This is a genomic window from Gluconobacter albidus (assembly GCF_002723915.1).
Lineage (GTDB): Bacteria > Pseudomonadota > Alphaproteobacteria > Acetobacterales > Acetobacteraceae > Gluconobacter > Gluconobacter albidus.
In genome coordinates this window covers 111975-168184 of record NZ_BEWL01000005.1, presented here as the reverse complement: position 1 = coordinate 168184, position 56210 = coordinate 111975, and the positions used below count along the sequence as shown (strand labels likewise).

General features: G+C 60.5%; 55 protein-coding genes, 1 tRNA gene and 1 riboswitch (2 of these 57 cut by a window edge). Of the genes, 34 read left to right on the top strand and 22 right to left on the bottom strand.

Features of this window, described 5'->3' with window-relative positions:
* Positions 1-435, bottom strand: the 5' portion of a protein-coding gene (locus GAL01_RS08255; protein WP_062032800.1) for an ABC transporter substrate-binding protein. 426 nt of this gene lie to the left of the window's left edge; only the first 435 of its 861 coding nucleotides appear in the window; the start codon lies at positions 433-435; its stop codon lies beyond the left edge, outside the window.
* A complete protein-coding gene (locus GAL01_RS08250) occupies positions 425-2383 on the bottom strand; it encodes a TonB-dependent receptor plug domain-containing protein (protein ID WP_082790805.1) in 1959 nt (652 codons plus the stop codon). Before GAL01_RS08250 ends, GAL01_RS08255 begins: the two co-directional genes overlap by 11 nt.
* 107 nt (positions 2384-2490) lie before the next feature.
* A riboswitch (cobalamin riboswitch) is annotated at positions 2491-2697 on the bottom strand.
* Between the two features lie 163 nt (positions 2698-2860).
* Between GAL01_RS08250 and GAL01_RS08245 the strand changes: the two genes are divergently transcribed.
* The 6 genes from GAL01_RS08245 (at position 2861) to GAL01_RS08220 (ending at position 12798) form a co-directional block, all read left to right on the top strand.
* Positions 2861-3628 carry a sulfotransferase family protein gene (locus GAL01_RS08245; RefSeq protein ID WP_231865424.1) on the top strand — a complete coding sequence of 256 codons (768 nt, stop codon included), beginning with the start codon at positions 2861-2863 and terminating at the stop codon, positions 3626-3628.
* 224 nt (positions 3629-3852) lie between these two features.
* Positions 3853-6348, top strand: a complete 2496-nt coding sequence (locus GAL01_RS08240; RefSeq protein ID WP_062032797.1) for a TonB-dependent receptor — start codon at positions 3853-3855, stop codon at positions 6346-6348.
* A gap of 155 nt (positions 6349-6503) precedes the next feature.
* A complete protein-coding gene (locus tag GAL01_RS08235; RefSeq protein ID WP_062032794.1) occupies positions 6504-7007 on the top strand; it encodes a DUF892 family protein in 504 nt (167 codons plus the stop codon).
* A gap of 49 nt (positions 7008-7056) precedes the next feature.
* Complete coding sequence (locus GAL01_RS08230) at positions 7057-8307, top strand: metallophosphoesterase family protein (protein WP_062032789.1); 1251 nt, start codon at positions 7057-7059, stop codon at positions 8305-8307.
* Positions 8307-11723, top strand: a complete 3417-nt coding sequence (locus tag GAL01_RS08225; protein ID WP_062032784.1) for an AAA family ATPase — start codon at positions 8307-8309, stop codon at positions 11721-11723. The genes GAL01_RS08230 and GAL01_RS08225 overlap by 1 nt, the downstream gene beginning before the upstream one ends.
* 208 nt (positions 11724-11931) lie before the next feature.
* Positions 11932-12798, top strand: coding sequence for a helix-turn-helix domain-containing protein (locus tag GAL01_RS08220; protein WP_174694467.1), 867 nt, complete (start codon positions 11932-11934; stop codon positions 12796-12798).
* Here the strand turns inward: GAL01_RS08220 and rfaE1 are convergent.
* From rfaE1 to flgE, 5 genes are all read right to left on the bottom strand, one after another.
* Positions 12784-14223 carry a D-glycero-beta-D-manno-heptose-7-phosphate kinase gene (gene rfaE1 / locus GAL01_RS08215; RefSeq protein WP_062032776.1) on the bottom strand — a complete coding sequence of 480 codons (1440 nt, stop codon included), beginning with the start codon at positions 14221-14223 and terminating at the stop codon, positions 12784-12786. The genes GAL01_RS08220 and rfaE1 overlap by 15 nt on opposite strands.
* A gap of 130 nt (positions 14224-14353) precedes the next feature.
* Positions 14354-16225 carry a molecular chaperone HtpG gene (gene htpG, locus GAL01_RS08210; protein ID WP_062032772.1) on the bottom strand — a complete coding sequence of 624 codons (1872 nt, stop codon included), beginning with the start codon at positions 16223-16225 and terminating at the stop codon, positions 14354-14356.
* 78 nt (positions 16226-16303) lie between these two features.
* A complete protein-coding gene (locus GAL01_RS08205; protein WP_062032768.1) occupies positions 16304-17365 on the bottom strand; it encodes a flagellin in 1062 nt (353 codons plus the stop codon).
* Positions 17366-17367: 2 nt separating this feature from the next.
* Positions 17368-18900 carry a flagellar hook-associated protein FlgK gene (gene flgK, locus GAL01_RS08200; RefSeq protein ID WP_062032764.1) on the bottom strand — a complete coding sequence of 511 codons (1533 nt, stop codon included), beginning with the start codon at positions 18898-18900 and terminating at the stop codon, positions 17368-17370.
* A 25-nt stretch (positions 18901-18925) separates the two neighbouring features.
* A complete protein-coding gene (gene flgE / locus GAL01_RS08195; protein ID WP_231865427.1) occupies positions 18926-20233 on the bottom strand; it encodes a flagellar hook protein FlgE in 1308 nt (435 codons plus the stop codon).
* Between the two features lie 246 nt (positions 20234-20479).
* Between flgE and GAL01_RS08190 the strand changes: the two genes are divergently transcribed.
* Complete coding sequence (locus GAL01_RS08190) at positions 20480-21778, top strand: MATE family efflux transporter (protein ID WP_062032908.1); 1299 nt, start codon at positions 20480-20482, stop codon at positions 21776-21778.
* Between the two features lie 68 nt (positions 21779-21846).
* Here GAL01_RS08190 and GAL01_RS08185 read toward each other — a convergent pair whose 3' ends face one another.
* Positions 21847-22812 carry a DMT family transporter gene (locus GAL01_RS08185; RefSeq protein ID WP_231865422.1) on the bottom strand — a complete coding sequence of 322 codons (966 nt, stop codon included), beginning with the start codon at positions 22810-22812 and terminating at the stop codon, positions 21847-21849.
* Positions 22813-23240: 428 nt separating this feature from the next.
* Here GAL01_RS08185 and GAL01_RS08180 point away from each other — a divergent pair, with 428 nt between their 5' ends.
* Positions 23241-23588: a hypothetical protein gene (locus GAL01_RS08180; protein WP_062032903.1), complete on the top strand. Its 348-nt coding sequence runs from the start codon at positions 23241-23243 to the stop codon at positions 23586-23588.
* Positions 23589-23607: 19 nt separating this feature from the next.
* Here GAL01_RS08180 and GAL01_RS08175 read toward each other — a convergent pair whose 3' ends face one another.
* Entirely contained in the window at positions 23608-25527 is a 1920-nt protein-coding gene (locus GAL01_RS08175) for a S9 family peptidase (protein ID WP_062032757.1), read from the bottom strand.
* A gap of 150 nt (positions 25528-25677) precedes the next feature.
* Here GAL01_RS08175 and GAL01_RS08170 point away from each other — a divergent pair, with 150 nt between their 5' ends.
* Positions 25678-26277 (top strand): DedA family protein, encoded by a 600-nt coding sequence (locus GAL01_RS08170; protein WP_174694469.1) that lies wholly within the window; start codon positions 25678-25680, stop codon positions 26275-26277.
* Positions 26278-26300: 23 nt separating this feature from the next.
* The gene (locus GAL01_RS08165) at positions 26301-27272 is read left to right on the top strand and encodes an SDR family oxidoreductase (RefSeq protein WP_062032753.1); all 972 of its coding nucleotides are present in this window, start codon (positions 26301-26303) and stop codon (positions 27270-27272) included.
* Between the two features lie 101 nt (positions 27273-27373).
* On the opposite strand, the gene hemJ is transcribed toward GAL01_RS08165, so the two are convergent.
* The 3 genes from hemJ to hemE are packed head-to-tail and all read right to left on the bottom strand — an operon-like array spanning position 27374 to position 29579.
* A complete protein-coding gene (gene hemJ / locus GAL01_RS08160; RefSeq protein WP_062032749.1) occupies positions 27374-27820 on the bottom strand; it encodes a protoporphyrinogen oxidase HemJ in 447 nt (148 codons plus the stop codon).
* The gene (locus tag GAL01_RS08155) at positions 27817-28521 is read right to left on the bottom strand and encodes an HAD family hydrolase (RefSeq protein ID WP_062032746.1); all 705 of its coding nucleotides are present in this window, start codon (positions 28519-28521) and stop codon (positions 27817-27819) included. Before GAL01_RS08155 ends, hemJ begins: the two co-directional genes overlap by 4 nt.
* Positions 28518-29579, bottom strand: a complete 1062-nt coding sequence (hemE, locus tag GAL01_RS08150) for a uroporphyrinogen decarboxylase (protein ID WP_062032743.1) — start codon at positions 29577-29579, stop codon at positions 28518-28520. Before hemE ends, GAL01_RS08155 begins: the two co-directional genes overlap by 4 nt.
* 353 nt (positions 29580-29932) lie before the next feature.
* Here hemE and GAL01_RS08145 point away from each other — a divergent pair, with 353 nt between their 5' ends.
* The 5 genes from GAL01_RS08145 (at position 29933) to galE (ending at position 33629) form a co-directional block, all read left to right on the top strand.
* Positions 29933-30544 (top strand): Maf family protein, encoded by a 612-nt coding sequence (locus GAL01_RS08145; RefSeq protein ID WP_062032740.1) that lies wholly within the window; start codon positions 29933-29935, stop codon positions 30542-30544.
* A 104-nt stretch (positions 30545-30648) separates the two neighbouring features.
* A tRNA-Ala gene (locus GAL01_RS08140) sits at positions 30649-30724 on the top strand.
* A 63-nt stretch (positions 30725-30787) separates the two neighbouring features.
* A complete protein-coding gene (locus GAL01_RS08135) occupies positions 30788-32002 on the top strand; it encodes an AGE family epimerase/isomerase (RefSeq protein WP_231865421.1) in 1215 nt (404 codons plus the stop codon).
* A 111-nt stretch (positions 32003-32113) separates the two neighbouring features.
* Positions 32114-32551 carry a DUF2501 domain-containing protein gene (locus tag GAL01_RS08130; RefSeq protein WP_062032733.1) on the top strand — a complete coding sequence of 146 codons (438 nt, stop codon included), beginning with the start codon at positions 32114-32116 and terminating at the stop codon, positions 32549-32551.
* Between the two features lie 88 nt (positions 32552-32639).
* Positions 32640-33629 (top strand): UDP-glucose 4-epimerase GalE, encoded by a 990-nt coding sequence (gene galE, locus GAL01_RS08125; RefSeq protein ID WP_062032730.1) that lies wholly within the window; start codon positions 32640-32642, stop codon positions 33627-33629.
* Positions 33630-33638: 9 nt separating this feature from the next.
* Here galE and GAL01_RS08120 read toward each other — a convergent pair whose 3' ends face one another.
* Entirely contained in the window at positions 33639-34115 is a 477-nt protein-coding gene (locus tag GAL01_RS08120; protein WP_062032727.1) for a YbaK/EbsC family protein, read from the bottom strand.
* A 106-nt stretch (positions 34116-34221) separates the two neighbouring features.
* Between GAL01_RS08120 and GAL01_RS08115 the strand changes: the two genes are divergently transcribed.
* The 4 genes from GAL01_RS08115 to GAL01_RS08100 all read left to right on the top strand — a co-directional run bounded on the left by GAL01_RS08115 (position 34222) and on the right by GAL01_RS08100 (position 37079).
* The gene (locus tag GAL01_RS08115; RefSeq protein ID WP_062032723.1) at positions 34222-34629 is read left to right on the top strand and encodes a lytic transglycosylase domain-containing protein; all 408 of its coding nucleotides are present in this window, start codon (positions 34222-34224) and stop codon (positions 34627-34629) included.
* 75 nt (positions 34630-34704) lie between these two features.
* Entirely contained in the window at positions 34705-35610 is a 906-nt protein-coding gene (locus tag GAL01_RS08110) for a metal ABC transporter solute-binding protein, Zn/Mn family (protein WP_082790804.1), read from the top strand.
* Positions 35594-36286 (top strand): ATP-binding cassette domain-containing protein, encoded by a 693-nt coding sequence (locus tag GAL01_RS08105; RefSeq protein ID WP_231865420.1) that lies wholly within the window; start codon positions 35594-35596, stop codon positions 36284-36286. The genes GAL01_RS08110 and GAL01_RS08105 overlap by 17 nt, the downstream gene beginning before the upstream one ends.
* The gene (locus tag GAL01_RS08100; protein ID WP_062032716.1) at positions 36273-37079 is read left to right on the top strand and encodes a metal ABC transporter permease; all 807 of its coding nucleotides are present in this window, start codon (positions 36273-36275) and stop codon (positions 37077-37079) included. The genes GAL01_RS08105 and GAL01_RS08100 overlap by 14 nt, the downstream gene beginning before the upstream one ends.
* Here the strand turns inward: GAL01_RS08100 and GAL01_RS15980 are convergent.
* On the bottom strand, positions 37066-37194 hold the full coding sequence (locus GAL01_RS15980) for a hypothetical protein (RefSeq protein WP_255308576.1): 129 nt from the start codon (positions 37192-37194) through the stop codon (positions 37066-37068). The genes GAL01_RS08100 and GAL01_RS15980 overlap by 14 nt on opposite strands.
* A gap of 120 nt (positions 37195-37314) precedes the next feature.
* Between GAL01_RS15980 and GAL01_RS08095 the strand changes: the two genes are divergently transcribed.
* Both GAL01_RS08095 and GAL01_RS08090 read left to right on the top strand, forming a co-directional pair.
* Complete coding sequence (locus GAL01_RS08095; RefSeq protein WP_062032713.1) at positions 37315-38799, top strand: sugar porter family MFS transporter; 1485 nt, start codon at positions 37315-37317, stop codon at positions 38797-38799.
* A gap of 36 nt (positions 38800-38835) precedes the next feature.
* Entirely contained in the window at positions 38836-39276 is a 441-nt protein-coding gene (locus GAL01_RS08090; RefSeq protein WP_062032710.1) for an HIT family protein, read from the top strand.
* On the opposite strand, the gene GAL01_RS08085 is transcribed toward GAL01_RS08090, so the two are convergent.
* The 5 genes from GAL01_RS08085 to rfbB form a co-directional block, all read right to left on the bottom strand.
* Positions 39268-40218 (bottom strand): glycosyltransferase, encoded by a 951-nt coding sequence (locus tag GAL01_RS08085; protein WP_062032706.1) that lies wholly within the window; start codon positions 40216-40218, stop codon positions 39268-39270. The genes GAL01_RS08090 and GAL01_RS08085 overlap by 9 nt on opposite strands.
* 108 nt (positions 40219-40326) lie before the next feature.
* Entirely contained in the window at positions 40327-41217 is an 891-nt protein-coding gene (gene rfbD, locus GAL01_RS08080; RefSeq protein ID WP_062032892.1) for a dTDP-4-dehydrorhamnose reductase, read from the bottom strand.
* Between the two features lie 8 nt (positions 41218-41225).
* Entirely contained in the window at positions 41226-41789 is a 564-nt protein-coding gene (gene rfbC / locus GAL01_RS08075) for a dTDP-4-dehydrorhamnose 3,5-epimerase (RefSeq protein ID WP_062032703.1), read from the bottom strand.
* An 81-nt stretch (positions 41790-41870) separates the two neighbouring features.
* A complete protein-coding gene (gene rfbA, locus GAL01_RS08070; RefSeq protein WP_062032889.1) occupies positions 41871-42737 on the bottom strand; it encodes a glucose-1-phosphate thymidylyltransferase RfbA in 867 nt (288 codons plus the stop codon).
* Positions 42738-42757: 20 nt separating this feature from the next.
* Positions 42758-43813 (bottom strand): dTDP-glucose 4,6-dehydratase, encoded by a 1056-nt coding sequence (rfbB, locus tag GAL01_RS08065; RefSeq protein ID WP_062032699.1) that lies wholly within the window; start codon positions 43811-43813, stop codon positions 42758-42760.
* Between the two features lie 197 nt (positions 43814-44010).
* Here rfbB and GAL01_RS08060 point away from each other — a divergent pair, with 197 nt between their 5' ends.
* From GAL01_RS08060 to GAL01_RS08040, 5 genes are all read left to right on the top strand, one after another.
* Complete coding sequence (locus tag GAL01_RS08060) at positions 44011-46059, top strand: hypothetical protein (RefSeq protein WP_062032695.1); 2049 nt, start codon at positions 44011-44013, stop codon at positions 46057-46059.
* Entirely contained in the window at positions 46056-46742 is a 687-nt protein-coding gene (locus GAL01_RS08055) for a histidine phosphatase family protein (RefSeq protein ID WP_062032692.1), read from the top strand. Before GAL01_RS08060 ends, GAL01_RS08055 begins: the two co-directional genes overlap by 4 nt.
* A 497-nt stretch (positions 46743-47239) precedes the next feature.
* Positions 47240-48559 (top strand): tyrosine-type recombinase/integrase, encoded by a 1320-nt coding sequence (locus GAL01_RS08050; RefSeq protein ID WP_082790802.1) that lies wholly within the window; start codon positions 47240-47242, stop codon positions 48557-48559.
* Between the two features lie 252 nt (positions 48560-48811).
* Complete coding sequence (locus tag GAL01_RS08045) at positions 48812-49261, top strand: Panacea domain-containing protein (RefSeq protein WP_082790801.1); 450 nt, start codon at positions 48812-48814, stop codon at positions 49259-49261.
* The gene (locus GAL01_RS08040) at positions 49262-49663 is read left to right on the top strand and encodes a phage holin family protein (protein ID WP_231865419.1); all 402 of its coding nucleotides are present in this window, start codon (positions 49262-49264) and stop codon (positions 49661-49663) included. It abuts the gene before it with no gap.
* 2 nt (positions 49664-49665) lie between these two features.
* Here GAL01_RS08040 and GAL01_RS08035 read toward each other — a convergent pair whose 3' ends face one another.
* The 3 genes from GAL01_RS08035 to GAL01_RS08025 form a co-directional block, all read right to left on the bottom strand.
* On the bottom strand, positions 49666-50988 hold the full coding sequence (locus GAL01_RS08035; RefSeq protein ID WP_062032680.1) for a restriction endonuclease: 1323 nt from the start codon (positions 50986-50988) through the stop codon (positions 49666-49668).
* 119 nt (positions 50989-51107) lie between these two features.
* On the bottom strand, positions 51108-51560 hold the full coding sequence (locus GAL01_RS08030; RefSeq protein WP_062032677.1) for a hypothetical protein: 453 nt from the start codon (positions 51558-51560) through the stop codon (positions 51108-51110).
* 2 nt (positions 51561-51562) lie between these two features.
* Complete coding sequence (locus tag GAL01_RS08025) at positions 51563-51796, bottom strand: helix-turn-helix domain-containing protein (protein WP_145995611.1); 234 nt, start codon at positions 51794-51796, stop codon at positions 51563-51565.
* A gap of 139 nt (positions 51797-51935) precedes the next feature.
* On the opposite strand from GAL01_RS08025, the gene GAL01_RS08020 reads away from it, so the two are divergent.
* The 8 genes from GAL01_RS08020 to GAL01_RS07985 all read left to right on the top strand — a co-directional run.
* Complete coding sequence (locus GAL01_RS08020; RefSeq protein WP_062032669.1) at positions 51936-52166, top strand: hypothetical protein; 231 nt, start codon at positions 51936-51938, stop codon at positions 52164-52166.
* Positions 52163-52579 (top strand): hypothetical protein, encoded by a 417-nt coding sequence (locus GAL01_RS08015; protein ID WP_062032665.1) that lies wholly within the window; start codon positions 52163-52165, stop codon positions 52577-52579. The genes GAL01_RS08020 and GAL01_RS08015 overlap by 4 nt, the downstream gene beginning before the upstream one ends.
* On the top strand, positions 52579-53430 hold the full coding sequence (locus tag GAL01_RS08010) for a hypothetical protein (RefSeq protein ID WP_062032663.1): 852 nt from the start codon (positions 52579-52581) through the stop codon (positions 53428-53430). The genes GAL01_RS08015 and GAL01_RS08010 overlap by 1 nt, the downstream gene beginning before the upstream one ends.
* Positions 53431-53438: 8 nt before the next feature.
* Positions 53439-54434, top strand: coding sequence for a hypothetical protein (locus GAL01_RS15975; protein WP_231865418.1), 996 nt, complete (start codon positions 53439-53441; stop codon positions 54432-54434).
* Between the two features lie 162 nt (positions 54435-54596).
* Positions 54597-54830: a helix-turn-helix transcriptional regulator gene (locus GAL01_RS08000; RefSeq protein WP_231865417.1), complete on the top strand. Its 234-nt coding sequence runs from the start codon at positions 54597-54599 to the stop codon at positions 54828-54830.
* Complete coding sequence (locus GAL01_RS07995; protein WP_062032652.1) at positions 54824-55390, top strand: hypothetical protein; 567 nt, start codon at positions 54824-54826, stop codon at positions 55388-55390. Before GAL01_RS08000 ends, GAL01_RS07995 begins: the two co-directional genes overlap by 7 nt.
* The gene (locus GAL01_RS07990) at positions 55387-56151 is read left to right on the top strand and encodes a phage antirepressor (protein WP_062032648.1); all 765 of its coding nucleotides are present in this window, start codon (positions 55387-55389) and stop codon (positions 56149-56151) included. Before GAL01_RS07995 ends, GAL01_RS07990 begins: the two co-directional genes overlap by 4 nt.
* Positions 56148-56210, top strand: the beginning of a protein-coding gene (locus GAL01_RS07985; protein WP_062032645.1) for a hypothetical protein. The gene runs 501 nt beyond the window's last position; the window shows 63 of its 564 coding nt (coding positions 1-63); its start codon is at positions 56148-56150; the stop codon falls past the right edge of the window. Before GAL01_RS07990 ends, GAL01_RS07985 begins: the two co-directional genes overlap by 4 nt.

Below are 56210 nucleotides of genomic sequence, written 5' to 3'. Positions count from 1 at the left end.
GCGTGCGTCTTCGCCGATGGCCTGGGCGACAGTGCGGATTTGAACGGGAATGTCCGCAAGGGAGGCAATCGACGGCAACTGGACGAACGGAACATGCAGGGCGTCCATCACGATCGGGACGGTCGAGCGGTGCCATGTGCCGTCCAGAACGAGGTCGGGATGGGTCGCGACGAGGTTCTCGCCGTCAGGACGCTGCACGGGATAGGTCTGTGCCAGTTCGCAGCGGACGGATTCCGCGCAGTCCGTCGCCAGCGGGCTGAGGCCGAGGATATGGGACGGGTCTGCCAGTTCGAGCAGCAGTTCGTCCGTACACAGATTGAGAGAAACGATACGGGTCCGTACCGGACCGGCACAGGCCGATCCGGCGAGGGCGCCCGACAGCAGAAGGACTGCCGCCGGGGCTGAGAGGACGTGAAGGAATGCCTTAAAGGCCAAACGTCACACCGCCGTAGAAAGACCGGCCCGGCTGGAGATAGCCGACCGGGTTTTCATAATAGCGGTTCCCCAGATTGTCGCCACGCGCAAACAGCGTGACGAAGTTCGCCAGCTTGTATTCCGCGGCGATGTTCACCGTCACGTAATCATGGCCGATCGTGCTCATGGATGTGTAGCGGTCGAGATCATGCCAGCCGCTGACATAGAGCAGGCTCGGCGTGATGCTCAGGCGCTTGGTCGGCGTCCAGATGACGCTGGCCGTGGCCTTGTGGCGGGGACGGCGCACGAGGGCCGCACCGGTGCTGCGGTCTGTGGCATCCGTCCAGGTATAGGTGCCGCGCAGATCAACGCTTTTGATGATGCGGTAATCGACAAACGCCTCAACACCATGCGTCTGGGCGCGCGCGACGTTGACATAGGTGTAGTTGTAGCCCGACAGCGCCGTGTTGATGAGATTCCGGACATGGTTGCCGTAATAGTCGGCCCCAAAGGTCAGCTTTCCGTTCAGGAGGCGCTCTTCAAACCCGGCATCGAAGCCCAGAAGGCGCTCGGCCCGCAGGTTCGGGTTCGCGAGGAAATAATAGGCTGGGTAGCTGACGAAAAGCTGGTTCAGCGACGGTCCGTGGAAGCCCGAGCCACCGCTGGCCTTCAGCGTCAGGCCCGTTCCGGGGATTTTTACGGCCGGGGCCACGCGCCATGTCACGTAATTGCCGTAACGCGAATTGTTGTCGTAGCGGATATTGGCCGAACCGAAGAGAATATCGTGCCAGTGGCCCTCAAGCTGTCCCCAAGCAGCGTTCGTCGTGGTCTGGGCGTCGATCGGCGTCAGGATGCGCTCACGGATATAATCATATCCGACGAGGAATGAGCCGTTATGGCCGAGATGCGTCAGGCCCTGCCAGTCCACTTTCAGCCGGTCACCACGGTTGGACGCGATGTCTGATTCTCCGGCCGTAATGTCGTGGCGGCGATAGGTGACGTAACCGACGCCCAGCGTCTGCTCGAACACGCCCTTGAAGGATTTCAGATGCGCCGTGCCGCGCAGAATAGCCTGTTTGAGGTCACTCTCATTCTGCTGGGCTGAGGGCAGCGCCGGATAGGAGCTGTAATCGTCGGCGACGTATTCGTAATCCGCCTGCGTCAAATGGGCCGTGAAGCCGAGATCGAAATTGTCCGTCACGTCATAGCCGAGGCGCACATTGGCCGTGCGGTTGTCGTTGCGGTTGGACGCGACGTCATGGCCGTGAACCTGCGCACGGATGGCTTTCGGCACAGACTGATAATCGCCGACATGGTTGTGCGAGACTTCGACCATATAGTGGAAGCGATGAAGCGAGCCCGAGAACCCGGCCGTCTGGTTCTTGGTGGAATAGCTGCCGCCTTCAAGCCGGACGAAGCCGTGCAGCGGCCCCTCCCCCTGTTTGGTCGTCATGTCGATGACGCCGCCCATCGCATCCGCACCGTACAGGCCGCTCTGCGGTCCGCGCAGGATTTCCACGCGGGCCAGACCGTCGGTGAGGAACTGCGCCGTATCGAACGCCCCGGCCGGAGTGGACGGATCGTTGATGTCCATTCCGTCCAGCCGCACCTTCACTTCATTGGCGTTGGTGCCGCGCATGAAGATCGACCCCGTACCCCCAGGACCACCCGTGCGCACCATGTTCAGGCCCGGCTCGCGAGCCAGAAGGTCTGCAAGGTCACGTCGCTGGAGAAGTTCAATGTCACGCTGGGTCACAACCGTAACCTGCGAGCCGACCTTGCTCAGATCCTGTGGGATGCGGTTTGCCGTCACCGTAACAGTCTCGGGGACGGACGAAGAAACGGCTTCCGGAGCAGGAGATGCCTTGGGCTTCTGGGGCTGAACCGGCTCCTGTGCCGGAACGGACGCCAGCGCCGGAACAGCGACAAGCATACTCGTCGCAAGAAGAAGGCGGGAAATACGGGGCATGGTGATAGTGATGTCTCGTCGTTCTGCGTCGCCCTCAAGAAGGAAGCAGACCCGCCATTGCGCGGTCTGACCCGGCGTTCCGATGCACCCCGCCCGGACCGTCCTTCGGACAACTCATGCTGACGGCAGGTCTCCTGGCTCATGCTCCGTCTTCAGGCCCCTTCCCGGCCTGCGCCAGTGGGTTCATGTCCTGAAACCGCGCTACCGGCCTTGTGAGGCAGCAGCCAGCATTTACAGTTGCGGGGGCAGCCGCAGTTTCACACTGCATTCCCTTTTCACCCGCACAAACGGGCACCGTCAGCTGTCATGAAGCGCCCCCCGCAGGGCAAGTCAAATACAAAAGACCCTTCGTGACGGATTTGACACAGTAAAGCCTGCAACATGGATTTCATTCCGTTACAATCTACCCTTTGCCTCGGTTTCCTGCCGCCGCCAGTGTCCCTCTCACAGACAACAGACACAGGATCAGGACACGTCATGACGCCCCCTTCTGCCGTCCGGATGACTGACGAGACCCATGCCCTTCTCGCAGGCCCCGCCGATCGCGGACCAGAGGGCTCGGGCCTTCCGCAGCGGATGTTGTGTCAACTGTTCCGGGTCCGACAGTATCCCGACGTCCATGCCCGTGCCGCTGATCTCCGGCTGCGGCTGCCGCTCGGTCGAAAACGCCTTCAGCGACTTGAGCGTATCCGGGAAGCCGGGGCCCTGTTCATTCATGTTCCCAAAAATGGCGGAACGTCGGTTTGTGATCTGCTGTATGGCGGAATCATGCTCCACGAGACATGGCGCTATTATCATCATGTGGCGCCAGAGCTCTGCCGGACGCTGCCCAGTTTTGCGATCTGGCGCGATCCGGTGAAGCGTTTCGTATCCGCATGGTCTTTTGCGCGGCGCGGTGGAACGGCGCGCGTCCGGATCCATCCCTCTGTCAGCCGCTTGTATCGCTCATTCCACACGCTGGATGATGCCATTGACCACGTGGAATCCTGTTCCTCCGTCTATGAACTGGATCACGTGTTCCGGCCCCAGAGCCTGTATGTCTGTGATCGGGAAGGCCGGCTTGCAGTCGATCAACTCTTCCCTATGGACCGGATCTCATCCCTGCCCGATCTGGTACCTGCCCTGCATGGCCGGGTCGTGCCGCATCTGAACGGCAACAGCCATGATGCGATCGCCACGCCCACGCAGGCCAAGAGGATTCGAGAGATCTACAGCGCGGATGAGGCCCTGCGTCCCGCAGGATAGGATTCCGAAACGACTTTCTCCAGAAAAACGGAATATGTCTTATAAATGTCACAATCGGCGGGGAGTTTCCTGCCGTTTATCGCCGTTCCGATGGTGAAATGTGACTAAATTGCCATACCCCCCTCATGTCATATTGTATCATGCCACATCTGATTGAAATGAGGCCTGCACTCATGCTTCTTCTCGGCTGAAAGTTCACCTGACCGAGAAAGACCGAAAACACAATGCGCCTTGCTCGCCTGCTTTCGACTTCGGCCCTGTTTGCGTTTGGTACGGTGTCGGCATTTGCCGCACCCGCAGACAGCACGGCTCCTTCTACAAAGAAGAGCCCTACGAAAGTCGCTGCTGCCGCTCCGTCCATGATGGGCAACACGGCTCCAACAGACGAACATGAAGAACATGTCTCTGTCAGCGGTCATCATTCCTATTTCGATGGCGTAACACGCCGCGATGTCGGTGGTGGCCTGATGCAGAAACAGGATGCGGCCAAATCCGTTTCGGCCATTTCCCGCGACTATATCGAAAAGCAGGCACCGGGTCAGGATCCGATGCAGCTGATCGCACTGCTTCCGGGTGCGAACGTGACGTCCTCCGATCCGGCAGGCCTGACGGGAAGCCACATGAGCGCCCGTGGTCTCGACCAGTCGCAGATGGGCTTTACGCTTGAAGGTTTCCCGATCAACGACATCGGCTCCTTCTCGGTCTATTCCCAGGAAATCGTGGACTCCGAGAACCTGCGCAAGATCAGCCTCGCACAGGGTTCCGCGGATCTCGACAGCCCGCATCTGAGCGCCACCGGCGGCGTGGTCGACATGTACATGATCGACCCGAAGATGAAGAAGGGCGGCGCATTCGACGTGTCCTATGGTTCCTATGACTACACGCGCGGTTTCCTGCGCCTGGATACCGGCAAGATTGGCCAAACCAATCTGCGCGCTTACTTCTCTGGGTCCTACGCCACGGAAGACGCCATTCATTCCGAAGCGACGAACCGCAAGCTGCATGCCGAAGCCAAGATCGTGAACGACTGGGGCGACGGAAACCGCGTCTCCCTCGCCATCGTTGGCAACCGTCTGTATAATTACCTGACCCCCACCGTGAACAAGGCGTCGTGGGAAAAATACGGCTACGGCATCAAGGACCAGTACGTCGCATCCTACAAAAATGCGGATGGTGTCACGGTTTCCAATACGGCTTTCAACGGCGTCTACAAAGACCCGACCGGCAAGACGACCTCGGCTGATTCCAGCTATTACAAGTTGCATCAGAATCCGTTCACCAACATTTATGCCAGTGCTCCGTCGACCTTCAAGCTGACGGATCATCTTGTCCTGACGGAAACTCCGTATTTCTGGTACGGCAGCGGCAGTGGGGGTGGCGCATATTCCACCCCCACCAGTTGGGGTGCGACGTCCATGAGTGGCACGCTTGATGGCAAGACGATTTCCAAAAGCGCCCTTCTTTACGAACCGTCCATCACGACGACTTATCGTCCGGGTGCCGTTACAAAGCTGACGCTCACCACTGGCGCCAACCGCCTTATGGTCGGATACTGGTTTGAATATGCCAAGCAGTCCCAGACCGCTCCTGCCACGGGCATCGGCGCAGATGGTACGCCTTGGGATATCTGGGGCGGTGGACCGAACTATGTCTTCAATGACGGTACAACCTACCAGTATCGTCAGAGCCTGACGCAGACGCGCACGCACACGATGTTCATCGGTGACAGCATCTCGCTACTGCACAACAAACTGACCATCGACGCCGGGCTGAAATATGCCATCGTTACCCGCGATGCTCATAACATGCTGCCTGATACGTCGACCGGACCTTACATCAACAAGTCTTATTACGAGCCACTGCCCACCGCCTCGATCCGTTATCAGATCAACCCGGAAATGCAGGTTTTCGTCTCGGGGTCCACGAACTTCCGTATCCCGACGAACTACTCGCTTTATGATGCCGGAGCTTACTACAAGCCGGGTGGTTACAGCACGCAGGGCTCCACGAACCTACAGCCTGAAATCTCAATTTCGGAAGAAGCTGGCTGGCGCTACACAGGACCGACGGTCATGGCCTCGGTTACGTATTTCCATTACAACTTCACGAACCGCTTCTTCTCCCAGAGCGAGTGTCTGAACGAAAGCTGCAGCAATTACGCTACTGGCAGCATCAATGCCGGCGGTCAGAGCACAAACGGTGTGGACGCAGAAATCGGAACACGTCCGATCTTCTATCACATCCGCCCTTATGCCTCGTTCGAATATGTTGACGCCCGCACGACCAGCAACCTCCGTGGTGGCAGCGGCAAAAATATCGACTACCTGCCGACAAGCGGTAAGTTCGCGCCTGAAACCCCGAAGTATCAGGTTGGCTTCAACCTGGACTATGACGACGGCAACATTTTCGGCGCCTACAAGCTCAAATATGTCGCCAAGCAGTACTCCACGTTCATGAACGACGAGAGCATTCCCGGCTACGTCAAAATGGACATTACCGTGGGCTACCGCTTCAAGAACCTCGGCATCCTTCAGGCACCGAACGTCAAGCTGAACCTGACCAATATTGCCAACAAGCAGTATCTGGGTTTCCCGGTCGGCATTCAGACCAACGCGACGACACAGCGTGGCATTTTCGGCACTTCCGTAAAGGGGTCCGCTCCGACCTACATGTACGCGGCACCGTTCGCCGCAATCGGTTCCGTCAGCGCTGGTTTCTGATCCTTCAGATTTTGCTGACCCTGAATGCCCCATGCCGGTCTCCGGCATGGGGTTTTTCATGACCGGAAACGCCCGGTCGGGAAGGCTCTGCGCACTTGCACTCCACCCGCCGATATGGCCATTTAAGAGCGCGCCAAAGACGAGAAGGATCCACGGTGGGCAGAACGAAAACGACGGACAGGTCAGCTCTGGATATCTATCTGGGCGCTCTTCGGGATCATCTGTCCATTGAATCCAAGGCCATCGAGACCGCGCTTTCTGAGCTTCCGGTGTGTGAGCGGTATCCGGGGCTGTGCCGGCGGATGGAGCAGGATCTGGCGATGGGCCGGAGCCATGCGCGGGAGATCACGATCCTTCTGTCCCGACACGGGCACCCTGCCCCGGTTCCGCATGAGACGGTTTCGTCCATTCTCAGCACCGTCTCGGGGCTGCTGCATGGCGGCGAAGCGCGGGATGTTCTGAAGAACGTGCTGGCGACGAGTGGATACCGGGCGCATCAGATCACGTCTCTTCAGATGCTGATCGTACTGGCGCGGCAGCTGGGTTTTGCGCAGGATGCGTCGGCGCTGGAATGTCTGAAGGACGAAGAGACGGCTTCGGCCGAGGCGCTTGCGGGCCTGATGCCGGACATCGTGTCGCAGTATCTGGCCGCCGCCTGATCCCGGCGGAGCTGCTTGCAAGACATCGTGGAGGGCGTAAACTTCGCGGATGTCCTCTTTCCGCTTTCTCCATGCTGCTGACATTCACCTCGACAGCCCCCTGAGAGGGCTGAGCCGTTACGAGGGGCTTCCCGAAGCGGAAATCCGTGGGTCCACGCGGCGCGCGCTGGACCGACTGGTCGAAACGGCGCTAAGTGAAAAAGTCGATTTCGTTATTCTGGCGGGGGACCTGTATGACGGGACCTGGCAGGACGTGGGGACCGGGCTTTACATGCTCAAGGCCCTGAGCCGGCTGGTTCAGGCGGGCATCCGGGTCGTGACGCTGTCGGGCAATCATGATGCGCAGTCGGTCATTGCGCGGGAACTGCCGCTGCCGGACGGGATCGACCATTTTTCCTATGAGGCCCCGCAGACATTTCACTGGCCGGAACTCGGGGTGGCGTTGCATGGGCAGAGTTTCCGCGACCGTCATGTCCCGCATGACATGACGCGGGCCTATCCCGCACCCATCGCGGGGTGTTTCAATATTGGTGTGCTGCATACGTCGCTGTCGGGGTATGGGGAGCACGAGACCTATGCGCCCTGCTCCGTCGAAACGCTGGCGGCGAAGGGATATGATTACTGGGCGCTGGGGCATGTGCATGCGCGCGAAATCGTCTGTGAACATCCATGTATCGTGTTTCCGGGTGTGCTTCAGGGGCGTCATGCGCGCGAGATCGGGGCCTGTGGCTGTGCGCTGGTGAGCGTTGAGGACGGGATCGTTCGTTCGGTCGGTTTCGTGGACTGTGATGTCGTGCGGTGGTGTCGGCTGGAGTTGGATATCAGCGACATGCAGAGCATGGACGCGGTTCGGGGGGCCGCGCGGCGGGAGATGGAACGCGCCCTTTCCGAAGCAGAAGGACGGACGGTGATTGCGCGGGTCGTCCTGACGGGACGCAGCGTTCTGCATGACCGGTTATGGGCGTCGCAGGGCTGGGAGGACGATCTGCGGGGCATTGCGGTGTCGATGGCGCAGGAATCCGCCAACGGAAGGGCGCAGATTGCGCTGGAAAAAATCCGTAACGAGACGTCTGCGCCCCTGCTTCGGAGCGGCGTGGCGGAAACGCGGGAGCTTGATCTGGCGCTGGAAGGGTTGATGCGGGACGAGACGTTTCTGGCGTCCCTGCCCGACGCTTTTGAAGGGTTTTTCTCTGCCCTGCCCGCCTGTGTGGAGCGCGACAGTCTGATGCCGGAGGGGCAGTTTCCCCTTGAACAGGCGCGTACGGCGTTAAGGGCGCGCCTGTTGGGGGAGACGGAATAATGCGGTTCGAACGCCTTGATCTTCTGCGCTATGGCGGATTTCAGGAGACCACACTGAATTTTCCGAAAGGAGCGCGGGACCTGCACGTCATTTATGGCGCGAATGAAGCCGGGAAATCGACGACGCTCTGTGCGATCCGGGATTTCCTGTTCGGGTTTCCGTTTAAAATTTCCGGTGCGGACTGGATGACGGCGGCGTCGCTGCTGCGGGTCGGGGCCAGTCTGGAGCAGGACGGGACGGTTTTTGAGGGCGTGCGGCGGCGTCCAACGCGGAACCAAACATTGTTTGCGGCGGATGACAGAACACCGCTGGATGATTTGCAATTGCGGACCTGGCTGGGCGGGCTGGATTCGAAGGGATTTGAGGCAGCCTGGGCGCTGGATCATACGCGCCTGCGTGAGGGGGGCGAGGAAATGCGCCGCCTGAAAGACGATGCCGGACTTCAGATCCTGGCGGCCGGGCTGGGACTTGAAGGTGTTGGAAAACTGAGCACGACGCTTCAGGAAGATGTCGGTTCGGAATGGAAATCCGGACGCGCACGCTCGGCGCTGCAACAGGCCAGACTGAAGCTGACGGCGTTGCAGACGGCCCTGCGGAGCGACACGACAACAGTCAGAAAACTGTCTGTTGCGAATAAGGAACTTTCTGAGTCAGAAACAGAAAAACAGACCTGCGACGAAGCGATGCAGGAACTGGGCGCGCGCCGTAGAACCAATTCCCGCCTGAAAATGACATCCGTTCCTTTTCGGAAACTAAATCAGATCGAAACGGAAATCAGGTCTTTTCCGAGCTGGGATCTGACAATTGAAGATTGCATCCGCTTTGAGAACATTCTTGAATCGTTATGGAATAAAGAACATGATGCTTCGGTTTCGCGACAGAAATTCGAGACGCTATGCGCGCAAATTCGGGATTTTGGTGATGCGCGCCCTGTCCTTGCGGAACAGGACTCCATCAGGACTCTTCTGGGACGGGGCGCGCTGATTGCGCGTCTTGAAACGGCGGTGGAAGAACGGAAAGCGCGCCTGACGCGGGATGCGATTTCGCTGGAACAGTTCTGGGCGCGGCATGGCTGTGAGGCCGGTGTGCTGCCAGATCTGGAAGAACTGGACGATCTGGACCAGCGGCTTCAGGCACGCACTCTTTTGCACACGCAGGAACAGGATCTGCGGGCGCGGCTTCAGGAGACGGAGCAGACCCTGAATATCCTGCATCCCGATTCCGTTTCGGAGGCGGATGAAAAATCCTCTCCCGAAACGCTGCGTCTGTTCCGGCTGGAACTGGATGAGGCCCGCAGTCTGGGCGCGCTGGATGACCGGATCGACAGTCTGTCCGCCGAAGTTTTGCGGCAGGAGGACGCCACGGCTGCGGCTTATGGGGCGCTGGTACCCTGGCGTGCACGCACGGCCGATCGCAAGGCGGATCTGACGGCGATCGCGTTGCCGGACGGGGCGGTTCTGGAAGACGAAGCGCGGCTCTGGACGGCGCTGGACGAGCAGCGGCGCGTTGCACGGAACGAAGAACAGGCGACGGAAACGGAAAAGGCGCGTCTGGCGCAGCAGTGCCGGCGGCTGGAAGAAGACGGGCAGGCTGTGTCGTGGGAGCAGCTTTCCGCGGCGCGACTGGAACGCGACCGGCTCTGGCAGAGCATGGAGCAGAATTTTCACTCTGGCGGCTGTCCTGCGCAGGTGACGCGGGAGGCGTTCGGGGTTCTGATCCAGAATGCGGACAGTCTGGCGGACCGGCGTCATGCGCATGCCGAGCAATCGGCGCAGCTTGCGACCTTGTTGCGGCAGGGGGAGGACCTTACGCTTCGGGCGGAGGAAGCCCGTCGACGGGGGATGCGGGCGCGGGACGAACTGGACCGGCGCCATGCCGCGTGGAGCGCTTTGCTGGAAACATTCGGAGCGCCGGTGCTGCCTCCCGCGTCTTTGCAGGTCTGGATGGTTCGGCGGCAGGAGGCTCTGGCAGCCGAAGAGGTTTTGCAGAGCGCAAGGAGGCAGCTTCAGGCCGCGACGGACAGCCGGGCCGATATGAGCCGAAGGTTGCGGGTTTTTGACGCGGAATGTGCGTCCGAGCGGCTGGCGGTTCAGATCCGGCAGGCCGCGTCTTTGCTGGAACGGGACGAGGAAGCGGCGCGGCAGGCGGAGGCGCGGAAAAAGGATCGTCTTCAGCGGCAGGAGGCCCTGATCAAAGGGCGGGAAGCCCTATCCGGCGTGGAGCAGAAGCTGGCGCTTTGGGAAGAAGACTGGGCACGCGCCTGCCGGGACTGCGGCTATCCGGGGCGGGCGGAGCGGGCTGATCTGCGGGATGTGACGGAGGCGCGCACGATCCGGCTGCGCCTGGACAGCGAGCAGAAGGAGCAGGATTCCGAGACACGCGATATCGCGGCGTTCCATACCGAACTGGCGGCGTTTCTTCAGCGCTACGGGCAGGGATCCGCGGCGGAGCTTGAACAGTTTCTGCGTCTGGAGCAGGAGCGCGAGCGGGAACGGAAATCCGTTCTGCAGCAGCACGCGGCTCTGGCGGACGAGATTGCGCAGGCCGATCTGCGGATCGTGGAACTGGAGCAGGGGCTGGACCCCGTGCGTCGTCTTCTGGGGCTTGGGGCGGATGAGGACCTGCGCCATGCGCTGTCCCGCGCGCGGGAGCGGGCGGCGTTGTGCGACAGGCGCGACGAGTTGCGGGAGCAGATTCTTCAGGCCGGGAATGGCCGGTCGCTTGAGGTGCTTGTGGAGGAGGCGCGGGCGACGGACCCGGAGCAGCTTGAGCAGGATTTCGAAGACATCGAAGCTGAAACGATGGCGCTCGATGCCCGCAGGTCGGAAGTCACGGAACGGCTGTTGCGGGCGCGGAGCGTGCTGGCGGAACTGGAAAATGCCCGGGGCGTGCATGAGGTCGCGGAAGAAATTCAGGAGACGGAAGCGGAAATTGCCGAGCGGGCCAGCCGGTATGTGTCGCTCCGGCTTCAGCAACTGATGCTGTCACGACTGGTGGAGCAGGGACGACAGCAGGCGCATGGGCCCTTGCTGTCGCGGGCGGGCACCCTGTTTTCGCAGCTGACGCTTGGGCGTTATGAAGGGCTTGTGACCGAAGAAAGCGGGTCGGACGGGCTGGTTCTGGCGGGGCAGCGCCCGGCGAGCACGACGCCCGTTCCGGTTCAGGCCATGAGCGAGGGCACGCGCGACCAGCTTTATCTGGCGCTGCGTCTGGCGTCGGTCGAGCAGGCTCTGGCGCGGGGCATTCGTCTGCCTTTTCTTGCGGATGATCTGTTCGTGACGTTTGACGAAGAGCGCACAGCCGCAGGGCTAAAGATACTGGCAGAGCTTTCAGAGAAAACGCAGGTTCTGTTTTTTACCCACCACGGGTATATAATCAATAATTCAAAAGAAATTCCATATTCTATAGAAATATAATTTTTTATAAAAAAATATTTACTTGTTCCGAAAACAAAATTTAAGTCGCCTTGAGATTCCTCTTTGACGACACAGTATGAAATACGGGCCAACTATTTCCATTCGGGCTGATTCTTCCTATATCCAGCCCGTCATGGTTGTTTCAATTGGCTTTACTACTAAAAATGGTGTTTAACGGAATCTCAACATTCTTCTCCAGAGCGCGGTCGTGACTGACATCCCGCACGGCAGTATGAATGCACAGCGCATTATTCCGCTGGCTACTCTTGCGGCATCTCCCCGCGGGATGGACCCGACTGTCGTTCGTCTGCGTACGGCGCTCTCACCCGCAATCGCGTCTCTTCTGGATCAGGGTCGCGCGGTTCTGGTGCTGTCACGGCAGTCCACGGGAAGACTGTATCTGGATCCGCACCAGTTCTCCACGCTGACCCAGCCACCTGGTATTGAACCTACGGCCGATGTCTTTCTGCTCACCGTCATGCGTCAGGCACTGCTGCGGCATCTTCCGATGCTCGCAGGTCTGCCGCCACTTTCTTTCGACATGGCGCGGGGGCCCGGCGCTTTTCTGCTGTCAGCGGCATCCATGCTTGAATCCGGAGTTCTGGACGGGACCATTCCGCAGACGCGCCAGCGCCTTTTGCAGCATGTTACGGATCTGCTGATCACGACGATCCTAGACTGTCTGGATCTGGAAGTCAGTGTTGCGGGGCGTCGGCGGCACCGGCAGAAACAGATCCGCCGTTACATTGAATCACGCCTGCACGAGCATGACCTGACCCCGCAGAGCATTGCGGAGGCTTCCGGGATTTCGACGCGGGCGCTTTACCAGCTTTTCGACGGGGAATCCGGCGCGGTCGCGGGGTGGATCCTCAACCGCCGGCTGGAGCGCATTCATTCGGATCTGACGAATCCGTCCCATGATGCGCTTCCGATTGCGCAGATTGCGCTGAACCACGGCTTTCGCAATGCCGCGCATTTCTCCCGCCGCTTCAGGCAGAAATTCGGTGCGTCGCCACGCGAAATCCGGCAGCGTGCGTCCATGCGGCCGGGGACACGGGCCTCAGGCCGGGGCTGACTGCATCCCTTTGACCAGACGTGTGGTGGATTGACCCTCCACGAGGTCCACCAGCACCACTTTGCCGCCGTACCCCTTCACCACATCGGCGCCGACCACCTGGTCTTCCGTGTAATCCGCACCTTTGACGAGAATATCGGGCTTCAAGGTGCGGATGACGTCGAGGGGGGTGTCATCGTCGAACAGCACGACGAGATCGACCGAACGCAGGGCGCCGATCACTCTGGCGCGGGCATCTTCCTTCTGGACCGGGCGGGTTGGTCCCTTGAGGCGGCTGACGGAGTTGTCAGTATTGAGCGCCACGATAAGGCGGTCTCCTTCGCGGGCGGCAGCCTGAAGCAGACTGACATGTCCCGGATGGACCAGATCGAAGCACCCGTTGGTGAATACGACTTTTGCACCATGCCGATGCCAGCTTTCCACGATACGCGCGGCCTGTTCGACCGGAACGAGCGCGCCTGTTTCGGGCATTTCCTGAAGCAGTTCGCGGGACAGTTCTTCGCGGGATACCGTTGCGGTGCCGAACTTGCTGACGGACAGGGCGGCGGCGGCGGTCGCGATGACGACGGCGGTTTCCAGCGTCTGACCAGCGGACAGCACTGCAGCGACGGTGGCGACGACGGTATCTCCGGCGCCGGAAACATCGAAGACTTCGGACTTGCGACTGGCGACATGCAGGGGTTTCGCATCCTGCTGCCAGAGCGTCATGCCGTCTTCGGAGCGCGTGACAAGAACGTCGCCGCCGAACTGACGGGAGAGGGTTTCCGCCACCTTCAGGACATCGCCGTCGGTTCGGGCAGGAAGCCCGCTGGCCTGTTCCGCCTCGATCCGGTTGGGCGTCACGAGTGTGGCGCCGGCATAGGCTTCCAGCGTGCGTCTTTTGGGATCGACGATGACCGGGATGCCTTTGGCACGGCCGGCTGCGATGATAACCCGCAGGACCTCGTCCGTCAGAACGCCCTTGGCATAGTCCGAGCAGACGAGCACATCCGAGACGTCTATCGCGCGGAGGGCTTCCTCCATAAGACGCTTTTGGATCGTTTCGGAAAGGGGAGTCAGTTTTTCGACGTCGATACGCACGATCTGCTGGCGACCGCTGACGACGCGCGTCTTGGTAATGGTGGTCCAGTCCGGGGAGGAGACAATGCCATCCGTCTGGATAGTTGGCCAGAGGTTCAGGCTTTCTTTCAGCCGCTCTGCCGAGTCATCTTCGCCGACAAGGCCGACAAGATGCACCTGTGCGCCCAGAGCGGCGGCATTGACCGCAACATTTGCCGCTCCTCCGGGCACGCAGCGCAGGCCATCATGCAGGACGACCGGAACGGGGGCTTCAGGGGAAATGCGGCTGACGCCGCCCGAAATATACTGATCCAGCAGCAGGTCGCCGATGACCGTCATGCGGCCAAAGCGGAAATCATCGATCACGGCCTGCGTCTCCTTCAGTCATGTGCATTGCTCCCTATCTCACAGGAGCTTAGCAAAAAGAAAAGGCGAGGGATGAACTCCCTCGCCTTTGATGGACCGGAACGAAGCGAATGCTGCGTTCAGACCCCGTTCACCCGACGGCCGGACCAGCCAGCAGTGTGGCGAGCGAGCGGCCGAAACCGGTCGGGTCGGGCAGGGGTTCGCCTTCCTGCACGCGCGCCAGATCCAGCAGGACACTGGCATAGGCGGTGATGCTCTCGTCCTTTGCAACACGTTCGGCCAGAGCCTTGATGAGCGGATGCTTCGGGTTGATTTCGAGGATTGGCGGCATGGCGGGCATGGCCTGACCTGAGCGGCGCATCAGGCGCTGCATCGTCAGGTCCGGGCCGCCATCGGATGTGATGACGACAGCGCTTCCCGTCAGGCGCACCGTGCTGCGAACGTCTTTGACCTGTTCGCCAAGGGCGTCCTTGAGGGCCGGAACCAGCTTTTCGACATCCGCGGCTTCGGTTGTGTCGGCATCCGTAGATTCAAACTTTTCCAGATCGCCATGGGAATGGGCGACGGAACGCAGCGGCTTGTCCTGATAGGAAGACAGGCGCTCCGGCCAGAAGCCGTCAACCGGATCGGACAGCAGCAGGACTTCGAGGCCACGCGCGCGGAAGCCTTCAAGCTGGGCGGAGGATTTCAGTGCGTCCAGATTGTCGCCGGTCAGGTAATAGATGGCATCCTGACCATCCTTCATGCGCGCAATATAGTCGTCCAGCGTGACGAGGTCGTCGCCCTGGGTGGAATGGAAACGGGCGAAACCGGCGATTTCCGTCCGGTGTTCGGCGTCTTCCCACAGACCTTCCTTGATGACCGCGCCGAAGTTTTCCCAGAACGTGTTGAAACCACCCTCGGCGTCCTTCGCACGGTTACGGATCTCGGTCAGGACGCGCTTGGTGACGGCTTTGCGGATGCGGGCCAGAACCGGGGTGGCCTGAAGCATTTCGCGCGAGACGTTGAGCGGCAGGTCTTCCGTATCGACCACGCCCTGCACGAAGCGCATCCAGTTCGGAACCAGTTCCGCTTCGTCGGTAATGAACATCCGGCGGACATGGAGATGGATCCGGCTCTCGCGGGACTGTTCCATGAAGTCGAACGGGCGGGCGCTGGGCAGGAACAGGAGGGCCGTGAATTCGGTCACGCCTTCCGCGCGCCAGTGCAGGGTCGCGTAGGGTTCGTCAAAAGCGTGGGAAATGTGCCGGTAGAACTCGGCATACTGTTCCGGCGTGATTTCGGATTTCGGCTTGCTCCACAGTGCCGTGCCTTCATTGGCGGCCTGATCTTCCGTGGTGCCGTCTTCCTTGGTTTCACGCAGGGTGATGGGCCAGGAGATATGGTCCGCCCATTTGCGGATGATGGATTTCAGGCGCCAGCTGTCGAGGAACTCGTCGGCGTCGTCTTTCATGTGCAGGACGATGTCGGTGCCCGGCGTGGAGCGGGACGCGGGGCTCAGCGTGAAGGCGCCCTTGCCGTCCGAAGACCAGGTCCAGGCCTGATCGGAACCGGCCTTGCGGGAGGTGACCTCCACACGGTCCGCGACCATGAAGGCTGCGTAGAAGCCGACGCCGAACTGACCGATCAGGTTCGGGCGGTCTTCGGGCTTTGCCGAATTCAGCTTTTCTCCGAAAGCGCGCGTGCCGGAGCGGGCGATCGTGCCAAGGTTCTGGGCCAGTTCGTCATGGGTCATGCCCACGCCGTCATCAGAGATTGTCAGCTCTTTCTGGCTCTTGTCCGGATTGATGCGGATGGACGCATTCTCGGGAAGCGCCGCAGCACTGTCGGTCAGGGCTTCGAAACGGCGCTTGTCCGTCGCGTCCGCCGCATTGGCGACGAGTTCGCGCAGAAAGATTTCACGATCCGAGTAAAGGGCATGGACCACAAGGTCCAGCAGCCGTCCAACCTCTGCACTGAATTCATGCTTTTCGGCGGCCTGCTGGTTGTTCGTTTCACTCATCTCATCAATCTCCGTTCAGGAAAGTGATCTGGATATGCGATGTCACAAACGGTTTTTCAACCGGGATCAGTGGCCCGATCAGAGGTAAGAGGCCAGCGTCATGCCTTTCATGTCCGCAATAAGGGAATAGGACGCCTGAAGCTGGTTGTTGGTATCCGTCACCTGCGTGGAAACCTGTGCAAGATCAGCGTCTTTCACCTGACCGAGCTGGGTCGTCAAAGCCGAGGACATCTGGGTCAGCATGGCGGTCTGGTTGGTCAGGCTGTTCTGCTGGACACCCAGCAGGCCGCTCATGGTGCCGAGGCCGCTCGTGACCGTATTCATGGAGCTTTGAAGGCCGGAAATCAGGCTCGCATAGTCCGTAGTGCTGGTTGAAGACGAGCCGAGGGAGGCGACCACCATCAGATTGCGCATGAGATCGCGGATCGGGGAGGTAGTGGACGTGGATGTCGCGCCCTGTGTGGCGACCATCCCGACGGACACTGTTTCAGACTGTCCGACGACGACGCGCGTGTTCTGCTGCTGCGCCTGATCGGGGGATGTGGAAAGCGTTGCGGAGAAAGGCTGTCCGGCAGCCGTATTGCTGGCCAGGTTTTCCGTTGTGTCGAGCACACTCTGCGCTCCGTCCGAACCGAGCTGGCTGACGGCCTGTGCGATCTGGGTCGCGAGGTCCGACGTGCCCAGATCCGTGCTGACGGGGGCCGTCGTGTTCTGCTGCCCGGCGAAGACGTAGCTGTCGCCCTGTCGGGTGTTGAGCAGGTTGCCTAGGGAGGTCAGGGCCGACTGGGCGGCAGAGGCAGCCGTCGTGACGGTTGAGTAGGACAGCGTGCTGCCCAGAGTTGAGAGCGAACTCGTCAGGTCCTGGGCGATGGTGGAAATCTGGGACAGGGAACTCTGTGTTGTGGTCAGTGTCGTCTGGGCGTTCGTGACGTTGCTGTTCCAGGCGGCAACCTGCGTGATGGCGGGCTGAAGCGCGAGGGCCTGTGTCCGCGAAGACCCGAGATCGGCATAGCTGCTGGCCATAACGCCGGTTGTGGCCTGAAGCTGGAGGGAGTCTTTCGCCTGCGACAGATTCTGGACGCCGAGGAGAAGCTGGCTGGAGATTCCCCCGAAGCCGAAGCTGGAGATGGTTCCGGTCATGATCAGGTTCCGATTGCGCTCAGCAGGGCGCTGAACATTGTCTGGACGGTCGAAACGACCTTGGCGTTGGCAGCGTAGGCGTTCTGGAGCGTGACGATATTCGCCATTTCCGTGTCGATGGAGACGGTGGACGTTCCGGAAAGATTGGACGTCAGGCTGCTCTGCGTTGTCTGCGACAGAGCGAGGCCACTGCTTGCGTCGCTGGCCGTGGCCGCCTGATTGGCGGTCAGGGATGTCGCAAGGGAAATGATTTTCTGGTTGCCCGTGTATCCCGTGGACAGGGTTCCGGTCATTCCAAGATTGCTGCTGGGCGCGGCCGTCTGGGCGGTTCCGGAAGCATCGGAGGTTGTTCCGAACGTATAGCTCAGGACGTTCTGGATGGTCTGGGTGCCCGACGTCGTGCTGTCAAGCAGTTGGGACGGGTCGCTGGAATAGGTGCTGGAGACGCTGATGTCCTGCGAGAAACCCACGCTGCCGGCAGGAACAAGGTCTGTCTGGGAGGTTCCTGGAACGACGCCGTTTGTGCCCGATGTCGTGAACAGGGACATGCCCTGGGCCTGAAAACGGGTGGCGACCGTCGAAGACAGGGAGTCCAGCTGCGCCTGCATGATGGGGAGCGTCGTATCGCGCAGGGTGATGTTTGCGCCCAGCGTCCCGCCCGTCAGGTGGGTAGTAACATCGCGGCCATTCAGGGTGATGGCGGGGATGGTGTTGCTGGACGATGTGCCGGGATAGGTCGTGCTGACCGAAATCTGGGCAGAAGACGTGGTGAGCGGCCATGTGGACGAGACGGTTGCGCCACTGGAACTGCTGGTGTCGCGCGTAGGCAGGGTGATGCCGTCGGCCGTGGCGATGGTCATGTCGCCGTTTGCGGACTCGGACCATGAGACGGAAAGCTCGGAGGACAGGGAGGAGAGGGCCGTATAGCGCTGGTTTTCCAGCGCAGCCGTGTCCTGACCGGTGCTTTTGAGGTTCATGATCTTGGTGGACAGGGTGCCGATCGTGGTGAGGTCGGTATTGATGTCCGAGACCGAGGAAACGACAGCATTCTGGGCCGTTTGACGCTGGGTCTGATAGGCCGAAGCCAGCGTGTTGACGGACTGGGCGAAGGTGGACGCGGCGGAGACGACCGTGCTCTGGGCCGAGGCGCTGTCGGGAGTGGAGGTCAGGGATGTCAGGGCGGACTGAAGATTGCCCAGTTCATCCGAAAGCGTTCCGCTGCTGCCGGATGTGGCGCTGGTAGAGCCCTGAAGTGCTGTGATGTTGGACAGGGAATTGCTGGTGGCCGTGTAGGCCGCCACGTCCGCGTTCTGGGCGTAAAGCGCCTTCTGGACCTGCTGGTTGGTCGCGAGGGTGGTGGCGGCGGTGCGGACACCGTTGCCTGTGTTGCCAGCCACGCTCGACTGGACGTTGGCGCTTTCCTTGATGTAGCCGCTTGTCCCTGCATTGGAGACGTTGTTGGAGGCAACGGCCATGGCATTCTGAACGACATTCAGGCCGGAAGTTGCAATCGAGAGTGCGCTGTTCAGTCCCATGGAGCCGGTGTCCCTTCAGTCGTGCTTACTGGATCATCGCCAGGGTTGTCTGAAGAAGCTGGTCGGCCGTGGAGACGACTTTCGTGTTCGCGCCATAGGCCTGCTGCGCCACAATCAGCTTGCTGAGATCGCCTGTCAGATCGGTGGTGGATTCTTCGACCGAGGCCGTGCTCAGGGTGCCGGCGCCATTGGTATTGACGGCGTTGATCTGCGGGGTGCCGGACTGTGAGGTCGCGGTGTAGGCCTGTCCGTTCTGGGGGGAGAGGCTGTTGGGGTCGGCGAAGGTCGTCAGCGGGATCTTGGCGACGAGCTGGGAGTAGCCGTTGTCGAAGGTTGCCATGACCGAGCCGTCCGTCTGCATGGAAATGCCGGAGAACGTGCCGGTGGTCACGCTGTCGGAAACCCCCGTGACGCCCGTCGGGGTGGAGCCGTCCGTTGCGAGGCTGACGCCGCTCGTGCCGCCGATGGTTCCGAGGCTGACGGTCATGTCCTGGGGCGCACCGTCATATTCGAAGCTGGCCGTGGAGCCGGAGGCCTGGGTCTGTCCGTTGACGGAGGCGATGGCGCCGGTGGAGGAATCGAACTTCACGGTCGCACTGTTGGTCGCGTCATTGGGGTTGCTGACGGTCCAGGTGGTGGCGTCGACCTGCGTCCAGTTCAGGGAGACGGTCTGGGCGTTGCCTTTGCTGTCATAGGCTGTGGCCGACGTCGTGGCGCTTCCGCCGCTGGAAGTGGCGGTGCTGCCGATCTGGCCAGTCAGGGTCAGCTTCGTGCTCTCGGTCGGCTGGAACTTGATGGTGGAGGGCACCTGAATGGGGTTCAGCGTAGTGCTCAGGGTGCCTGTGGAGGCGTTGACGTTATAGCCTTCGAGGTAATAGCCGGACGTGTTGACCAGATAGCCGTTCTTGTCCTGCGAGAAGTCACCATTGCGGGTGTAATACTGCTGTGTGCCGAGGACGGGGGTGCTGTCGTTGCTCTGACCGGTGGCCTGCACGACGTTGAAGAACCCGTTACCGGAAATGGCGAGGGCCGTGCTGTTGGTCGAGGTCGTCACCATGCCCTGGTTGTCGTTGTGCTGGCGGGTGGTGGCGACGACGCTGTCGCTCAGGGATTCGCCGTCACTGGCGAGGCTGTTGTTGGTGACATAGTCCTCGAAGCTGGTGGTGCTGGCCTTGTAACCGTTGGTCTGGCTGTTGGCGATGTTGTTGGACAGGTCGCTGAAGGCGTGTGACTGCGAGTTCAGGCCGCTGACGGCGGTGTGAACCGCGTTGATGATCGAGGACATGGCATACTCCCGGACATGGAACAGGCTGCGGGTCGTATGCCCGAGCATCACTGCCGAGGATTCCACAGGGGATATTAAAGAAGTCCTTACAAGCGCAAAAAGGGCAGATTCGCCTGTTGTTACGAACGGAGACAAGGCTGGGACGGGGGCGAAAAAACGCTGGCGGCCTCTGGTTCTCCGGCCCTGAAACAGGCATGATACAGTGACATGCCAGAGCCAGATGAAGACCCCAAAAAGCCCTGTATTCCTGACGATTCTCCGGTAAGACCGGCCAGATTCGTTCATGGCAGCATCATGCGTCATGTCGTGACCATGGCCGGAACCGGGGCGATCGGGCTGATGGCCGTGTTTGCCGTGGATCTGCTCAATTACGGTTATATTTCCCATCTGCATGACAAGACACTGACGGCAGCGATCGCGTTTGCGACGGCAGTCAGTTACGTGCAGGTGTCGGTTTCCATTGGCATGACGATCGGGCTCGGGGCCTGCACGGGGCGGCTGATCGGGGCGTGTCAGCATGCCGAGGCGCGGCGGATGGCCTCGGCATTTCTGGTGGTCATGGTGGCGATTGCGGCCGTTCTGGGCCTGTTGACGGCGACCTTTGCCATGCCTCTGCTCGGGCTTCTGGGGGCGCATGGCGAGGCGCAGGAGCATGCGGCCACCTTCCTGCACATCGTGTCGCCGGCGCTGCCGCTTGTGTGTCTGGGGATGGCGCTGTCGTCACTGCTGCGGGCAGTCGGGGATGCGAAACGCTCGATGCGGGTGACACTGACCGGGGCGGCTGTGTCCGCGTGTCTGGACCCGATCATGATTTTCGGGCTGCATCTGGGGCTTGAGGGGGCTGCGATCAGCACGGTTCTGGCGCGGCTGGCCATTACGGCGAGCGGATTTCTGAACCTTCGGGGTCATGCCATGCTGGAATGGCCGCAGCGTTCCGCTTTCGGGCCGTCCACGCGGCTGATTGGCGGGATTGCGGTTCCGGCGATTGCGACCAATCTGGCGACGCCGACGGGCGCGCTGTTCGTGACGCATGCAATGGCGCGGTTCGGGCTCAATGCCGTCTCGGGACAGGCGACCATTGACCGGATCGTGCCGGTGGCGTTTTCGCTGGTTTTTGCACTGACGGGGTCGGTCGGGCCGATCATGGCGCAGAACCTAGGCGCGCGGCAGATCCATCGTGTGCAGGAGGCGCTTCTGGCGGCGCTGAAGCTGACGGCACTGTGTGTGGGCGTGACATGGCTGGTTCTGGCGGGGGCGCACACTTACATCATCCAGCTTTTTGAGCTTCAGGGTGTGGGCGTGGACATCGTACGGCTGTTCTGCTGCTGGCTGGTGCTGAGTTACATGTTCGTCGGATTGCTGTTTGTGGCCAATACGGCGTTCAACAATCTGGGGCACCCGTTCTATTCCACGGGTTTCAACTGGGGCCGGGCGACGCTGGGGACCATTCCGTTCGTCTGGATCGGGTCGGCTTATGGGCCGATCGGGATTCTGGTCGGGCAGTCGCTGGGCGTGGTGCTGTTTGGCAGTCTGGCCGTAGTGACGGCGTTTCGGGTCATCCGGAAGCTGGAGCCGGATATCGTAAGGCCCTGAGTTCGTTGTTCAGCGTGTCAGCACGGCCCCGGAGACCGGTGTTCTGGTCCGGGGCGGCGGAACGGGGGTCAGCGTGTGGAGAGCGCGCTCTGCTTGGCGGCTTTGAGGTTTCCCTTGGCGACTTTGCGCGCCTTGAGACGTTCGAGACGCTCTTTCATCGCCATCTTTTCGTAGCGGATGCGCTGACGGATCCAGTTCAGCATGCCTGATGCTGTCAGGACCGCGATGCCGACGAAGGTCCAGCGATCGAGCGGCTGTTTGAACAGGAAGTAGCTCAGCGCGACACCCCAGGCCATCTGGCTGTATTGCGGCAGGGCCACGCGGTTTGCTGGTGCTCTGGCGGTTGCGAGCATCATGCAGAGCTGTCCGAGGGCGGTCAGGAAGCCGTAGCCAAACAGGTAGAACCAGATCTTTGTGTTGGAGGGCCATGTGGCGTGGGCGAGCATGAGGAGACCGTTGCCGACCAGCGCACCCATCAGGCTGGACCCGAAGAGCGACAGGCGGACGGTTTCCTTGCTGGCGATCCGGTAAGCGATCACGCTGCCCGCATTGGCGCAGGCTGCCAGAAGCGCGCAGAGATGGCCCAGATTGAGCGGGCGCATTCCCGGACGCAGGACGATCAGAACGCCCGCAAAGCCGAGGCCGACCGCAAGCCATGCCCAGAACGTCACTTTCTCCTTGAGCAGCACGACGGAGAGGATCGTGACGAACAGCGGCATCAGGAAGGTGATCGACAGGGCCTCGGGCATCGAGAGCAGCATGAAGGCTTTGACGCTGGCGGCCGTGGCGACGAAGACGCAGATCGCGCGCAGCAGCCACATGCCGCGAAGCTTCGGGCGCACGATATCGAGGTAGGATTCGTTTGATTTACGGATGAAGGGAAGAATGAGGAACCCGAACACCCCGCCAAAAAACGCAACCTCGAAGGGATCGAGACTCCCGTCCAGCAGTTTGGAAAAGGCGTCGCTGATGGCGAACGCGGAGTATGCTCCGAAGGCCAGGGCCATTCCGGAGAAGAGGGTTTTGGTGTCCATAAGGCTCGGGGACTCTGACGGGAGAGAGAAGGAATCGTGCCGAAAAAATAACCCTGTGCCCTCTGAACGCATGACAGAGCGTTCGGGCCTGAATAGGGCATCGGTAATTGCGGTCAGGCTTCTTAGAAGAACTATTATTGAAATTCAAACCCGTTTCCGGGACTTCGAATATTTTCTTTGACAATTACGGTATAGATTGAATGATAACGTAAATTTATTTATTAATAACATTTATATTGTTATTAATAGGGAACAGGGCGGGGCTGGGGCAGGTTGAAGAAATCGACTCTGGTGTTCCTGTTCGTTATAGAGGCCGCACTCTTTCAATGTGATTTTCAGGGAAACGATCTGTGCAGTGTGAATGGCGTCGGTCTTACGACAGGCTTGTTCCGATGCTGATTAAAGAGCATTTCGGAGATCCGGGTGTGATGACCCGGCAGTTTCCCTACATGAAATCGACGTTCCTCTGGAAAGGGGATGATTTCATTCTCACGCCCGAAGCGCTCGCCAATCCGAAGAACAAGTATCATGGGCTTGAGCGGCTGGCGCTGGAGCATCATGAGGCCGGAGACTGGCGGCTGGCCGGGGAATACTGGCTGATTGCGGCGGGCTGGCGCCGGAACATGATGGACCCGGCCGACGAGCGGCATGTGGAAGCACTACAGTTCGCGCTGCGCCATGTCGAATATGACAGGGCGCTGGCAGACTGGAAAAAGAAGAAGCTCAGCCGCAACGCCATGCCCTATCCCAGCCAGTTCGGGCTTGCCGACGACTGAAACCGGGATTTGCCTGGATCTATGGGGTGAAGACCTGCTGATAGAAGGCGAGTTCCCGTTGCAGGGCGTCTTCTATGGTTTCGCGGGCGCGGAAGCCGTGGGCTTCCTCCGGATAGACGTGCAGGGCGGAATGTTCGAGTTTTGTGCGCATGGACTCCGCCTGTGACAGGGGAACGACTTTATCTGCGCCGCCATGCAGGAACAGGACAGGAACGGTAATGCCCTCGGCCTGCGTGAGGGGGGAACGTTTCAGATACACGGCCTCATCTTCGGGATAGGGGCCGATCAGCCCGTCCAGATAGCGGGCTTCAAACTTGTGCGTTTCTTCGGCGAGGGCTCGTAGATCCGTGACGCCATAGAGGGAGGTTCCAGCAGCGAAGAGATCCGACTGTGCGAGGGCGCCGAGAACGGTCAGGCCGCCGGCGCTGCTGCCGCGGATGACGCAGCGGGCGGGGTCGGCGAGGCCGCGGTCGAGCACAGCCTGCACGCCGGCGAGGCAGTCTTCGATATCCGCGACACCCCATTGTCCGTCCAGTGCTTCGCGGTAGGCGCGGCCGAAGCCGGTTGAGCCGCGATAATTGACGTCGAGGACGGCGAAACCGCGCGAGGTCCACCACTGCACCTTGAAGGCGAAGAACGGGTTGGCGCGGCCGGTCGGGCCGCCATGCGCCATGACGACGAGCGGGGGTTTTTCACCTTCCCGCAGGACGCTGGTGCTGCTGGCGGGGGCGTAGAACAGGGCGTGGGCCTGTGCGCCGTTTGCAGTTGGGAAGCTCAGGGGGGTGGGGGTTGCGATATCGGCTTTCGTGACGCCGTGCGGGAGGGTGACGCTGATGCGGAAGCGGTCGCAGGCTTTGCCGGGGCAGCCGAAGGCGATGGCGGCGGGGGCATCGGCCGGGGCGTCGATCCAGGCGAACTGTCCGTTTCCGAGAGGTTCGGGGACGTTGACGGGCGTGCCGAGCGCAAGTTCGGTCCAGCGCCCGTTGTCTTCCAGCAGGACGTGGTTGAGGCCGTGGCGGATGCCGAGGGCCAGCAGACGGTTTCCGGGCAGGGGCGCCATACTGCGCTGTCCGAAAACCCAGTGCGGCAGGCCGATTTCGGCGTTGGCACCGTCGAGGAAATGGGGGTGCCAGCCTGTCTCGTCATGGGAAAAGCGGACGGGGGTCCAGCGGCCCGAGGCGTCGGACGTGGCGTAGAGCGTGCCGTCTGGGGACCAGCAGGGTTCGATGATGCTGCACGGTTCAGGTCCGTTCAGGTCCGTAACAGGGCCGAGCGTTCCGGTTGTGCGGTCAAAGGGGGCGACGGAAAGCGTCGTGGCGGTCCAGGGCATGGCCGGGTCGTTCCAGCTGAACCAGGCCAGAAAATTTCCATCGGGTGAGGGCCGGGGGGCGGCGTAGAAATCCGCGCCTTCGACCAGCACGGTTTCGCGTCCGTCGGCCTGAACGTGAACGAGGGCTGCGACGGGCACACTTTTACCGTGGCTTTCGCGCACGCAGAACACGGCATCGGCAGCCGGATCGAACGTCAGGTCGGCGTAGCGGTGTTCGGGACTTTCACCCGCCGTAGCCCATTGCGTGGAGATGGTGCCGTCGCTGAACCAGACGCCGCCACGTTTGCGATCGCTGAAGACGACCTGCGGGGCGTTGTCTTTGGCGCTGTCTTTCAGGCGCATGTCCCATGCGCCGCCGCCATATTCATGCACGCGGGTGCCGACCGAGTATTCCGCCGGGATCAGGTCGCGGAGTGTTCCTTCAGGGTCGCGGGCCGTGATGACGGAGCGGCCCTGTTCGTCCGGGCGGCTTTCAAGCCAAAAGATCCACTCCCCAGCAGTACGCAGTTCGGAGAAGGACAGGGTGCGTCCGGCCACGAGTTCGGGCGTGACCCAGGACGGCCAGTGTCCCGACAAGGCTGCGGAAGATGAGGGGGAAGGGGGCGTCATTTTTCATCCTGTCTCCGATGCCGTAGTATCGTAGCCGGTGGCACTCTCTTCCGCCACAGCTTGAACAGGACCAGGACACTGTTTCATCTCAGTCATTTTCTCGATCACATGCTGGTGCAGTATGGCTATGGCGTCGTCGGCATCACCGTCATGTTCGAGAGCATGGGCCTTCCTCTTCCGGCGGAGAGCGTCATCATCGCCGCTTCGCTCTATGCGGGCAGCACCCATCATCTTGAAATCCGCTGGATCGCGCTGGCCGCCGTGCTCGGTGCCATCATGGGCGACAATATCGGCTATCTGATCGGCCATCACTTTGGTTACGGCATTCTGAAAAAGCACGGCCAGAAAGTCGGTCTGACCGAAGAGCGGCTGATGCTGGGGCGGTATCTGTTCCGCAGGCATGGCGGGATCGTCGTGTTTCTGGGGCGTTTCGTCGCGGTGCTGCGGGTGTTCGTGGCATTGCTGGCGGGAGCGAACCGGATGCCCTGGCATTCGTTTCTGTTCTTCAATGCGCTCGGTGGCATCTGCTGGGCCGGTGGCTATGCCTTTGTGACCTATGAGCTTGGCAAGCAGATCGAGAAGATCACTGGGCCGGTCGGGATCGCCATGGCGGTCGTGGGGGTCTGCTGTCTGATCGGGGCGCTCGTTTTTCTCAAGAAAAACGAGAAGCGCCTGACGGATGAGGCGCTCCGGCAGGCCGAGGAAGACGAAAAGCGCGAGGAATCGCGTGTGGACAAGAAATCGAGCTGACACAGACTGGAAGGACAGACGTCATGACACAGCCCTCCGCTCCCGAGTGGTCTACCGACTCTCTTGAACGTCTGGACGGAAAAACGGCGCTCATCACCGGATCGACAGGGGGGCTGGGGTTCGAGGTCGCCTGCGGGCTGGCCAGGCAGGGCGCTGCGATCGTGCTGAGCGGCCGCAGTCATGACAAGGGACAGGCGGCGCTGGCACGGCTTCATGAGCGCGTGCCGTTCGTCAAATCGCGGTTCGAGCTGCTGGATCTGGCGTCGCTGGCCGGGATCGAGGCGTTTGCGTCCGCGATGCGCAGCCGGGGCGAGCCGATCCATCTTCTGGCGAACAATGCCGGGGTCATGGGGCCTGCGACGCGTCTGACGACAAAAGACGGGTTCGAATTGCAGTTCGGCACCAATCATCTCGGGCACTTCGCTCTGACGGGGCGGCTGCTGCCGTTGCTGGCGGCGGGGAATGCCACGGTCATGACGGTGGCGTCTCTTGCGGCGCTGAAGGGGGAGATTCCGTTTGGTGACCTGAATGCGCGGCATTCCTACAATCCGATGGTGCGGTATCGTCAGAGCAAGCTGTCCAACCTGCTGTTTGCGCTCGAACTGAACCGCCGGGCTGCGAAAGCGCCCTGGCCCATCCATTCGCGTGCGGCGCATCCGGGCTGGGCGGCGAGTGATATCGTCGCGAATAACGGCAGTCTGGACCAGTCCGCCAACAAAGCCGCGCGGTTCATGCGCAGTCTGGCGCGCAGTGTCGCCGGGCCGGTGTTTCATGCCATGGGGCAGACGGTCGAGGAGGGGGCGTGGCCGCTGCTCTATGCTCTTGCCAGTCCGCAGGCGCATGACGGCAGCTATTATGGCCCGCAGGGGCCGGGAGAACGTCGTGGTGTGCCGGGGATCGCGGGGCTGCCGGCTCTGGCGCATGTACCCGAACTGGCCGCGCGTCTGTGGACCGTCTCGGAACAGATGACCGGCGTAAAATACGGCCTGATCTGAAAGTCATAAAAGTTTTTGGTGAAGCTTTTTTCAAAAAGCTTCGAAGACTGTCACTTTTTTGAAAAAAGGCGACACCCAAAAACTTTTGTTCGGGATCTTTCTCAGGGGCGGACGATGATCATGATGACGATGACCATCATCAGGATGGTGGGGACTTCGTTGGCGATCCGGTAGAATTTTTCCGGGTGCTGGTTGCGGTCTTCGGCGAAACCGCGACGCCATGTTCCGCAGGCACCGTGAAACCCGGCGAGGGCGAGGACGCAGATCAGCTTCGTCCACCACCAGCCCGCGTTCCAGTCGATCAGCCCGGGAATGGAGGCCAGGGCGCCGCCTGCGAGGAATGTCACGATCATGGCGGGCGTCATGATCTGACGCAGAAGCTTGCGCTCCATGACCTTGAACCGCTCGCTCTCGGCAGAACCCGGTACCACCTGACAGTGATAGACATACAGGCGCGGGAGATAGAACGTCCCGGCCATCCAGGCGATGAACGCCATGATGTGCACCGACAGGATCCAGCTCTGATACGTCGCGAGAAAGTCGGTCATGCGTGTTTCTGGCTTTCAAGCGTCCGGCGCAGCAGCGGTACCAGCTCGTCCAGATGGGCGATGCGGACCGAGCCTTCGACGGGCCAGAAGGGCGGTGCGGGCATGTCTTCAGGACGAAGCAGCACACAGGCCATGCCAGCCTTCCAGGCAGCTTCTGCTCCAGTATCGCTGTCTTCGATGACGACACAGCATTCTGGCAGAACGTCTTCGGTTTTTGCGGCGTACAGATAGACGTCCGGAGCGGGCTTGGGGCAGCCCATATCGTTAGCGGAGTGGACGCGGTTTTCGGGGAAATACTGCGACATTCCGGTTTTTTCGAACTTGGCTTCCATCTCACGGACGGAAGAATTCGAGCCGACGCGAACCGGCATTCCTGAAGACCGTACGCCTGCCAGCATTTCAGGCGCGCCGCCTACGGGTTCTGCGATTTTCTTCATCATCTGTACGAGATTTTCGCGCAGGATGACTGCCGTTTCGTCCGGCAGGGGATGACCGATTTCGTGTTCGAGTTCGGTTACGATCTGCGGGAGGGCCATGCCTGCGAAACGCTGATGCGCCTCTTCGTCGGAGATGGACATGCCCTTGGATCGGGCGAATTCCGCCGTGGCCCGGCAGGACGGGCCTTCGCTGTCCACGAGAACGCCGTCACAGTCGAAAATGACCAGTTTCAGCTGGCCTGCTGGATCCAGGGCGGTTGTCATACGGACCGTACCGCCTCGACGAGGGCCGCTACGTTTTCAGGGGGCGTATGCTGCATGACGCCGTGTCCGAGATTGAAAACATGGGGTTTTCCGCGCATTGCGTCGCGAATGGCCTGGGCTTCACGGATCATTTTCTCACCGCCGGAGAACAGGATCATCGGGTCCATGTTGCCCTGAAGGGTGAGGCCGGGAACGGCTTCGGACAGGAGTTCGGAAATCTGGGCCGGGTCGGCGACCGTGTCGAGCGCCAGCGTGTTGATACCGGTTTTCTGCGCGTATTCGCGGACCATGATGCCGCCGAGGCGTGGGAAGCCGATGAGCGGGGTGTTGGGGTGACGGGCGCGGATGTACGCGACGATCTGGCGTGTCGGTTCGATCACGTAGCGACGGAATGCGGAGGGGGGCAGGATCCCGGCCCAGGAATCGAACAGCATCACGGCTTCCGCGCCGGCTTCGATCTGGCCACAGAGCATCTCGGCGGTACTCGAGGTCAGGGTGTCGATCAGGCGATCGAACAGGGCCGGGTTGGTCTGCATCATGCGGCGGGTTTCGGCGAAATCCCGCGATCCACCGCCCTCGACCATGTAGCAGGCGACGGTGAACGGGCTGCCTGCGAAGCCCAGAAGGGTCGTGACGTCGGGAAGCTCTTTGGCGAGGCGGGACAAGGTCTCGCGCACTGGTGCAACGGCGTCCTGTACGCGCTTGGGATCGAGCCGGGCGAGGTCGGCTTCGGAGCGGATGGCGCCGAGGACCGGGCCGCGGCCGTCGATGAATTCAAGAGACTGACCCATGGCCCAGGGCAGGATCAGGATATCGGAAAACAGGATCGCGCCGTCCATGCCGTAGCGGCGGATGGGCTGGATTGTCAGCTCGGTGGCCATGTCGGGGGTCATGCACCGGGTGAGGAAGTCGGCCCTGTCGCGCATGGCGCGGAATTCGGGGAGATAGCGGCCTGCCTGACGCATGAGCCAGACCGGAGGCGGCCAGACGGCTTCACCACGGAGGGCCCGCAGAAGCGGTTTCGACGAGGGTGAGGAAGGTGCGTTTTCCGAAATCATGCCGCCCACTAATCATAAAAGAAAAAAGAAAGAAATGCTGGAGGTTAAGATGATCCCTGTGGATACCGGGGTACCCGGCTTTCTGAAAATGTACCCCGTCTTGTTCACACTGTGTACAACTCTGGAGGCCGCAGTCTGCAAGGGAGTCGTTGATTCTATCCCGAATTGCCCACAGAGAGGCTGTGTACAACCCCCAGTTCCGGCTGGTGTACCGTACAATCCACGGTACTCGGTACTCCTTTCGGGAGGGCAGGTACTATCCCCATGTACCCCAGTACTGACGCAATGCCTTCACAGGGTTTCCTGCAGTACTCGTCCTTCTTTCCGCAGTCGATAGTACGGAGTCGTACATCATGATGTCTTTCAGTACTTCCCTGATTCTTGCCAGCGGGTCGTCAGCCCGGCGCATGTTGCTCGAAAATGCGGGTCTTACGGTGCAGGCCAGACCGGTCGATCTCGATGAGGAGGCGCTGCGGCGGTCCTGCGAGGCGCAGGGGTATACGCTTTCGGAAACGGCGATTGCCCTGGCGGATGCAAAAGCCAATCTCGCGACACGGGATGTGGGCTTTGATGATCTGACGGTTGCGGCGGACCAGATTCTAGATCTGGACGGGGTGGCGTTTGCCAAACCGGGCTCTGTTGCTGAGGCAGGGGAACATCTGCGCCGGCTGCGGGGGCGGACGCATGTTCTGCGCACGGCGGTCGTTCTCTATAAGGGGGGTGAGAAAATCTGGGAGCATCTGGCGTCGCCGCGTCTGACGATGCGGGCGTTTTCGGAGGCGTTCCTTCAGGCCTATCTGGAGCGGGAAGGGGCGGCGATCCTGTCCTGTGTGGGGGCGTATCGGCTGGAAGGCCCCGGAATACAGCTTTTTTCGGCTGTCGAAGGGGCGCAGGATGCCGTTCTGGGGCTGCCCCTGCTTCCGTTATTGGAGGAACTGCGGAGGCTGAAGGCGATTTCGGCGTGAAAAACTGCTGTCAAAATCTGTTTTTCAGGCTTGTCAGGGCGAAATCATGACGATATACCGCCCTCATCCGGCTCCGTCCCAAAGGGGCCGCAGATGAAACATGTGGGGCCATAGCTCAGTTGGGAGAGCGCCTGAATGGCATTCAGGAGGTCGTCGGTTCGATCCCGATTGGCTCCACCAGTTTCCTTATCCCTGAAAATTTAAAATCTGAAATTTCCGTTCTGGTTCTGTCGAGGCTGGTCTGTGTCTGTTGACGCGGGCGTTCAGCTCTCATACGGCAGTCGGATGCAGACCGGAACGCCTTACGCCTCTTTGCCGACCCTCATGGATGCTGACCAGCGGTCGCTCTGGGGCGGCTGGCTGACGCGGACGGTGCTGCCGTTCTGGAGCGATGCTGGGTTTGATCGCACAAGGCGCCTGTATCACGAGCGTCTGACGTTTGCCGGGGAGCCTCTGGTTCTGGAGGCATCGCGGCTGATGGTGCAGGCGCGGCAGATTTCGACATTCTGTCGTGCGGCGCTGGACGGGCTGCATGAGGCGTCCGGGCAGGCGCTGATGTGTCTGGAAGAGGTCGAGCGGCTTTATCGCCATCGGGACGGGCAGGCGGGGTGGATCTTTTCCGTCGCACCGGACGGAACCCCGGTCGGGACGAAGCGGGACCTGTATGCACATGCTTTCATTCTGTTTGCTTATGGCTGGGCGTATCGCCTGAGCGGCAATCCGGATTTTCTGGTGGTGGCGCGGCAGACCGTGCTGGAGCTGCATCAGATTTTCCGGGCGAAGCATGGCGGGTTTCTGGACGAGGTGCCGCTGATAGGTGCGGTCCGGCACCAGAATCCGCACATGCATCTGCTTGAGGCGTTTCTGGTGCTGTTCGAGGTTTCGGGGGACAGCTTTTATCTGGACGAGGCGCGGTCTCTGGTGCGGCTGGCGCTAAGGAAGCTCATCCAGCCCGGATCGGGGGCGCTCCTTGAAGATTTCATGACAGACTGGCGCCCGACGGCCCCCGCAGGGGGCAATCGCGTGGAGCCGGGGCATCTTTTCGAATGGTCCTGGCTGTTGCGGGACTATCTGCGTCTGGAGCCTGGGACGCCGGAAGCCGGGGCGATTGGCCGGGCGGCGGAAGGATTGTTCGCGTTCGGAATGGCGCATGGCCTGGCGCGGGTCGGGGAGGGCGCCGTCGTGCGGGATGCCGTGACGGACGGGGGGCAGACCGTTGAAAATGCGACGCGGATCTGGCCGCAGACGGAGCTTTGCCGTCTGCTGGTCTGTCGGAATGAGAGACCGGATATTCTGCGGGGGCTGACGGAGCATTTCTTTGGAACGTTCAGTTCCGACCAGAAAAGCGCTTTGTGGGTGGACCGCTTCGACGCCTTCGGAAACGCGACCGTATCAGACGTGCCCGCCAGTTCACTCTATCATATTTATGGTGCGGCGCGGGAGTTCTGTGGACGTTAGACGGGTGAACCCGTTGCAATCCTATGTTAGCGTCACTTCCGGTAAACATGTCGGCAGCGACGGTGACTTCTGACAGGTGCTGCCCTGAGCGTCTTCTGAAGGAGAAATAGGATGCGTTACTCGAACGGTCTCTTCGCGGGTCTTGTGGCCGCTGCTCTTGTTGCGTCTTCGGCCCATGCCCAGTCCATTCCGGGTGTTGGCAGTGCGGGTAATGCCATGAGCGGCATGTCGGGCATGAGTGGCATGACCGGGGGCACCGGCATCATGGGCAGCATGCTGCCGAACGTGTCTTCCGCCAGCACGGGCAATGTTGCGGGTGTTCTGAGCTATTGTGTGCAGAACAACTATCTGAGCGGCAGCAGCGCCACTTCGGCCCTGAGCAGCCTGACGGGCAAGCAGGACGTGACGTCCTCCAGCGATTATGCCGCCGGGCAGCAGGGGCAGCTTCTGACGGGGGGCAGCAATCCGCTGTCGCTGTCGAGCCTCAAGGGGCAGATGAAGCAGAAGCTGTGCAGCATGATCCTCAACCGCGCCCAGAATCTTCTCTGACCTGTTCTGGTCTTCTCTTACTTGAGCCGGCCCGTCATGGATCAGTCATGGCGGGTTGGGTATTTCTGGAAAAAGGACAACTGGATCAGTGAAGTATCTCGTTACGGGTGGGGCCGGGTTTGTCGGAAGTCATCTGGCACAGGCTCTGGTGGATGGCGGACATGAGGTTGTCGTTCTCGACAATCTGAGCACGGGTCATCGGGCAGCCGTGCCGCAGGGCGCGCAGTTCATTCATGTCGATCTGGCGGATGCGGAGGCGACGGACCGGGCGGTGGCTTCGGGGCAGTGGGATGCGGTTCTGCATTTTGCGGCGCTGTCGCTTGTGGGCGAAAGCATGAGCCAGCCTTTCCTCTATCTGCGCCGGAATTACATTACGGCTCTGAACCTGATCGAGGCCTGCACGCGGCATGGCGTAAAGCGCTTTGTGTTCTCTTCGACGGCGGCGCTGTTTGGTGGCGATGACCGCCCGCCGCTGATTTCGGCGGATGCGCCGGTGGATCCGGGATCGCCTTATGGCGAGAGCAAATATCTGATCGAGCGGGCGCTGGTCTGGGCGGACCGGATCTGCGGCATGAAGAGCGCGTGCCTGCGTTATTTCAATGCGGCGGGTGCGGATGCACAGGGACGTCTGGGTGAGGATCACCGGCCGGAGACGCATCTCATTCCGTTGACGATCGACGCGGCGCTGGGACGTCGGGCCGGGCTGAAGCTGTTCGGAAATGACTATCCGACGCGCGATGGCACCTGTGTGCGCGATTATATTCATGTGACGGATCTGGCCGATGCGCATATCCGCGCCATGGGGCAGCTCGATGAGCGGTCCGTGACGTATAATCTGGGCAATGGTCTGGGCTTTACCAATCTGGAAGTCGTCCAGAGTGTCGAGCGCGTCAGCGGCCGGAAAGTGCCCTGGGAATGGGCGCCGCGCCGTGGGGGAGATCCGGCGGTTCTGGTGGCGGATTCTTCGCAGATCCGCAAGGAAACGGGCTGGGACCCGAAGTTCAGTCAGCTTGATGATATCGTCGAGACGGCCCTGCGCTGGCGTGTGGACCATCCGGACGGATATGGCGCTGCTTGAAGCGGTCGCTTAAAGGGGTTTGACCAGATCGGCCACGAGGCCACCGGTGGCGGTCAGGGCATCCTGAGGGGACAGTTCGATCAGGAGGCCCTGATGTCCGCCGTTGATGACCACGGGCGGACCGTCCATGCCGCATTGTTCGAAGGCCGTGGGGACGGCGCTGCGTTGTCCGAAGGGGCTCACGCCGCCGATGCGGTAGCCGGTGCGCTGTTCGGCGTCGGGGCGGGAGAGCATCTTGGCTTTCCGGCCTCCGAAGGCCTGTGCCACGCGGGCGAAATCCAGTTCGCGATCCGCGGGCAGCACCACACAGGCGGGGCGTCCGTCGATCTGGACCATCAGGGTCTTGAGGACGTGATCCGGCGACAGGCCCAGCGCTGCTGCGGCGGCCACGCCGAGTTTCCCTGCTGAGGGGTCGTAGTCATAGACATGGCGTTCATAGGAAATGCCGAGAGCGTCCAGTGTCAGGGTCGCGGATGTGTCCTGCACGTGTCCTCCTGTCCTTTGCGGTCATCACGAGGGGGTCAGGATGGCAGGCAGGCGCGTCCGATGCTAGGGTCGGGGGTATGATTCACCCTGTGGTTCGTTCATAATCATGGCTGGCGGTCTGCTGGCCTGCATGCTGGCTTCGGCTTTGCATTACCATCTGCCGCCGCGCATCCTGCCTGCGATCCAGCGGGTCGAGGGCGGGACGATGGGGCATGTCAGCACCAATACGGACGGCTCGGTCGATATCGGGCTCATGCAGATCAATTCGCGCTGGATTTTGCCGATCGCCTCCATAACCCGTCAGCCCGTGTCGCAGGTTGCGGCGCGTCTGGCGCTGGAGCCGTGTTTCAATATCGCGGCGGCGGCGATGATCCTGCGCAGGGCGCTGAATGAGGAGCATGGCAATCTGATGAAGGCGATCGGGGATTATCATTCCCGCACGCTGCCGCTCAATCTGGATTACCAGCGCAGGGTTGTGGCCGCGGCAGCCGCACTTTATCTGCGTCAGGGATAAGGCGTTCCGGTGAGGATGGTCAGGCCGTAAATGTTACTTTATAACACCTGAGCCTTGACCCCTGCCCCGAGGACCATGATGCGTTTTTTTCCGGCTTTTCTGCTGGCTGCACTGATTTCAGGACCTGTAGCCGTTGCTCAGACCGAGCCGGCGCAGGTTCCTGTCCTGTCTCCGGCCCGGTCTCCGGTGCGTGTGGTGTGCGTTGAAGCGGCCTGGTGTGATGTGGCGGCGCAGATCGGGGGGGAGGATGTGCAGACACAGGCTCTTCTGGCGACGCCGGGGATTGATCCGCATGATCTGACGCCCTCGCCCTCCATGGCACGCGCCATGGCAGGGGCGACCATCGCGGTGGTGAATGGCGCGACCTATGACGACTGGGCGCTTCCCTTTACGGCTTCCGTGCCGGAGCGGATCGTGGTGGCGTCTCTGGCGGGGTGGAGGCCCGGCGACAATCCGCATCTCTTTCTCGATCCGGTGGCGGTAGGGAAAGTTGCGCAGGTCTTTGCGGACAGGCTGTCGCATCAGCCGGGAATTTCGGCGTCGGACGTGGCGGAGCGGCTGGCGGCGTTCCGGAAAGAGCTGGAGGGCGTGACAGCCCGTCTGGCGGCGATGAAGGCCCGTCATGATGCCGTGCCCGTGCCCGTGGCGGCGGTGGAGCCGGTCGGAGAGACGTTGCTTCGGGATGCGGGGCTGGCGGTTGTGGATGAGAATTTTGCGCTTGCGATCATGAACCATGCGGAGCCGTCGCCGCGCGATGTGGCGCAGGTCGATATGCTGGTTGACGGGCGGAAGGTGCGGATGCTGATGACCAATCCGGCCATTCACTCGCCGCAGATCGACCGGCTGGTGGATCGGGCGCAGGCTGTGGGCTTGCCGGTCGTGGCGATTGGGGAGACTTTGCCACCGGGTCAGTCCTGGCAGGGCTGGGTTCATGGCATTCTTCAGACGGTGGAGCAGGCGCTGGATGATGGCGGAAAATAAACGGGTCTGCTGTCAGCCGGAGCGTGGGTTGGTTTTGCGGGATGTGACGCTCATGGCGGGATCGACCTGTGTGTTGCGGGAGGCGTCCCTGATGGTGCCGCTTTCGGGCATGACGCTTCTGTCGGGGCGGAACGGGGCGGGGAAGTCCACGCTGCTGCGGGCGATGCTGGGGCTGATCCCGCTTCAGGCGGGCGAAATTCTCACGCATGGTCTGTCGCCGGCGCAGGCCCGGCAGCATATCGGTTACATGCCGCAGAGTGTGACGGATGCGGCGTTGCTGCTTCCGGCGGTCAGTCATGTGCGGGCGGCGGTGGACGGCGTGCGCTGGGGGCTGCCGGTGCGTCTGCGGTCTCGGCGGGAAGAGGCGGACCGGCTTCTGGCGCTGACGGGGGCTTCGACGTTTGCGCATCGTCCGCTGGGGCTGCTGTCCGGCGGGGAGCGTCAGCGGGTCGGGCTGGCGCAGGCTCTGGCAGGGAATCCGGATCTGCTGTTGCTGGATGAGCCGCTGGCGGCGCTCGATCAGGCGGGGCAGGAGCGGACGGTGCGTCTGTTGCGGGATCTGACGGAGCGCCTGGGGATCGGGATTGTTCTGACGTCTCATGAAACCGAGGCCCTGTCCGGGGCTGTGACGCGGGTTGTGCAGCTTGTGGAAGGGGGGCTGCATGTTCGAGTTTGATTTCATGCGCCATGCCTTTGTGGGCGCGGCGGTTGTGTCTGTTCTGGCGGGGACGGTGGGCTGGTTCCTGATGCTGCGGCGTCAGGCGTTTGCGGCCCATGCGCTGTCGCATATCGGGTTCAGCGGTGCGGCCGGAGCGGTCTGGCTCGGCTTTCCGCCGCTTTCGGGAATGGTAGCGTTTAGTCTGATGGCGGGGTTCGTTATCGGGGCTGAGCGCGAAGGGGAGCGTGGCGTTCCCGCTCAGCGGGACAGCACGATCGGGCTTGTTCTGGCGGCCAGTCTGGGGCTTGGGGCGTGGTTCCTGCATATGAGCAACCGGGGCTCCAGCCTTGCGACCACGCTGCTGTTCGGGGATGTTCTGGGCATTGATGTGCCGACGCTGGAGGCGCTGTGCGGGGTGGCCGTGCTGTGTCTGGGGCTGCTGGCGTTTCTGGGGCGTCGGCTGCTGTTTGCCAGTCTGGCACCGGAAGTGGCGCGGGCGCGGGGTGTTCCGGCGCGGCTGGTGTCGGTGGTGTTCATGGCCGTGGCGGCGCTGGCCTGTGCGGCCTGTGCGGAAGTGGCCGGGGCGCTTCTGGCGTTCAGTCTGATGATCGGGCCTGCCGCGACGGCGCTGAAGCTCGGGCTGGGACCGTTGGCGGGGATTGCCGTTTCGGTCGGGCTGGCGCTGGGATTATCGTGGGGTGGACTGATGCTGTCCTGGGTGACGGATGCGCCGGTTCCGTTCTGGATCGGGCTTGGGGCTGCCCTGTCCTATGCGCTGGCCGATCTGTGGCGGCGGTTCAGAAGTCCGTAGCGTTCGTCAGCTTGAAATGCACCAGAGCGATGAATGCAGCCAGCATCACATGCATGATGATCAGCGCTTTCGTACCAATAACGGGAACATCGTTGGTTGTATCGGGTGTCTGCATGACGCGTATCCTGACGGTGTTGGGGGGGAATAGTCAATCCTGAACGGATTTTGAGGACATTTTGCGGCTGTTTTCTGCCGAACCTGAAAAACCAATCGTTTCGTGATATGTTATGCCCTTATGGAAAACGATACGAAAACAGTCCGAACCGGACGGGAGCATATTGATCCCGCGTCCATCGAAGTTTCTCCCAATGCCAAGCTGATGCTGATTCTGGCGGCTGTGGTCGCTGCGATCTGCGGCGGTCTGTATGGCTATGACACCGGCATCATCTCGGGCACGCTACCTCTGATCGGGGATGATTTCCATCTCAATGCCACCATGAAGGAATGGGTTGCTTCCGCGATCCTTCTGGGGGCGATTTTCGGTGCCTTTGGCGCGGGCAGTCTGTCGGAGAAGTTCGGGCGGCGGAACACCACCTGTCTGGTCAGTGGCGTGTTCGTGGCGGGGGCGACGGCCTGCTCGCTGGCGCCGGATGTCTGGAGCCTGATTGCGGCGCGTTTCGTGCTGGGTCTGGCGGTTGGCGGTTCGACGCAGGTCGTGCCGATGTATATTTCCGAACTGGCGCCGCAGGAGCGTCGTGGCACGCTGGTCACGATGTTCAATGTGGCGATCGGTCTGGGGATTCTGATTGCCAACATCATCGGCTTCACCCAGCGGACGGCGTGGGGCTGGCGCCCGATGGTGGGCATTGCCGCCATTCCGGCCGCGATCGTGTTCGTTTCCATGTTCTTCATGCCCAAGAGTCCGCGCTGGGCGGCTGAGAACGAAGGCATGAAGAGTGCCATCATCCAGCTCGGCCGGATCCGCACGACCAAGCGGGCCATTCGCCGGGAAGTTCAGACTATCCGTGAGAATGCGGAAGGGATCGAGCCGCAGAACCGTGGCTGGCGCGGTCTGTTCCAGCCCTGGGTGCGTCCTGCGCTCGTGGCGGCCCTTGGCGTTGCGTTCTTTACGCAATGCGGGGGGCTGGAGATGATGATCTACTATACCCCGACCTTCCTGAATGATGCGGGTTTCGGCACGTCCTCCGCCCTTCTGGCGTCGCTGGGTGTGGCGGTGATTTACTGCATCATGACGTTTCTGGGCTGCATGTTCGTGGACCGGATCGGCCGCCGTCGTCTGATGCTCATCATGGGGCCGGGGGCTGCGCTGTCGCTCGTAGGGCTTGGCGTGATGTTCCTGAGCCATCCGGCTCCGGGCAGCACGGGGGCCTATATGATCGTGGTGTTCCTGCTGCTGTTCATGATGTTCAATTCCGGCGGTATCCAGGTTTGTGGCTGGCTTTTGGGGGCCGAGATGTTCCCGCTCTCGATGCGTGGACAGGCGACCTCGCTTCATGCCGCGACGCTGTGGGGGGCTGATCTTCTGGTGACCAGCACGGCGCTGAGCATGGCTGAAGCCATCGGGCTGAGCTGGACAATGTGGTTCTATGCGTTCGTCAATCTGGCGTCCGTCATCTTCGTGTTCTTCTTCGTGCCGGAAACGGCCGGTGCGTCTCTGGAAGACATTGAAGAGGCGCTGGTTGAAAAGCGTTTCCGCCCCACGCGCGGGAATACGCGGATCGTGCAGAGCGAAGACGAGGACGTCGAAGAAGCTGCATGATACGCTCTCCCCTTCACGCAGAAGGGGAACCGACCAATGACGGATGTTATCGCACAGAGGGTTGCTGCCGCACGACGTGGCAGCAACCCTTCTGTTATCGGGCGTATGAAATCGGGCTGGCTGGTGATCGGGGAGACGCAGCCTCTGCCGGGATACTGTCAGCTTCTGGCCGATCCGGTTGTGCCGACACTTAATGATCTGCAGGGTGAGGCGCGGGCGCAGTATCTGGCCGATATGGCGTCGGTCGGGGATGCGCTGCTGGCGGTGACTGACGCGGTGCGGATCAATTATGAGACGTGGTGCAATCTGGCGCCGTCCCTGCATACGCATATCGTGCCGCGCTATGCGTCCGAAGATCCCGAAAAAGCCACACGTCCGGCGGGGACGGTTTATGATTATGAGGCCGCGCGTCCGTCCAGTGTGGAGCAGGATGGTCCGTTCATGGAGGCCATGCGCCGGTTTCTGGGACTAGCGTGAGAACAGATACCAGATCCGGAACACCGTATTTTCGGAAAACCGCTGTCGCCGGAGGGTGGGGTATCTGAACAGCAGGCGTAGACGGGCCGGGAAGGTGCGGGCCTGGACGATGTCGTTCAGCAGTCGCCTCGTCGGGGCGGACAGGATTTCCGGCTGGTTCAGAAGATGCTGCACGTTCGCATGAAAGATTGTCATGAAAGCGCGGGGACCGCGTCGGCAGGCGGCCCAGGCCCGTCGGATGAAGGAGCCGGTGGCGCCGACCGTGTTATGGGCATGCTGCCGGTAGTAGCTGACACAGCGGGTGTCGAAAATGATTTCTCCGCCCGCAGCGGCCGTCAGGAGATAGGCCCACCAGTCATGCAGGATCGACGGCGGCGGTGGGTTGTTTCGCAGCAGGCGGTGTGCGGCGGCGTTCAGCAGAACCGTATGGCCTGTGGCGATGTTCTGCGTCAGGGAGGCCGGGAAATCCGGTCTGTGTCGCAGGGGCGGGGATTTCTGAAAAATCACGAGATCCGCATTCGTCAGATACTGTCGGGCGCAGTACAGGAGCGGCGTTCCAACCGGGTGATGGTTGGCGGCATCCTGTGTGGCATTCATCGCCCATTCGAGTTTCTGCGGTTCCCAGATGTCGTCCTGATCGGCGAAGGCGACATAGGGTGTATCCGGTATGGCGTCGAGCAGATGGGCATAGGACCCGGCGACGCCAAGACGTTCATGACGGCTGGTGATTTCGATGCATTGTCCCTGTCCGGGGCCTTCGGCGAAAGCGCGCATCCGGCTTTTTGAGTTATCGGTGGAAGCATCGTCGCGCCAGTACAGGGTCCAGTCCGTATGGGTCTGGGCCAGGAGACTGGCAAGCTGTGCGTCCAGATAGGCTGTGCCGTTGTATAATGACAGGAGAATGGCGATGTGCCGGGAAGGTTCGGCCCTTTTCTGTGTCATGTTTCGGCCCCCGGGCTTAAGGCCGAAAGATGGAAAAAGGGAATCATTCCAACGCAACGCCAGAGAAAGACAGGCAGTTGCCCCCTGACGGGAGAGGGCAACGGTCGGTCAGGCTTCAGAAAACAGCTTGTGAACGATACGCGCCACGCTGTGGCGCCACTCTGGCATTTTCACACCAAAAACGCGATGGAGCTTGTCGTTGTCCATCCGGGAATCCTGTGGACGCTTGGCGGGGGTAGGCCAGTCCTCGGTGCGGATGGCATTGACCTGCGGCATGGTCTGGCCGTGTTTCGCGGCTTCTTCCAGCGCTGCGACGGCGAGGCCGTACCACGTGGTTTCGCCGGAGCCGCTGGCGTGGAAAATGCCTCTGTACTGTGGTTTCCAGCCGTCGCGTTCGATCAGGGCGATGATGGCAAGAATGGCTTCGGCCAGATCGTCCGAACTGGTCGGGTTGCCGCTCTGATCTCCCACCACCTTGAGCACGGGGTTTTTCGCGCCCGCATTGATCATGGTGCGCACGAAGTTCTTGCCGTGGGCGGAATAGACCCAGGCCGTGCGCAGGATGATGCTCTTGATGTTGGCGGTCAGGACAGCCTGCTCACCTTCAGCCTTGGTGCTGCCATAGACCGTCTCGGGAGACGTGGCGTCGTCTTCGGTATAGGGCGTGCCCTTGTCACCGGAGAAGACATAGTCCGTTGAGACGTGAATGAACGGGATGTCCGCCTCTGCACAGGCGGCCGCCAGCGCCGCCGGACCGGACGTGTTGGCGCGGGCAGCGCCCCCTTTTTCTGTTTCGGCCAGATCGACAGCCGTCCAGGCGGCCGCGTTCACCACGACCGAGGGTTTATACTTTTCGAAGGCGGCGGAAATCGTTTCCGGACGGTCGAAATCGAATTCCGGCCGTCCGATGCGGATGACGCGCTCATCGCCGAGCGTCTGAAGCGACGTGGCGAGCTGACCGTTGCCGCCGGTAACGAGGATGGGACCTGTGCCTGACATGGCCATGCTCACTTTTCGTACTGGAACCAGCCTTTGGATTCCGAGAAATTCGGTGCGACCAGATCCTTGTCGGACAGGACGGCATCAGCTTCGGAAACGGGCCAGTCGATCTTCAGTTCCGGGCAGTTCCAGATGACCGCACGTTCTGACACCTTGCTGTAGAGCGAGGTGCATTTGTACTGGACTTCGGTGTTTTCCTCGAGCGTGACGAAACCGTGCAGAAAGCCGGGCGGAATCCAGAGCTGAGACCAGTTTTCGGCAGAGAGTTCAGCACCAACCCATTTACCATAGGTCGGCGATCCCGTACGGGCATCGACGGCCACGTCCCAGATGGCACCGCGCGTGACGCGGACCAGCTTGCCCTGTGCGTAGGGGGCAAGCTGGCAGTGCAGGCCACGGACGACGCCCTTCTGGCGGGACAGGCTCTGGTTGTCCTGAACGAAGGGCAGCGTGATGCCGGCATCGTTCATGCGATCCACATTATAGGTTTCGGAGAAGAAGCCGCGATTGTCACCAAAACGGGGAGGCGTAACGAGAATGACCTCTGGAATGGAAAGACGTTCGACCTTCATGCTGAAGTCCTGTTCTGAGAATTGCTCAAGAGAAAGAGGGTCCGCCCGCTGGCCGATGCGGGCTGGAATCTCCGGGGAAAATCAGCTGTCGGCCAGTTCCCGAAGCAGGCGACCGAGTTCGGTCTTGCCCATGTTCTTGGCGTGCTCGCGAAGCTGGTCGGCATTGATGAACTTGTTGCGGAAGGCGACCTCGGCGGGAGAGCCGACCAGCATGCCCTGACGGGACTGGATGGTCTGCACGAAGGTTCCAGCCTGCATCAGGCTATCGGGCATTCCGGCGTCGAGCCAGGCGCAGCCACGGCCAAGGCGGTCCACCTGAAGCGTGCCCTCTTCAAGATACATGCGGTTGAGGTCGGTAATTTCCAGCTCGCCGCGGGGGCTGGGTTTCACCTTCTTGGCAAAATCCACGACGCGGTGGTCATAGAAATACAGCCCTGTGATGGCCCAGTGTGATTCCGGATGGGTCGGCTTTTCCTCGACTTTGAGGGCGAGGCCGCTCTCGTCGAAGGAGACAACGCCGTAACGCTCCGGATCGCGGACCTGATAGGCGAAGACGGTCGCGCCTTCGGGGCGGTTGGAGGCTGCGCGCAGCAGGACGCCGAGATGTTCGGAGAAAATCAGGTTGTCACCCAGCGCCAGTGCGCAGGGCGCGCCCTGAATCCAGTCTTCGGCGATAAGGAAGGCCTGTGCCAGACCGTCCGGAGAGGGCTGGACGCGATATTCGAAGGTCACGCCGAACTGCGAGCCGTCACCCAGAAGACGCTGGAACTGCGGCATATCATGGGGCGTCGTGATGATCATGATGTCCCGGATTCCCGCCAGCATCAGCGTGGAAAGGGGATAGTAGATCATTGGCTTGTCATAGACCGGCAGCAACTGCTTGGAGGCTGCCATCGTCATCGGATACAGGCGTGTGCCCGAACCGCCGGCGAGGATGATGCCCTTCATGGGCTTTGTCTCGATGGTGCTCACTTGCTGGCTCCCAGTCTCTGGCCTGTATAGCGCTTGGAACGGATGCCTTCCCACCAGGCGCGGTTGTCGAGATACCACTGGACCGTCTTGCGGATGCCACTTTCGAAATCGTGCGTCGCTTTCCAGTCGAGTTCCTTCTCGGCGTGGGACGGGTCGATTTCGTAGCGGAAATCATGGCCGGGGCGGTCGGTGACGAAGCGGATCAGGCGCTCGCGCGGTCCAGCCGGGTCGGGCTGAAGCTCGTCGAGGACGGCGCAGATCTTTTTGACGACTTCAAGATTCGTGCGGGGCTGGCGGGCGCCGATGGCATAGGTTTCGCCCGGTTTTCCGGTTTCGACGGCCTTGACGAGAGCTTCGGCATGATCTTCGACGAACAGCCAGTCGCGGACGTTCTCGCCCTTGCCGTAAACCGGAAGATCGCGGCCTTCGATCGCATTGATCGTGACCAGCGGGATCAGTTTTTCCGGAAAGTGCCAGATGCCGTAATTGTTGGTGGTGTTGGTGACGAAGGTCGGCAGGCCGTAGGTGTGGAACCAGGCGCGGACCAGATGGTCGGACGACGCCTTGGAGGCCGAGTACGGGCTGCGGGGATCGTAGGGGGTGGTTTCGGTGAAGGGTGGATCGTTCGGCTCCAGATGGCCGAAGACTTCGTCCGTGGAAATATGATGGAAGCGGAAGGCCTGCTTTTCGGAGTCTCCCAGTGTGTTCCAGTATTTGCGGGCCGCTTCGAGCAGGGAGTAGGTGCCGACGACGTTTGTCTGGATGAAAATGCCGGGGCCGTCGATCGAGCGGTCCACATGGCTTTCGGCCGCGAGATGCATGACGGCGTCGGGGCGGTATTCCTCGAACAGGCGCTGCATTTCCACGCCGTTCACAATATTGGCACGGGCATGGGAGTAACGGGGATCGCCTGCGACTTCGCTGACGGTATCTTCCGAGGCTGCATAAGTCATGCAGTCAACATTCAGGACCGAATGGTCCGTTTTCCGGATCAGATGGCGTATCACGGCCGATCCTATGAAGCCGCAACCGCCTGTCAGCAAAATCCGCATTTGAACCTCTTGGTTAAAATCAGGGTCTGAACCCCTGCAGAGTCATTTTATCTTACAGCGTTGTTGAAACGGCGCAAATAACGCTGCGATACTTTCTGTAACATCGCACGGATGATTTTTAAGGACTGCTTTCGCCTCTCGCGCTGGTCGGTCTGATGGGCTAATCCCACAGTCGTGCGGAGGCAGGAGAGGCAGGCATGCTGGCTGATACTTTGACACGCTCCCTGACGGATGTTCTGGAGCGGCCCGATCTGCGGGTGATTGCGGACGGGCTGGTTCCGATCCTGGATGTGTCACTGCCGCTTCCGTTCCGGATCGAGGGAGAACTGGTGCCGGGGCAGGCTTTCTGTCTGCACACGGCGACGCTCAAGCTCGGCGCGCTGTGTCTTGAGGCGCCGCGCCTTACGCCGACTTTCCTGCGTCATGCCATTGAACTGATGCGACTGCTGGAGCCGGGCGCCAATCCGTTTCTGGCCAGTTTTGCCGCGGCGCGCGTGGCGGTGCTGTTTCATGCGCTCGATACCGGAGATGTCGCCCCGCTTCCGTCCTGGCTGGCCGTGTTTGCGGGCGACGTGCCCGACGTGCCGAGCCTGTTGCAGAGCTGGGAGACGCTGAGCGCGTTTCTGCCGGATCTGCCGCCTTTCACGTTGGCCGAAGCCGGACGTCTGCAAGGGATTCTGGCCCGGTTGTGGCCTGTTCTGGCGCCCGCCGAAAACCTGATGAGTGGGGGCGGGGATTCCCGGCTGGCCGTTGATCCGCATACCGGGCTGAACCGGTATTCCAGCTCCCATCGTCCCCGGCCCTGGGCGATCACTTTTGGGTCATCGACGGCGTCTTCGCTGTCCGAACGGGGATTTGGGGGCGCGGAGGCCGCCCGACGCATCATGATGAGTGCGCTTCTGGCCAAGCAGGACCCGGATCTGGTGCAGGAAGGTGTTGTGCGCCGGGCCCGCGCGGCGATCGGGGCCCATTATGAGCTGCCGGAAGATGCGGTTCTGCTGTCGGCGTCCGGGACGGACTGTGAACTTGCGGTTCTGGCTCTTGTCGCGGCGGGGACAGAGCGTCCGGTAACGTCCATCCTTCTGGCCCCCGATGAAACGGGCAGCGGGGTGCCTCTTGCGGCCTGTGGACGGCATTTCGCGACGGACAGTGCCTGTTCCACGCTGGTGGGCAAAGGCGAGGTGATCGAAGGGTTTTCTCCGGAGACGCGGCTGATTGGTGTTGATATCCGTGCGGCTGATGGCACGGCGCGGCCCGTTGCGGAGATCAACGCGCAATGTGCGGCACTGGTGCGGCGGGAGGTGGCCGAGGGACGTCATGTGCTGCTGCATCGGCTGGACCAGTCCAAGACCGGGCTTGCCGCGCCGGACATGGATCTTGTCTGGGAATTGTGTACCGAGCTGGGCGACCGGCTCAGCGTGGTTGTGGATGTCTGTCAGGCGCGACTGAGTCCGTCGCGGGTGGCAGACTGGGTGGAGCGGGGAATCATTGTCATGGTGACCGGCTCCAAATTCTTTACCGGGCCGCCGTTTTGCGGGGCCATTCTCCTTCCCCCCGAAATCCGCCGTCGTTTGCCGTCCCTGTCACTTCCTAAGGGATTGCGGGCCTATGGCAACCGCGATGAGTGGCCGGAAGGTGCGGATGCTTCGGCGCTCAATAACGGCCACAATATCGGGCTGGCCTTGCGCTGGTATGCGGCGCTGGCCGAAATGGACGCGCTGTTTGCGCTGCCCGATCCGGTCATTCGCAGTCGTCTGACGCGGTTCATGACGGAGGCCGTTGCCATGGTGCGTGCCCGTCCCGTCCTGACCATGCTGCCCATGGGAACGCCTTTTGATGACGGGCGCTGGGATGCCGTTCCGACCATCCTGTCGTTTCTGGTGGAGGACCCGCATGCGCCCGGCCAGCCCCTTGCGCTGGAAGATGCGCGACGGCTGCATCGCTGGCTGAATGCGGATCTGTCGCCCTGGGTGGCGGAAGGAGAGGGCAGTCTGCTCTGTGTTCTGGGTCAGCCCGTCCCGGTGCCGCATCCGATGCTGGATGGACCGGCGGGTGCGCTGCGTTTGTGTGCGGGTGCGCGGCTGGTTTCGGGAGAGCCGTCGCATGAAGGGCTGGACGAGGAGCGCCGCTTGCAGCGCGAATGCATGGATGCGCGCCGGGTGCTTGGAAAACTGGAACTGATCCTGAAACACTGGGATGTTCTGCTGGACGCGAACCCTGTCCCCCGTTACGCCCCATTAGCATGACCCAGACAGATAAAGCGGTCCCGCACGGGCATTTTCTCGATACGCCGGAACTGCCGAAGGGCGTTACCCGGTTCTGGATGATTCGCCACGCGGTCGTGGAAGCCAGTGCGCGCAAGACGATGTATGGGGCGCTCGATGTGCCGCTGTGCCGGGAAGCGATGGCAAGCCAGCAGGGCGGCTATGCCACGCTGGCGCGGCGTCTGCCGATTGATGCGCTGTGGTACAGTTCACCGCTCCAGCGCGCACGCGACACGGCGAGCGAAATCCGTAAGGCGGGAGCATTCTCGCAGGATGTGACGATTGACGGCCGTTTCATCGAGCAGTCGATCGGGGAATGGCATGGAACGCCGCATACGGAGTTCATGTCTCTGCTGCGTCTGCCGCCCAATCCGTTCTGGTCCATTTCTGCCTGTGAACTGCCGCCGGGCGGCGAGAGCATGCTGGATGTCTGTGCGCGTGTGGCGCATGGTCTGGAGGATCTGGCGAATGCCCATGAAGGTGAGGACATGGTTGTCGTCAGTCATGGGGGGGCCATCCGCGCGGCTCTGGCGCATGCGCTGGGCGTTCATCCCGATACGGCGCTGCGGTTTTCGATCCAGAACCTGTCCATTACCATTCTGGAGCGTATCGATTGCCTGTGGCGTGTCGTGACGGTTAACGAACTGCCAGATTTCCGGGGCTGAACTTGCGGGGGCAGTCTCTGGCTTTCAGGGGCTGCCGAAAAGCACAAAAAGACCCTTGGCGGCCTTTGGAAATTCAGTATGAATTTTTTTGGAAATAACCGGAGACGGGCATGGTGGGCACACAAGGGCTCGAACCTTGGACCCGCTGATTAAGAGTTACGCCCGGCGAAATACAGTTAAGACGCAGGGAAACGCAAAATAGCGCAATAACAACGCCTTACAGGAAGGCGTCTGAGACGGTTCATGCAAAGAGATGCACCCAAATGCACCGGTTGCTATTTCAGATGAGTCCGGATTGAGTCCGCGAAAACACGTCAGCGGGTCCGGATAGGGGAAATGGGCAAAATGACATTCAGGGAGCTACACAATTACGGTGTTATAGGTGTTATTAGTGTTACTCACATATATAATATACTGATTTCATTGTGTTTTTCTCCGGTTTTCCCACTAACACCTTTCGGTTTCGAAGGTGTTAAAGGTGTTATGGAGCCTCAGGCATGAGGTTTTCAAAACGGGAAATAGACGCCCTCACCTGCCCGCCAGGTAAACGGGACGCTTTGTTTTCGGATACGGAGACCAAGGGTTTTCTGGTCCGTGTCACGGCAACCGGAGCAAAGATCTTCCTCTTTCAGTATCGCTACGCGGGGAAGGTCCGTCGTCTCAAACTAGGAGAGTATGGGGCTGTCACCATTGCCCAGGCTCGGAAGATAGCTGAAGAGGCTCGTGGGCGCGTCCTGGCTGGTGGAGATCCAGTAGGCGAACGCAAGGCGGAGGTGGTGGCCTATCAAACCTCCCTTCAGGAGCAGGCAGCGCAGGCCGTGATAGATGCCCTGACCTTGGATGTCCTGATTGATCGCTGGGCCAGCATGGCGCTCAGGGAACATAGCGCGGTCTACAAAAAGGAAGGGCCGCAGCGCATCCGGTATAATTTCCAGCAGTTTCTTGCTCGTCCTGCCCAGTCCCTGACCGTCTCTGAGCTTCAGGCGCGGCTGGATGAGATCGCAGCAGAGCACCCCACCACGGCCCGGCGTCTGCAAGCTTATGCCCGCGCCATGTATGCCTGGGCTGTGAAGCGTCAGCTGGTGGATGATAATCCGTTTGCCCGCCTGATTGTGGAAGGACGGGAGGTTTCGCGGGATCGCGTTCTGACGGATGACGAGATCGGTGAAATCTGGCGGGCGGCCGGACAGATGGCCTATCCTTTCGGACCGTTCTTCCGGTTGCTGCTGCTCACTCTTCAACGCCGGACAGAGGTTGCGGAGATGCGGTGGGAGGAGATCTCGCCCGATCTGACGACCTGGACGATCCCGGCCGAACGGACGAAGAACAGCAGAGCCCATATCGTCCATCTCTCAGAACCGGCGCGCCACGTCCTGGCGGCGCTGCACAGGCAGACAGATCCAAAGACAGGCGCCATCTCGGCTTACGTCTTCACCAATACTGGCAGAACGCCCATCTCGGACTTCTCAGGAGCCAAGGAACGGCTGGAAAAGCTGATTGAGGTGGAGCGGGCTCAAAATTCGCTGGGAAAAGAAGTCTGCACCCTGCCCGCGCCGGGCTGGCGGTTACATGACCTGAGACGGACGGGTGTGACGGTAATGGCTCGTCTTGGGGTCGGGCCGCATGTGGCTGATCGGGTGCTGAACCATGTGCAGGGGACGATTAAGGGCGTGGCTGCTGTCTATCAGCGGCATGAGTTTCTGAAAGAACGGGAGATTGCTCTGGATCGCTGGGCTGCCCATGTCCTTTACATTGTAGGAGGAACTGATTTTTTTGCTGCTACGAATGGGCAGGTCGTTCCGCTACGGCTTGGCTGAAGGTGCAAAAGCAAAGCCTTTCTTTGCAGTATGTTAAAATGTCCTTTCATATAAAGTTAGGAATTATCTGACATTATTCAGACGTATTGGAAGGATAGGAAAAGACTTGAAGGGGGAACGTCACACCTCATTTGTAATGTGGTTGAATGTTGTTCCTGCGTTCATATCTTTGTAAGTAGGCTTTACGTTGAGGAGGGAGAGACCCCGAAACAGCTATGCGTTTTGTATTGAAGAATGAGAAAGGAGGATCAAATGGCACACCGCGCAGCAGTCGTCGCAAATAAATTCCTCTCTCTGGCTAGACAGGCCGGTCAAACTCTCACTCCCATGCAACTCCTAAAGTTGGTCTATCTCGCCCATGGATGGACACTCGGATTATATCGCCGTCCGTTGATCTCTGACCCTATTGAAGCTTGGAAGTACGGTCCTGTTATTCCAACGCTCTATAACGAGATACGCTCTTACAGGAGCGATCCTGTTAGTCAGCCCATCCTTGGGTTTCACGATACGCTTTCTTCAGATGAGGATGCTGTCGTGCAGCGGGTCTACGATATCTATGGCGGTTTGAGTGGTCCCGCACTAAGTCGCCTAACACATGCTCCTGGCACTCCGTGGTCTCAGACATATGAGCCTCTGTCATTTGGAGAGAGAATTCCAAATGATGTGATCCAGGATTATTACGTCCAGCGGGTAAAGTCCTGAGTGACACAAGAGCCCCCTGATCCAGAATCTAAAATACCTGGGCTTTCCCCTGAAGAGGAGGAAGCTCTTTCTGGTTCAGGGGAGAAAAGTGACAGCGGTACAGCTGAAAGCCGTATGTTCGCTTCCGGAAAATCCGCAGACGAGATTAAGCAGAAAGCGGAAGAGGCAGAGGCAAACCGGACTGAGAAATTCAAGGATCATTTTGAAAATCTGATCGTATGCGGCGTTTATGCATCCGCTTTCTTTTTTGGAATCGTGTGTCTCTGCTGGCTGCTTAATATTATCTTTCCCGATAAATGGAGATGGCTCTCTGCAGCTGAAATCTCGAAACTGCAGGGATTTGTCACCGGTGGTGTCATAGCTTCTACCGCCTTGGGACAGATTAAAAAGCGGATACAATAATCCTAAGCTGCCAATCGCTCACAGAACGAAGCTAGCTCTTGATGGTGCAGCAGATGGACGCCGGTGGTAGCTGCGAGCTGACGGGCTGGAATGGTGTAACCGGCATTTGAAACCACGATAGCTGCATCGGCCTGCTGGTGCTGCTTGGCGGTATAAACCTCCTGCACGGCTTTGTTGCCGACAGGCTGGCTATAGAGCTTGCACTGAACCACGATTTTTCGGCCGCCTTTGGTGGCGATGATGTCCGCGCCTTGGTCGCCGCTGGCCTGTGTTACGCGGGCGTCCCATCCAGCTTGCTCCAAGAGTAGGGCACAGTGTCGCTCGTAGTCGAAGGGGTCCATCTGAGGATCGAACACACGCGGATCACTCAGGGGCTTTTGGTTGAGGATAGCGCCGGGCGGTGTGCGCTGGGCGATCTCCTCAATCCGGGCTTCTGCACGGGCTTTGAGAAGCGGCCATTGGTCCGTCAGACCTTCAACCTGGAGGAGGGGCAGGATACGGGTGTTGCAGAAATAGCCGATTTCCTTGGCCCATTTGGTCAGATGGATCGTGCCATAGGCATCTGTTGTCACCAGTTGCAGGCGGCGGATCTGCAAGGCCGTAGCCTGGTCTCGGATCTCTTTGTCGATAATCCCCCATGCCCGGCTCTCTCGGGCGGCCCGGCGACGTGCGCGTAATACGAAGAACCCGATCACACCTCCTACAAACAGAGCGAGGATCAGCAGTCCGCCAGATCCTGAATTCTGATTTGGTGCGGATTTGGAAACAGAAGGCGGCGTGGTGGCAGGTGCGGGATCACCTGGTGCGGAGTTGTCTTCCGCCGGTGTGCTCGCTGCCGGCTCCGCGTCATGCCGTGGTTTCTCCCATCCCTTCGGCAGGACATCGGTGGCCTTGTCAGAAGCCTGTGGCGTCTCTGGATCTGGGCTTGCAGGGGCAAGCTGCACCGGACCGTCTGTTGGGGCCTCAGCAGAAGGCTGAGGAGGTATGGGCAGGCCGGCCGATACCTGCTGGGGAAGGAAGAACAGTGGGGGCATGCCGGTGCGTGGTGGATCTCGGCGCAAGAGGAGCAGTCCGTTTTCCTGGCTGATCTGTTCCCATTTCTCGCTGGGATCTACCTGAAAGCACCGACCATCCGTGATGACGAAATGGACCCAGCCGGGATCGTTCTGGCGCGGATCCCCGTGATTGGCGAGAGCGCGCGTGGCCCGTGGATTTACACAGGCGTAGGACTGCCCGGTGGGATGAAAAACGCCGTCTGCCAGGGCGGTGGTAGGAGAGAGCAGCGCAAGGGCCATAAGAAGTGTTTTGGTATTAAGGCCGCGCATTCTTTCTCCTGACGTTCTCAATGACTGTTCTCGGTATTGTAGAGAAGGATCTCGCCGTTGCTCATCGGGACGTCTCCTTCGTCAGATTCCCGCTAGGGCTGTTGTTGATATCTTTCATCTCAACCGGGATTATTTTTGCGTGGCCACTGAAAGTTTTCCGGATAATCGTTGAACCATTCTGTCGGTTCGTTGCCGTCAATTGCCCACCACATGCGGCCGCCCATCTCCAGATTGATCACCACATCAATGTCGTAGTCTTTTGACTGAGCAGGGTCGGGCCAAGAGATTCTGAAATATTCTACAAATTCTTTCGGTGTATGGGGCTGCTTAGGATTGCCTTTTTCTCCGGGGCGCATCGTTGAATATTTGTACGCTACAAATTCAGGATGCGCTTTCAGGAGCAGGTATCGCTTTTGCAAGCAGTATTCCAAAACCTCAAGAAACAGCTCGCGTTTTTCATGTGGGTCGAGCTCAGGGAAGCTTTCGTCAGTGACTGTCGAATAAAACAGGTAGAGATCATCCCCACCATATTCGATCCAGTTGCGAACCTGTGCATCTGTAAAGGCTGGCATTTTCAGTCCTTCAGCCGCACGCCGGGGCCGCCTCCGTTTTGGGGGATGAACTCTACGCCTGCGGCTTCCAAGGCTTTGCGGATGGCTGTGATCGTGCTGGCACGCGGGGCTGTTGCGCCGTCTTCAAAGCGGACAAGAGTGCTTTTTGGGACGCCGCTGACAGTCACTAATTCATCGCGGCTCCAGTTGAGCAATCCTCTTGCTGCTCTCACCTGTGCCGCTGAAATGGTATCCACAATATCATTTCCGCTTGCTTCTGATGCGAGAGAGTGACACTCTCCGTATCGTTCTGCAAGGAACAAACCGTTTTACGGCTGGATGAGATGCTACCAACACCTCGCCCAGCCTAACCACATACCGAGAGGGACCTCGGCAATGGCTATTCATGCCTTTACCACGTCCGGCTTGCGCCGGGCAGTGATCGCTTCTGCGCATCTTGTGTCTGAGGCGGCCCCCGCTGTTCTTGGCGCGGGTCTGTTCCTGCTTTCTGCTCTCACGCTGGCCCAGCCGGAGCATCTGCACGACCCGGCGAAATCCGTTCGTCACCATCATGCCAGCCCCACACTCCTGCTGGCTTCTGCGAAAGCAGGAGAGGCGCGGCCATGACACACAATCAATCCAAAGCCAGAACGGCGACTGTGGCGGGTTTGGCCCGTCTCGCCGGGCTTGCTGCCATAACGGGGACGGATGCCATCACGGCGGACTCTGTGACGCTCTGCGCGCCTCCTGCTGATGCGCGTCTGGTCGGACTGTGTGCGGATCTGGGGGCTACTGAACGGGAGCGCCATCGTCAGATAGGGGCAGCGCGCAATCTTCCGGCCGTCCAGTTGGGTGGATTGCTGGCCCGGCGTCAGGTTCTGATTGCAGAGGTCTGCGACATGAAGGCAGCAACTCGGGAGGGCCTCAAAGCCAAGGCCCGCGCTGTCCGGCTGGTGCTGGGTGACGCTGTGGTGCCGCGCAACATGCGGGAAGCCCTGATGCGCTCTCTGCTGGAAGACATGCAGGGAGGGCTTCTGTGATGCAGACAATTACGAATGATGCAGGGTGCTGTGCTGGAAGCCGGCTTTCTTCTGATGCTGTCCTGGTCCGTTTGTGTGGTGAGTTCGTCCAGGTGATGCGGGCCAAGGATGAGCTGATGGAGAAGGATCCTGCCAGCCCTGAGGCGCAGGCTGTGTCCGATCGGGCGCGTGAGCTGCTGGATGATCTCCTGGTGCAGCGGGCGACAACGCCGGAAGGGCATAAGGCTCAGATGGAAGCTCTGGCTGCGCTGGGGCGGCCGCAGATGGATTATGATCGTTTGATCGCCGAGGCTCCGGACTGGTTCGGGCAGGTGGCTGCGGCGATCCTGCGGGATCAGGCGCAGGTCATGCACGCTGGCCCGGCGCAATCGCCTGTCTCCGTGTCTGCGGCTATGTCTGGGCCTTATGAGGCCGCGCAACGGATGCGCCGGGCCCAGCGTCTCAAGGATCAGCGGACAGACGCTGCCGAGGTTTTGACGGGGCCTGGAGAAATTGTGCAGCAGAGGCGGCTTGCTTTGGACGCGGCTGCGGCGGAAAGCGTGGAGCTTGCCCTACACGATATGCTGCCGCTCTTGCCGTCCGTATCGCTGGCTGACGCTGCTGTACAGGTCTTTACAGCATTGGAAACGCTCAGGGCGGTGGATCTGGAGCCTGTTGGTGGAAGCGCTCCGCTGTATCGTTCGGAGAATGTGACGCGGGTGGTCAGGTGTCTGTCCTCTGCTCTGCCAGTTCTCATCAAAGCCAGTGAGCGCGATCTGAGCGGTGTGGTGGATGCAGTGACGCTCCAGATGCCAGAGCAGGAGCATGGGCTGTTCGGGCAGCTCTGGCGGGGTGCTGAGGTGACGGCATGAATAGGGCCATGTCGCTATCGGTCGGCTCCATGTCCTCGGGTTCTGTTCACGGCTTGTTTCCCGTTTGCGCCGGGCGCATGGTGACCGCTGGCGCGGCTAGGTTTGGCCGCCGAACGCCGGGACCCCACGTCTGGCCCGCCGCGCCGCTCCAGTTCATGCGTGGGGACGGCTGGCGTGGGGCGGCTATGAGTCATCAATCCGATGCAGCAGAGCGGTTTGCTCGTGGTGAATGCGTATTTTTGCATGAGATGATTCCAGTTTGGGCGCCGGAGGAACTGGAAAAATTCGTCGTCACTGCTCGCATGGTGCAGCGCTTTGGTGGGTTTGAGAAAAACCGGAACGATGATGTTCGCCGGGTGCTCAAAACGTCAGGTATTATTGAAGGAGAGGGGCTCCCGCCTGGTTGCGTGTGGCCAAATGAAGGTTTGGCTCGTGTACTGAAATTTGACTGGGAGCTAGCAGAAAAATGGAAGCGGCTAGACGAAAAAATTCGTGAGATTTTGGTTCAGCCCAATGTTCGAACGGGCTTTATCGACACGCGAAGCGAATATGGCGACGTAAAGGAGTGTCACCATCGCATGTGGGCGCATCGTCATATTGGCATGCCGCACCCAGATGCAGTCGATGCAAATTATTTGTTTCTTGAAGGTCTCAAGGTCTTTGGAAAAGAGAGCCGGCAGACATGGTGTGCTGCTGAAGTAGAGGTCCGCGGAGAGCAGAAACCAGTAAGCGCCAATTACGTGGAACCTGTCGCCCCTGAACTTGCTGTCAGGCAGGGCAAGCGCGGATTTGACGATAACAAGCTGCTGGAAAAGATGAAAGCCGAGCTTGAGAGCAAGAAGTACCCGAACCTCTGGCAGGCAGTTTGCGCGTTTGCAGCTGAGGCGGATGGTCGCGGTACGATTGAATCCAAAGAAAAGCGCCTAGAGAAGAAATTCAAAGAAAAATATCCGAAAGAAGCTGAGCATTTCGGGGTTCATCGAAAACGTCCAAGGTCCTCATGACTTCTCATTTTTCATTTCTGAGAAGTTCTCCGAAGAAATGAGAAGGCGTGTCGTTCCACTGAGTAGCCGCACCAGTTCGCAATAAGGCGGATTGGAAGGAGCGGAGTATCGCAAATGGAAATGTCGGTTGTCCGTGAAGAGCGGAGCCGTGGAGGAGCGCGTGTGAGTGCTCGTCGCCTGGTGCTGTCCGAGATCGAGACAGCGGAAGAGCTCTCGCTCTCTGTTCGTACCTTGCAGGCCATGCGTTTGGAGGGGACCGGACCCGCCTTTATCAAATTGACGCAGCGCCGGATTGGTTATGCGCTCTCTGAGCTGGAACGCTGGATTTCTGAGCGCTCTGTGCGTTCCACGGCAGAGGCAACGGTTCGTGCCCAGCGGGAGGCCGCATCATGTTGACAGCCTCTCATACAGTTCCTGCGGGTGCGCCATCATTGCGCCGGGCCGGTGGTCTGCTCTGGCCTTGCCTGGAGGATGCCAAGCCGGATCTTCTCACGCGCCTCCTGACGTTCTTTCGTGGCTGTGACGACTACGTGCAGAACAGTCCCTGGCGTCGTGACATGAGCGAGACCCTGCGCCTGCATGGTCGGCATGAGTTCCGGCCGATGCCGTCTCAGGCTGCTGTGGTGGGCCTTCTTACGGCCTGGGCAGAACTGCGGAAGGTCTTGCTGGCTGACGACGCCTTTCTTGCCCTGGTCCAGCCGAACGCGCCGGAAGACGCTGCGGATCAGTTCCAGTCCCTCAAAGCAGCTCTGATGTGGTTTCGTGTCGGACTGGATCGGGATGTCCGCACGGTAGAGGCGCGGAACTGGCTGGATGCGATCGGCTGGCAGGACGTTCTTGCGCTGGCAGAAAAGCGGGATCAGGCAGCCGAGCGTTTGATCGCCGGGAGAGCCGTTGTCGGTGCGGAAGGGGACATTGCGGCGCTTCCTGCGGTCCAGCGGGAGGGCGCGGTATGATCCAGGTGATGCCTTTCCAGTTTGAAGGTCAGAATGTCCGGGTCGTGAACCGTGAGGGTGTCGCCTGGTGGGTACTGGCGGATGTGTGCGGACTTCTCGGCCATAGCAATCCGTCTGTAGCGGGTCGGCGTCTGGATGATGACGAAAAGGATACCCTAAACATTAGCGAGGGCATCCGGGACGGCGGGGTCTTTGCTGACGGACGGGCTCAGTCCGTTGTCCTCATCAATGAATCCGGTCTCTGGTCTTTGGTCCTGACAAGCCGGAAGCCTGCTGCAAAGCGGTTCAAGAAGTGGGTGACAGGTGAGGTCATTCCTTCAATTCGCCGGACTGGGGCTTATGTCGCGTCTGCTGTGGGCGACACATCCGAGACGCTGATGGCACGTGCTGTTCTGGCAGCTCAGGAAGCGCTCCAGCGGAAAGATGCGGAACTGGTAGCGCTGGCTCCGAAAGCTCTGGCCTATGATCGCATTGCCGGAATGGATGGGCTGCTGACGCTCACGGAAGCCGCCAAGGAATGTGGATGGCCGCCGCGTCGGTTCATGGCCCTTCTTCATGAAATGCGCTGGATCTATCGGGCTGGAAACAAGGGCCGGTGGATTGGTTATGCGGACAAGGAGCGGGCTGGATACCTGTCCTACAAGCATTTTGAGCAGACGCATCCTGAGGGTCATCTGGTGAGCCGTCCTCAGGTGGTGGTGACCCCCAAGGGCTTGGCGCGCATGGCACGCATCCTCCCTGCTCTGGAGGATGCGGCATGAGTGGCGGTTTTGTAGGCTCTCGCCTTGGGATTGCCGAACTGGCGATCCTGGGGCTGCTC

Coding starts and splice junctions, on each gene's coding strand:
- GAL01_RS08250 (WP_082790805.1), bottom strand. CDS start 2,383: ATGCCCCGTATTTCCCGCCTTCTTCTTGCGACGAGTATGCTTGTCGCT.
- GAL01_RS08245 (WP_231865424.1), top strand. CDS start 2,861: ATGACGCCCCCTTCTGCCGTCCGGATGACTGACGAGACCCATGCCCTT.
- GAL01_RS08240 (WP_062032797.1), top strand. CDS start 3,853: ATGCGCCTTGCTCGCCTGCTTTCGACTTCGGCCCTGTTTGCGTTTGGT.
- GAL01_RS08230 (WP_062032789.1), top strand. CDS start 7,057: ATGTCCTCTTTCCGCTTTCTCCATGCTGCTGACATTCACCTCGACAGC.
- GAL01_RS08225 (WP_062032784.1), top strand. CDS start 8,307: ATGCGGTTCGAACGCCTTGATCTTCTGCGCTATGGCGGATTTCAGGAG.
- htpG (WP_062032772.1), bottom strand. CDS start 16,225: ATGAGTGAAACGAACAACCAGCAGGCCGCCGAAAAGCATGAATTCAGT.
- GAL01_RS08205 (WP_062032768.1), bottom strand. CDS start 17,365: ATGACCGGAACCATCTCCAGCTTCGGCTTCGGGGGAATCTCCAGCCAG.
- flgK (WP_062032764.1), bottom strand. CDS start 18,900: ATGGGACTGAACAGCGCACTCTCGATTGCAACTTCCGGCCTGAATGTC.
- flgE (WP_231865427.1), bottom strand. CDS start 20,233: ATGCTCGGGCATACGACCCGCAGCCTGTTCCATGTCCGGGAGTATGCC.
- GAL01_RS08190 (WP_062032908.1), top strand. CDS start 20,480: ATGCGTCATGTCGTGACCATGGCCGGAACCGGGGCGATCGGGCTGATG.
- GAL01_RS08185 (WP_231865422.1), bottom strand. CDS start 22,812: ATGGACACCAAAACCCTCTTCTCCGGAATGGCCCTGGCCTTCGGAGCA.
- GAL01_RS08180 (WP_062032903.1), top strand. CDS start 23,241: ATGACCCGGCAGTTTCCCTACATGAAATCGACGTTCCTCTGGAAAGGG.
- GAL01_RS08175 (WP_062032757.1), bottom strand. CDS start 25,527: ATGACGCCCCCTTCCCCCTCATCTTCCGCAGCCTTGTCGGGACACTGG.
- GAL01_RS08170 (WP_174694469.1), top strand. CDS start 25,678: ATGTTCGAGAGCATGGGCCTTCCTCTTCCGGCGGAGAGCGTCATCATC.
- GAL01_RS08165 (WP_062032753.1), top strand. CDS start 26,301: ATGACACAGCCCTCCGCTCCCGAGTGGTCTACCGACTCTCTTGAACGT.
- hemJ (WP_062032749.1), bottom strand. CDS start 27,820: ATGACCGACTTTCTCGCGACGTATCAGAGCTGGATCCTGTCGGTGCAC.
- GAL01_RS08155 (WP_062032746.1), bottom strand. CDS start 28,521: ATGACAACCGCCCTGGATCCAGCAGGCCAGCTGAAACTGGTCATTTTC.
- hemE (WP_062032743.1), bottom strand. CDS start 29,579: ATGATTTCGGAAAACGCACCTTCCTCACCCTCGTCGAAACCGCTTCTG.
- GAL01_RS08145 (WP_062032740.1), top strand. CDS start 29,933: ATGATGTCTTTCAGTACTTCCCTGATTCTTGCCAGCGGGTCGTCAGCC.
- GAL01_RS08130 (WP_062032733.1), top strand. CDS start 32,114: ATGCGTTACTCGAACGGTCTCTTCGCGGGTCTTGTGGCCGCTGCTCTT.
- GAL01_RS08115 (WP_062032723.1), top strand. CDS start 34,222: ATGGCTGGCGGTCTGCTGGCCTGCATGCTGGCTTCGGCTTTGCATTAC.
- GAL01_RS08110 (WP_082790804.1), top strand. CDS start 34,705: ATGATGCGTTTTTTTCCGGCTTTTCTGCTGGCTGCACTGATTTCAGGA.
- GAL01_RS08105 (WP_231865420.1), top strand. CDS start 35,594: ATGATGGCGGAAAATAAACGGGTCTGCTGTCAGCCGGAGCGTGGGTTG.
- GAL01_RS08100 (WP_062032716.1), top strand. CDS start 36,273: ATGTTCGAGTTTGATTTCATGCGCCATGCCTTTGTGGGCGCGGCGGTT.
- GAL01_RS15980 (WP_255308576.1), bottom strand. CDS start 37,194: ATGCAGACACCCGATACAACCAACGATGTTCCCGTTATTGGTACGAAA.
- GAL01_RS08095 (WP_062032713.1), top strand. CDS start 37,315: ATGGAAAACGATACGAAAACAGTCCGAACCGGACGGGAGCATATTGAT.
- GAL01_RS08090 (WP_062032710.1), top strand. CDS start 38,836: ATGACGGATGTTATCGCACAGAGGGTTGCTGCCGCACGACGTGGCAGC.
- GAL01_RS08085 (WP_062032706.1), bottom strand. CDS start 40,218: ATGACACAGAAAAGGGCCGAACCTTCCCGGCACATCGCCATTCTCCTG.
- rfbD (WP_062032892.1), bottom strand. CDS start 41,217: ATGTCAGGCACAGGTCCCATCCTCGTTACCGGCGGCAACGGTCAGCTC.
- rfbC (WP_062032703.1), bottom strand. CDS start 41,789: ATGAAGGTCGAACGTCTTTCCATTCCAGAGGTCATTCTCGTTACGCCT.
- rfbA (WP_062032889.1), bottom strand. CDS start 42,737: ATGAAGGGCATCATCCTCGCCGGCGGTTCGGGCACACGCCTGTATCCG.
- rfbB (WP_062032699.1), bottom strand. CDS start 43,813: ATGCGGATTTTGCTGACAGGCGGTTGCGGCTTCATAGGATCGGCCGTG.
- GAL01_RS08060 (WP_062032695.1), top strand. CDS start 44,011: ATGCTGGCTGATACTTTGACACGCTCCCTGACGGATGTTCTGGAGCGG.
- GAL01_RS08055 (WP_062032692.1), top strand. CDS start 46,056: ATGACCCAGACAGATAAAGCGGTCCCGCACGGGCATTTTCTCGATACG.
- GAL01_RS08050 (WP_082790802.1), top strand. CDS start 47,240: ATGAGGTTTTCAAAACGGGAAATAGACGCCCTCACCTGCCCGCCAGGT.
- GAL01_RS08045 (WP_082790801.1), top strand. CDS start 48,812: ATGGCACACCGCGCAGCAGTCGTCGCAAATAAATTCCTCTCTCTGGCT.
- GAL01_RS08035 (WP_062032680.1), bottom strand. CDS start 50,988: ATGCGCGGCCTTAATACCAAAACACTTCTTATGGCCCTTGCGCTGCTC.
- GAL01_RS08030 (WP_062032677.1), bottom strand. CDS start 51,560: ATGCCAGCCTTTACAGATGCACAGGTTCGCAACTGGATCGAATATGGT.
- GAL01_RS08020 (WP_062032669.1), top strand. CDS start 51,936: ATGGCTATTCATGCCTTTACCACGTCCGGCTTGCGCCGGGCAGTGATC.
- GAL01_RS08015 (WP_062032665.1), top strand. CDS start 52,163: ATGACACACAATCAATCCAAAGCCAGAACGGCGACTGTGGCGGGTTTG.
- GAL01_RS08010 (WP_062032663.1), top strand. CDS start 52,579: ATGCAGACAATTACGAATGATGCAGGGTGCTGTGCTGGAAGCCGGCTT.
- GAL01_RS15975 (WP_231865418.1), top strand. CDS start 53,439: ATGTCGCTATCGGTCGGCTCCATGTCCTCGGGTTCTGTTCACGGCTTG.
- GAL01_RS07995 (WP_062032652.1), top strand. CDS start 54,824: ATGTTGACAGCCTCTCATACAGTTCCTGCGGGTGCGCCATCATTGCGC.
- GAL01_RS07990 (WP_062032648.1), top strand. CDS start 55,387: ATGATCCAGGTGATGCCTTTCCAGTTTGAAGGTCAGAATGTCCGGGTC.